We start from the raw sequence: 56,555 nt of genomic DNA, 5'->3' as shown, positions 1-56,555 counted from the left end.
TGCGATAGAGCGCCGGCAGGTCGAGGCGCACCGCCTTCAGCGGCTGCGGCGAAGCAGCGGTCGACAGCGTCGTCGGCAGCATGGCGATGCAATAGAAGATGCCGCAGATCATGAACAGAACCGGCGTGCGCACATCCTCGAGCGGGATCATCATCTGGCCGCCGACGACGCCAAGTAGTGTGATGCCGATATAGAGCGAGAAGATCATGCCGCGGCTCTCGTTGCTGGCGCGCTCGTTCAGCCAGCTTTCGATGATCATCGACGTACCGGCAGTGGAGAAGCCGGTGACGGCGCGCAGGACCACCCACCAGACCGGATCGATGATGATACCGCTGACCAGCGCGATGATGGCGATGATCGAGATGAAGCCCGAAAAGGCACGCACATGGCCGACGCGGCGCACGATCTTCGGCGCAACCAGGCAACCGATGACGAAGCCCCCGGCCCATGAGGTGCCGAGCAGGCCGAGCGTCGTCGTTGCGTAGCCTTCGAGATTGCCGCGGACGGGGAGCAGGATGCCCTGCAGGCCGTTGCCCATGAAAAGGAAGAGCGTGCCAAAGAGCAACGCGGCGACGGACAGCAGATTTCTCTTCATTTCCCCAGACTCGGTCTTAGCGATTTGCAATGGACATAAGGCAAGACCTGCCTCAGCCCAGCCTCAAGATGATTGATTGTGCCCCGGAATATCTTTACGGCGTGTCGAGATCCTCTTGTTCGCGCGGAAAAATGTCCGTCCTGTGACATTCCGAAAAACGGAAAAAATAAAGCATGACAAAGCTGATAGCCTTGCTGCTCATCCTTGCCATGGCGATACAGGTGATCAAGCCGCTCGGGCTTCCCGGCCTCAGGCGGCGGATGGATTTCTGGAAGCTCGCGCTGATCGCTTTCGCGGTCTGGGCGGTGGCTCTGCTTTCGCGCGATTTCCTGATGTAATCCTTGGATTATATGTAACCCGGGGATTACGGCCGACCTGCGACCGTCAGTCCTGCAAACTGATTTCTCCGCGCATGACGGAAACGCAGCCTCCCGAGATGACCACATCGGTGACGATGCCGTCGGATTTCGCGACATCAAGAGTGATGACGCTGCGGCGGCCCATTTCGACGCCCTGTTCAATGGTGATGCGGGCGTTCATGTCGGCCTCCGGCGCAAGCGAGACGAGATAGGCGCCAAGCGCAGCTGACGCGCTGCCCGTTGCCGGATCTTCGGGCACGTTATCGAGTGGCGCGAACATGCGGGCGCGAATACTCCATGGATTTTCGGCTGTCCTCACGTAGACGAAGAGCGAGAAGTCGTGGCCGCTGGTCGTCTGGCGGCCGGCAGCTGCCTGAAACCCGGCAAGGTTCGGGCGGGCGGCGGCCAGCCCTTCGAGCCCGTTCAGTTCTGCGACGGCGAAGTTCAGCCCGACCGAGACAAAGACCGGGGCATGGGTGGTGTTGACGATGGCGCCGGGGTCGAGCGAGACACAGCCGGCGACGGTTTCCGCGGCTATGGTGTCGCCGATCGTCAGCGGCTGCGGCGCGCGGATGGCGGCAGCAGCAACCCTTCCGCCCTCGCGTTTCAGGCTGACTTCGACGATGCCGGCCTTTTCCTCGAAACGCAGCGTATCGCCGACTGGCTTGCCGAAGATCTCCGCCTGTTGGCCGATCACATAGGCTGTGCCGACATTCGGATGGCCGGCAAAGGGTATTTCCATCGTCGGGGTGAAGATGCGCACGCGGGCGGAATTTTGCGGGTCTTCCGGCGGCAGGACGAAGGTGACTTCGGAATAATTGAACTCGGTGGCGATCTTTTGCATCGCCGCGTCGCTCAGACCGCGCGCATCGGAAATGACGGCAAGCGGATTGCCCTCGAAGCGGGTGGAGGTGAAGACATCGACGGTGACGTAGGAGAGGGTGTTCATGGCGGCTCCTGTTGTGACAGGGCGCTATGAGTAGTCACGGTTTTCGAGGGAACGAAGCGGTTTCTTGTCGCCGTGACAATCGGAGGAAAAGAAACGGCGGAGAGGGCAGGAAGCTGCGTTCGCCGCTCCCTGCCCAACGTTCAAGGCTCCAAAAACTCAGGCGGCCTTTTCCAGGTCCTTCTTCCAGTTGCCCTTGGCGGCGAGGCTGTTCATCTCGGCGCGGTGGGTGAATTCGCGCTGGCCGGCAGCGACGTTTTCCTGCTTGCCGTTCCAGGCCTTGAGCGCGCTGTCCTGCAGGGCGCGGCCGTAGGAGAAGGTGACGAACCAGGGCAGGTCGCCGCTGGCATTGATCGCCGAAAGATGGGCTGTCGCTTCTTCGGTCGTCTGGCCGCCGGATAGGAAGGCGATGCCCGGAACAGCGGGCGGAACGGTCGCCTTCAGCACCTTGACGGTGCGCTCGGCAACTTCCGCGACCGAGGCCTTGCGGGCGTTCTTGCCGTCGATCACCATGTTCGGCTTCAGGATCATGCCTTCGAGGTTGACGCGGGCATCGGCCAGTTCTTCGAAGACGATGCGCAGCGTGGATTCGGTCACTTCGGCGCAGCGGTCGATATTGTGGTCGCCCGGTTTGCCGTCCATCAGGCATTCCGGCTCGACGATCGGAACGATCCCGGCCTCTTGGCAAAGTGCGGCATAACGAGCAAGCGCCTGAGCGTTGGCGCGGACGGAGCCGCGGGTCGGCAAGGTTGACGAGATGGCGATGACGCCGCGCCACTTGGCGAAGCGGGCGCCGGCTTCATAATATCTGGCAAGGCGCTCGCCGAGACCGTCGAGGCCCTCAGTGATGGTTTCAGCCGGATATTTGGCCATCGGCTTGGCGCCGGTATCGACCTTGATGCCGGGAATGGCGCCGGCGGCGCGGATGATATCGACGAAGGGCGTACCGTCCGCCGCCTTCTGGAACAGCGTCTCCTCGAAGAGGATGACGCCGGAGATATATTTCTTCATCGCCTCGTCGGAGCGGAAGAGCATTTCGCGATAGTCGCGCCGGCTGGTTTCGGTCGATTCGAGATTGATCGCGTCGAAACGCTTCTTGATGGTGGAGGTCGATTCATCGGCGGCGAGCAGCCCCCGGCCGCCCGTAACCATCTGCACTGCAATGTCTTCCAGTCGTTCGCTCATTTCGTTCTCTCCACAACAATAAATATCGGCACTTCAGGAATATAGAACGCGGATAACAGAAGTTTATAGGGAGGAAAATGGAAGGCTAAGTCATTGAAACGATTGAATTCAATTCAATCGTTTGAAAGTTGGGATTTTTTTCGTCCTCTGAGCAAAAGACCGCGGAAGCTGTTTTTTCTTCCACGGTCTATCCACATGTAAAATCTGCGAAATCAATCTTGGCAACTATCTAGCAGCGGTGAGGACGGCGACACCGGGAAGCTCTTTGCCTTCCATCCATTCGAGGAAGGCGCCGCCGGCGGTCGAGACGTAGGTGAAATCGTCGGCAACGCCGGCATGGTTGAGCGCCGAGACGGTGTCGCCACCGCCGGCAACGGAGGTGAGCTTGCCGGCTACCGTGCGCCCAGCGGCGTATTTCGCAGCAGCGACCGTTGCGGCATCGAAGGGTTCGATCTCGAAGGCGCCGAGCGGGCCGTTCCAGACCAGGGTTGCGGCACGCTCGATCCAGGCGTTGATGGCCTCGATGGATTTCGGGCCGACATCGAGCACCATGGCATCGGCGGGAATGGCGTTGATATCGACAGTCTCGTTGGCGGCGCCCGCCTTGAACTCGCGGGCAATCACGCCATCCTCGGGCAGGATGATGGCGCAGCCGGCGGTCGCGGCCTCGATCATGATCTGCTTGGCGGTTTCGGCGAGATCGTGTTCGCAGAGCGACTTGCCGACATTGGTGCCGCGGGCGGCGATGAAGGTATTGGCCATGCCACCACCGATAACGAGCGCATCGACCTTCTTCACGAGGTTCATCAACAGGTCGATCTTGGTGGAGACCTTGGCGCCGCCGACGATCGCAACAACAGGGCGAGCCGGTTCGCCGAGGCCCTTTTCCAGCGCCTCCAGCTCGGCCTGCATGGTGCGGCCGGCATAGGCCGGCAGGTGGTGGGCAAGGCCTTCGGTCGAGGCATGGGCGCGGTGGGCGGCCGAAAAGGCGTCGTTGACGTAGATATCGCCGTTGGCGGCAAGCGTCTTGGTGAAGTTGGAGTCGTTGTTTTCCTCGCCCTTGTGGAAGCGGGTGTTTTCCAAAAGCAGAATATCGCCGTCATTCATCGCGGCAACGGCGGAGGCGGCGGCTTCGCCGATGCAGTCGGAGGCCGTCAGCACGGCATGATCAAGCACTTCCTCGACGGAAGGGGCGATCAGCGACAGCGACAGATCCGGCGACGGGCCATCCTTCGGCCGGCCGAAATGGGCCAGCAGGATCACCTTGGCACCCTTTTCGGACAATTCGAGGATGGTCGGCGCCACACGTTCGATGCGCGTCACATCGGTGACCTTGCCGTCTTTCACCGGGACGTTGAGGTCGACGCGGACGAGAACGCGCTTGCCGCGGATGTCGGAAAGATCGTCGAGGGTCTTGAAAGAAGGCATGGGGAGGATCCTGTCGTGGTTGGCGAAAGTTGCGCCGAACATAGCAAGGATCATTCGAGACGCAAGGCGTTCAGCGGCCGTTTTCGCGTGTGCCTTCGTCGCGTCCGGCCGGCGGTTTCGGGGGGCTTTCGGAGGCTGCGGTTTCCCGGTTCCGGCGTCCATTCAGCCGGTCGCGGATGCGCTGGGTGATGTCCTTGAGATTGAGGAAGATCGGCAGCGTAATTGCCGGTTCGACTGCTTCGAGCGACATGCCGACGGAGGTGATGTGATCGTGCTCGTCGAGATCGCGGACGATGAGGATGATCGAGCCGAGGCGGACGCGGTCGGCATAGTCGGCCTTGCCGCCGAGGCGCTGCCGCATCAATTCGGCGATCGTCAGGCCCCTTTCGGATTCGTTGAGCAGGCCGGGGCCATAGGCAGCATCGAGATCGGCGGCGGGGCGGGCGGGGGAGAGCGCGAAGGCCCCGAAGAATTCGGCATCGTCGTCATCGACAGGCGCCCGGCTGGCGAAGAGCCGGTCAAGCAGGCGGGAATAGCTCGGCACGATGAAGAGATAGACGAGATCGTGCTCGCGCAGCCGCCCGGCATATTGGTAGCGCATGGACTTGCCGTCGCGGATGACGAGCGACGGGGTCGCCCAGCGTGGAATGCGCTCGCCGCGCAGTACCGGGCTATCCTTGATGACGCGGTAGGAGAGCAGTTCGTGGTTGGCCGCGCCCGGCAGGTCGACCTCGACCTTGTCGACGGCGCCGATGCGCGGCGGAATGATGAGGCCGAGCTTCTTGGCGACGGGCTTGATTGTCCAGCCCTGGAGGAGCAGCGAGACCAGCACGATGATGAAGGCGGTATTGAAATAGATCTGGCCGTTCTCAAGCCCGCCGAGGATCGGCATGATGGCAAGCAGGATGGAGACGGCGCCGCGCAGGCCGACCCAGGCAACGAAGCCGATTTCCTGCTGCGTGTAATCGAAGGGAAGCAGCGACAGCCAGATCGCCAACGGCCGGGCGACGAAGATCAGGAAGAGGGCGAGCAGGATGGCCGGCACGATGATGACAGGAAATTGCGATGGCGTGGCGAGCAGGCCGAGCACCAGGAACATGATGATCTGCGCCAGCCAGGTCATGCCGTCCTGGAAGCGCTTGATGGTGCCGATCGCCTGCATCTTGCGGTTTCCGGCGTAGATGCCGGCGACATAGACGGCGAGGAAGCCGCTGCCGCCAACCGCGCCGGTGAAGGAAAATACGAGAAGAGCGAGCGCCAGCACAAAGATCGGTGTCAGGCCGCGATCGGTATCGAGCCTGCTGACGATCAGCACGATCATCATGCCGCCGAGCAGACCGAGAATGACGCCGAGGCCCATCTGCTGCACGAACATGGCGAGCATGCCGATATTGATGCCGGCATAACGCTCGCCGCTCGCCAGCACCTCGACGAGGGCGATGGTGAGGAAGATCGCCATCGGGTCGTTGGTGCCGGATTCGACCTCCAGCGTCGAGCGCACCTTGTCGCGGATGTTGATGCCGCCGATGCGCAGCAGGAAGAAGACGGCGGCGGCATCGGTCGATGCGACGATCGAGCCGAGCAACAGGCCTTCCAGCCAGGTGAAATTCAAAAGCCACATGGCGGCGAAGGCAAAGAGCGAGGCGGTGATCAGCACGCCGACCGAGGCGAGCGCCAGAGAGGGCACGGCCGCGAGCCGAAAGGCCTGCATCGGCGTGCCGAAGCCGGAATCGAAGAGGATCACGGCCAGCGCAATGGAGCCGAGAATATAGGCGAGATAATTATTGCTGAACTCGATGCCGAGACCATCGACGCCGGCAGCAAGGCCGATCATCAGGAAGAGCAGCAGCAGGGGGGCGCCGAAGCGGAAGGCGAGCAGGCTCGAAAAAGCGGCAAGAAGCACGAGCGCCGTCGAAACCAGCACCACGATATAGAACGCTTCCATGCCCACCCCTTTCAATCGACTGCTTCGCGAACACAGCCACCCCCGGCCGATCCGCCTTTATTCAACCCCTCCATCACGCGCTGCGATCCGTCAGTAAACGGCAAAACGTCAGAGAAGGGTAGGCCTTGCGGCTTAACCTCGTCGCGATGCTGCTTCATGCTGCTGAACGGCTGCCGGACGGCCAACCGACACGGAATGCTACGGGAGAAATTCTCTATAAAGAATGTATAGGAAAATCAGGCGAGAGCAGGGCAAAAGAGACAGGCACGGATTTTTCCTGCCCGTATCTGCGAATGGCAACAGAATAAGACACCCTCCTCCTTTCATGCGGCCCGTTTGCCTTGTCCAATGACGGGAAGAATGGATTGCAGGCGCCTATGCGAAGAGCGTGGAAATGAACGCTGAGATTTTTCGATATCGGGTGGAAATGCCTGCCGCCTAGCGAGAGCAGCCGGCTGTCGTTTTGTGCCAGAAGCGGCCGACCCTTGCTCTGCTATCCCAACACTGCCTGAAATATGACGATGGCGAGAAACGAGAGGCCAATGAGGGCGGCGACCCAGATGACCAGACGATTGGCCTTCGCCAACACGGCAGGTCTGACGTCCCGCTTGGGGTGAAACCGTTGCCGCCGTTTGAGGGTGGTGTGGGACAAGCGTTTTTGTGCCTCTGCCATTTATCACCTCCACTTGGCTCACTTTAGCCATTGTGCAGCGCTGCGTATTTGCTCAATCTAGCACGCTTGGCCAGCGGATTACCAATCCGTGCAGAGACGCCGATCGAATTCGAACCCCGAGGCAGCCTCAACTGCACCGCCATCCTGTCCTGAGAACGGCGCCTTATCGAACCCGGTGCGGATCGTTGGTCAGTCTTCTGTGTCCTCGCCCTCGTCGGTCAGATCCGCGACCGGGACCAGGAAAACGACGAACTCGTCCTCGATCGTCCGTTCGGGATCGTCGTCGAATTCATAGGCATGCTCGACTTCGCTTGCTTCCTCGGTGGTCGCCTTGCGCAGGCTCAGGGCCGCTTTGCGGTCCCAGAGAGGCTTGCCTTCGGATTCCAGGACGGTCAGATCGTCGCGAAAGTCTTCCGCCTCGAAGAAATGCGTCGCTTCCTCGTGATTTTCCGAGCGGAAACTGGCAACGGCGCGGCCGGCGATTTCAACGGTAAAGTAATCCATCCATCTCTCTCATTTTCATGCGGGCGACAGCGCTACCGCACGTATTGGCGTGGCCGCGCCTGGCCGGTGGCCAATGCGCGAGGAAACTGGGCATTTCGAATGTCCAGGGTGACGTATTCTAGCAGATCTCATCGGGGCAATGGACGAAAAGATGGCGGAGCGGTTCAGCTTCTCATCGAAGCGCAGAACCGCTCCAACTTTTTGTTTTTACGCAACTGCGGACGGAAAACCGCTTCGCACTTTTCCTGGCGTTGCTTCGGTGCGGGGAAGGCTGGTTTCCTTCGGAAGGCACTGCAACAAAAAGCGGCCCGGTTTCCCGGGCCGCTTTGCATGTCGATGCCTCAAGAGCGCTCAGATGAGCTTGGCGAAAGCGACTGCCGTGTCGGACATGCGGCTGGAGAAGCCCCACTCGTTGTCGTACCAGGACAGGACGCGCACGAAGTTGCCTTCCATGACCTTGGTCTGATCGGTCGCGAGGATCGAGGAGTGGCTGTCGTGGTTGAAGTCACGGGAGACGAGCGGCTCGTCGGTGTAGCCGAGGATGCCCTTCAGCTTGCCGTTGGCAGCAGCCATGATGGCTTCGTTGATTTCACCAACGCTGGTCGCCTTCTTGGCGACGAACTTGAAGTCGACGACGGAAACGTTCGGAGTCGGAACGCGGATCGAGGTGCCGTCGAGTTTGCCCTTCAGATGCGGCAGAACGAGGCCGACTGCCTTGGCTGCACCCGTCGAGGTCGGGATCATGGAAAGGGCGGCCGCGCGGGCGCGATACAGGTCCTTGTGCATCGTGTCGAGCGTCGGCTGGTCGCCGGTGTAGGAGTGGATGGTCGTCATGAAGCCGTGGTCAATGCCGACGGCGTCGTCGAGAACCTTCACAACCGGCACTAGGCAGTTGGTGGTGCAGGAAGCGTTGGAGATGACCAAGTGCTCCTTGGTAAGCTGGTCATGGTTGACGCCGAAGACGACCGTCAGGTCGGCACCATCGGCGGGCGCCGAGACGATGACGCGCTTGGCGCCGGCCGTCAGGTGAGCGGCAGCCTTGTCGCGGGCGGTGAAGATGCCGGTGCATTCCATCGCGATGTCGACGCCGAGTTCGCGGTGCGGAAGCGTTGCCGGATCCTTGATCGCCGTGACCTTGATCGGCTTGCCGTTGCCGACGATGATCGAGTCGCCCTCGACCTTCACCGTTGCCGGGAAGCGGCCGTGGATCGAATCGTAACGCAAAAGGTGGGCGTTGGTTTCAACCGGGCCGAGATCGTTGATGGCGACGACTTCGATGTCGGTGCGGCCGGATTCGACGATGGCGCGAAGGACGTTGCGGCCGATGCGGCCGAAACCGTTGATGGCAACCTTGACTGTCATGTTCATTCACTCCCGATAGAGTAGGGCCCGATAGTGAGGGCCTGGAATTGAGGAGATGGAGAGCGCCTCAAGGCGCCCTCATTAAAGCTTTGCTTCCGCGGCTGCAACGACGGCGTCGGCGGTGATGCCGAAATGCTTATAAACTTCCTTGACCGGGCCGGAAGCGCCGAAGCTCTTCATGCCGATGAAGGTGCCTTCCGGTCCGATGAACGCATCCCAGCCTTCGCGAACGGCGGCTTCGACGGCGATCTTGACTGGCGAGTTGCCGAGGATTTCCTTGCGATAGGCTTCCGGCTGCTCGAAGAACAGTTCGGTGCAGGGAACCGATACGACGCGGACGGTGACGCCCTTGGCTTCGAGTGCCGTACGGGCTGCAACGGCGATTTCGACTTCGGAGCCGGAGGCGAAGATCGTCACCTTGGCGTCGGCATTGCCGGCGAGCACATAGGCACCCTGTTCGCACAGGTTCTTTTCGCTGTATTCGGTACGGGCTGCGAGCAGGTTCTGGCGCGTCAGAGCAAGGCCCGAAGGACGGTTGTGCGTCTTGATGGCGATCTGCCAGCATTCCGCCGTTTCCGTGGCGTCGGCCGGACGGAAGACCATCAGGTTCGGGATGGCGCGCAGGCCGGCGAGCTGTTCGACCGGCTGGTGCGTCGGGCCATCTTCGCCGACGCCGATCGAGTCATGCGTCAGGACGTGAATGACGCGGATGCCCATCAGCGAGGCGAGACGGATCGGCGGGCGGCAATAATCCGAGAAGATCAGGAAGCCGCCGCTGTAGGGGATGAGGCCGCCATGCAGCGCAATGCCGTTCATGGCAGACGCCATGCCATGCTCGCGAATGCCCCAATGCATGTAACGGCCAGCGAAATCCGTCGGGGTGATCGAATGCATCTGGCTGGTCTTGGTGTTGTTCGACGGCGTCAGGTCGGCGGAGCCGCCGAGCGTTTCCGGTAGGAAGCCGTTGATGACCTCGAGCGCGTCTTCCGAGGCCTTGCGGGTCGCAACCGTCGGCTTGGTCTCGGCGAGCTTCTTCTTATATGCGCTGATCGCGGCGTCGAAGCCTTCCGGCAGATCGCCTGCCATGCGGCGGGTGAACTCGGCCCTGGCCGGAGCCTTGGCGAGGCCATCTTCCCAGCTCTTGACGAGCTCGACGGAGCGGGCGCCGGCTGCACGCCAGCTGTCGAGCACGTCCGACGGTATGACGAAGGCTTCCGCCTCCCAGTTCAGCGCCTTGCGGGTGGCCGCGATTTCTTCGGCGCCGAGCGGGTTGCCGTGGACCTTGTGGGTGCCCTGCTTGTTCGGGGCGCCGAAGCCGATGATCGTCTTGCAGGCGATGAAGGTCGGGCGGTCGGACTTGTGGGCAGCTTCGATCGCGGCGGCGATGGCAGCCTGATCGTGACCGTCGATCTCGATCGTATTCCAGTGTACCGCCTTGAAGCGGGCGATCTGGTCGGTGGAATCCGACAGCGACACGGCGCCGTCAATGGTGATCGAGTTGTTGTCCCAGAACAGGACGAGCTTGTTGAGCTTCAGGTGGCCGGCGAGCGCGATGGCTTCGTGGCTGATGCCTTCCATCAGGCAGCCGTCGCCGCAGATCGCATAGGTATAGTGATCCTGGAGATCGGAGCCGAACTCCTCGCGCAGCTTGCGTTCGGCAATCGCCATGCCGACGGAATTGGCAATGCCCTGGCCGAGCGGACCGGTCGTCGTTTCGATGCCGGTGGCATGACCGTATTCCGGGTGGCCGGCGGTCTTCGAACCGAGCTGGCGGAACTGCTTCAGATCTTCGATCGTCATGTCAGGATAGCCGGTCAGATACAGCACCGAATAGAGCAGCATCGAGCCGTGGCCGGCCGACAGCACGAAGCGATCGCGGTTCGGCCAGTGCGGCTTCTTCGGATCGAACTTCAGATATTTGGTGAACAGGACCGTTGCCACGTCAGCCATGCCCATCGGCATGCCCGGGTGGCCGGAGTTCGCCTTTTCAACGGCGTCCATGGCGAGAAAACGGATTGCATTCGCCATCCGGTCGTGTTGTTCGGGAGAGGTCATGGCTTTTCCGCAAGTTCCGGGTGTCGGGGGATGGCCTCGAGCCTCCAAGACCATCGAGTGAAAGCGGCAGAGACATAGCAGTTGGGACGGGCAAGTCAATAAATGGCAGGTCAAATCCGGGCGGGAAGCGGCGATTTTTGACATTTGATCACGCGATTGTACAAATGACGAAATCGATGTGTAAAACGCTCATCCACAGGATAGGCCGGTGGGCAAGTGACAGGATTTATTGACGGGCCGTTAGCGAGCTGCATATCCTTTTGAAATCGCAGGATCGGCGCGGCGTGCCGATTCGCGGATCCTGCGCGGGAATCGGAAAGACATGATGCCCACAGGCAAAACCATGGAAGCAGCGCTCAACGAATTGAGACAGGCGATATCGAGCCTCGAAAACGCCGTCGACATGCGCGTCGAACGGCAGCGCGAGCAGGGCGAGATCGAGGGCGAGGTGCGGCGTGTGCACGCCGACCGCTCGCGGCTGGCGCAGGAGCTCGACCAGGCCGAATTCCGCGCCAACCGGCTGGAAGAGGTCAATCGCGAGGTATCGCGGCGGCTGGTGACGGCCATGGAAACGATCCGCGCAGTTCTGGATCGCTGATAGGAAGAGTTTGGCATGGCGCAGGTGACGGTAACGATCGACGGCAAGGCCTATCGCATGGCCTGCGAGGAAGGGCAGGAGGATCACCTGACCGATCTCGCCACCCGCTTCGACCGCTATGTCGGCCATCTCAAGGATCAGTTCGGGGAAATCGGCGATCTCAGGATCACCGTCATGGCCGGCATCATGATCACGGACGAGATTGCCGAGCTGACGCGCCGCGTCGCCGGGTTGGAGTCCGAGCTCGAGACGCTGCGCGGCAATCGCGATACGGTGCTTGCAGCCACCGCCCGGACCGAGGAAAATCTTGCGGCAGCGCTCAGTGAAGTGTCGAGCCGCATCCGCGGCATCACCGACAAGCTGAACGGCCGGTCCGCCCCCGAACTCAATTGATCCTAGAGCCTTTCCTGGTCAGATTGAAGCATTCTGTTGGCTCAAACGGAGTCGGATGGTCGACCGGCCGGCGCGTGTCGTAGCCCGGCTCTACGGCCAAGCCGGCCGGTCGATCAGCCGGCCCGTTTCAGCCAACCCGAAGGGCCGGGCATCTTTGCGCCAGGATCAGAGGCGATCGGCTCGGACGTACCAAGAGGTATGCCCTTCGCCAATCGCCTCTGCCCTGACGAAAACCTGCTCCGGCAGAATGCTTCAATCTGACCAGGAAAGGCTCTAATTAAATAGGGGCGGCCTTCCGTCGCCACTGGCGCGGCAGCGCAAACAACCTTATATATCGCCATGCGGTCTGCGCCTCTCGACAGGAACCACAATCCCTGGGGCCATACTCGATCCAAAGGGAGCTGTCCCTGGCCAGGCCCGTGGGCCTGGACACACGGCGCCCACCTACGTTTGTAGGCACCCAGGATCGTAAACATCCATCGGTGGTCGTGGATCGCACCCTTTCCTTCCATTTTCAGCGAAGACGCCGGATATGGCGGGCGAACGCGGGTTGCCCGTTCGCCCTTCTTCAGCGCGTCCGTTACTTCTTCAGACCTGGAAGGGTGACCTGGAAGACCTGGAACATGGTGTCGACGTCGGCACCGCCGTCCGCCTTGTAGGCGGCACCCACCTGGAAACCATCCTGCGTCAAGAAGTCGTTGTCATTGGCGACGAACAGGAAGTAGTCGTCCGGCAGGTTCGGGTCGAGAACGCTCGCCAGACCCATGGCTTCCCACTTTTCCGACAGATTGTTCTTGTCGTTCGGCGCGCCGTTGTGCAGGCCGAAGCGGGTGAGATCGGTCTTGTCGTTGAGGTCGATGAAGGGTGTCAGCGTCGCCGGCGTCAGCGAGGGATCGATGACGCCCTTCGGCGCGATCGGCTTGCCGTCATCGAAATCGCTGCCGGCGATGTCGGTCGCGGCGGAAATGTCGACGATGTCGACCTTGCGGTAGAGCGAGGTGTCGCCCTTCAGGCCCTGGCCGTTGCCGCTGTCGCGGGCGAGCATCAGGAAGGTCTTGTCGGACAGGGCGACGATTTCGCTCTCGGCGGCGATCGTCGTCTTGTCCTTGGCGTCCTTGAAGACCGGCAGCGGCACGACATATTCGTGCACCAGTTTCAAGTGATCGGGATCGGCGGCGTCATAGATCATGGCGCGGGTATTCTGGCGGGTCGAGCCGGAATCGCCGCCGTCCTGGCGGGCGGCCGATTGCAACACAGCGATGATGAACTTGCCATCAGGCGTCATCGCCATGCCTTCGAGACCCTGGTTGTTCTGGCGGCCGGTCTCCGGATCTTTCGGGTCCGGAGCGGAGGCGCCGGAGCCGGGATTGTTGGAGGCAAAGCTCAACGCGCCCTTGCGCATCGGCAAAAGCGCCTTCGGCGGCTGGGTGGCGGAGAGCAGGTGTCCGTCAGCGGCGAAGTGATAGATATAAGGCCCGTATTCGTCGCTGACGAACATGCTGCCGTCGGCCATGCGGATGATGGCTTCATTGTCGAGCGCGATCTTGCCGTTCGTCGCCTGCGGCAGCGCGGGAAAACTACCGGCAGCGGGGCGGACGCCGGATTCCGGGTCGAGACCGGTCATGTCGCCGCCCCTGTCGTCGACGAAGAGTGTGGAATCGACGAGCCTTGCGTCGACGCCCGACTGTTCCTTGCCGACCTCGGGTGCCGCACCCGGAGCGGTCGGCGTCAGGCCGATCGAGATGGTGTTCAGACGTGGCCGGTAATCAACGGTGCCGACGGCGTTGTAACCGCGGTCGGGCAACAGGTAGAGCGTGCCCTTGTAGCCGGCGCCGTCGCGGCTCCAGGCGGCGGGATCGATCGCCATGCCCGAGCCGGAACCGAAGGTCTCGCCGAATTTGTCACGCTGGTTGGCCGGAATGCGGCCGATGCCCACCAAGCCCTTGTTGACGAAGGTGAGGCCGCCGACGGTGGCGGAATTCTCGGCCATTGCGACGACTGGCACGGCGGCGGATGCCGCGAGAACCGCGGCGAAAAGCCGCGCTGTGTAAGGTCTGACATTCTTCATGGAAATACCCTCTCGGTCAAAAGCGCTCTCGAAACGGCTTCCGCCCGCAGGCTGGACACCGCTTCAAATGACACCCCGGCCTGGATTCGATTTCCCGATGGCGCAACACGCCCTGGATTTCGTCGCCCCATATCCCCGGCAGACGGTCTATGACGGGATCGTGATATCTGGATGACACTTCTCAGCGAAAGCGTCATGCTGGAGAGGAAGTCGGGCTTTCGCGTGTCCGCATTGCAGCTCGCTGCTCTATCCAACCGGGTAAGGCCCTTCGGCGAAGACCTCATCGTGGTAGCCCTTGGAGCCGACATTCAGCGCCAAAGGGCTTCGCCACTCCCTGTTGTCGCGCAGGCAATCGAGCACGAAACGGAAATCATATCGCGGCTGCCAGCCGAGTTCCCGCCTTGCGCGTTCGTTGACATAGACACGGTCGAGCGAAGGAAACATCTTCCAGCCGCGTGATGCGTAAAGGGCGCCTGCACCCTGGAACAGTCGTTCGACGACGTGAGGCGCGTCGCGCCGGATCGCGGCGAGATCATTTGCCGAAAACGGCGTCGTGGCGGAGATGATGTAGCGGCCAAAGCCAATTGCCGGCGCCTTTTCGAGCGCCAGCAGATGGGCGCCGACCACGTCGCTGATATCGACGCGGCGGTGAAGAAGCTCATTGGCCTGGGCGTTCTCTGCCAAATAGCCGTTGCGAATGTCAGGATCGTCGTCATTTTCGGGAAAGAAACGCGAAGTCCTGAGAATGGCGACCGGCAGGCCGGATTTGCGGGCGAAGAGTTCGCACAGACCTTCGGCGGCGAGTTTCGTCACGCCGTAGATGTTTTTCGCGACGGGAAGCACGTCCTCGGTCACCCATGCCGCCGGTTCGCCGGCAGCCGGCGTCAATGCCGCACCGAAGGTGCTGGTGGTGCTGGTGAAGACGAAGCTTGCGACGCCTGCGGTGGTCGCCTCTTCGAGCAGGTGCAGAGTGCCGGCGATATTGGTGTCGAGGAAATCATAATTGCCGTGGGTCGCCACATGCGGTTTGTGCAACGTCGCGGCATGGATGACGTGGCTGATGCCCGACATCGCCTGGCGGACGAAGGCGCGATCGCTGATCGAGCCGACCATGTCGGTAAAAGCCGAGGGCTTGATATCGATGCCGCGCACCCAGCGGCTTTCCGCCCTCAAGGTCTGCATCAGCGCCTCGCCGAGATGGCCGGCACTTCCCGTCACCAGTATCGTCATCACATCGTCTCCTGACCGTTCGGCGGCGGACGCTATAAAGACTAAGGTTTTCAGGCAACGCATAAATTATGCATGGGCGTGCAGGAAAGCTTGAGGCTCAGCGGATGGTCGTGACGAGGCGGCCGGCGCTGCCATCGGAAAGCATGATCCTTTCCCAGGTCATGCGGCCGGCGGCGATCGGCAGCAGCACATTGCCGTTGGCGCCGGTATCAAGCGTCAGCGACGAGAGCCTGCCCGCATGCCAGCCGCGCTCCTCCAGCGACTGCTCGGCGGCGGCGATCTCGGCGGAGGCGTAGGAGAATAGAGAGCGGCCGAGAAAGGCGCCGAGCGGCGCCCGCCACTCCGCGTGCCGCGGGCGAGAGGTGGCGAGCAGCCGGTGGGTGCGGTCGCAGATCAGATGCACCGGCCGGACGGAATCCTCGACCAGCCGCTTCAGCGCCGCATCGACTGCTGCATGTGGCGGCGAGGCGAAAATCCGTTCCAGCTTGATAGCCTGTTCGGGCGAAAGGGCGAGCTTATCGCGCTCCCAGCGTGAGATCGTCGCCTGGTTGACGCCGAGGAGTTCGGCGAGATGTTCCTGCTTCATGCTCCGCAGCAGCCGCATGCGGCGTATGCCGGCTCCGGATATCGTCATCCGTCTGATCCCGTGTCGTTTTTTGCAGCATAGGGCTTCGGCGGGGCGGGCGGCAAGGCGGTTTGACGCCGGGTCATTATTCGGGCTGACCTTCCAGGTCGCCTTTCAGCCGGTCGAGGATAGAGAGCGCATGGCCGGCATAGGCGCTGATCCAGCGGTCATAGATGTGCTTGATCGGCAGGCTGTTCAGATGGTTCCAGCGCTCGCGGCCTTCCTTCCTGGCGATGACCAGATCGGCCTCTTCCAGTACCTTCAGATGCAGCATCACCGTACAGCGATCCATCTCCGGAAACATCTCGCAAAGGGTCCCTGTGGTTCGGGGGCCATCCTTGAGCAGATCGAGGATTTCGCGGCGGCGATGATGCGCCAGCGCCTTGAAGACTGGGTCGTCGGTTGATTCGCTTGACATGTTATGTTTTTATAACATAATGACGCCAAGTACAACGGAACAGGCACAATGGAGAAGAGGAGAAGTGTCATGTCTCTCGGAATCCGCGTTTCCGGCCGCATCGGCCGTCCCGTCGCAGAGGTATTCGATGCCGTCGTCAATCCGAAGAAGCTCAGCAGCTATTTCACCACGATCGGCGGAGCGAGCGCGCCGCTCGTGAAGGGCACGACGGTGACCTGGTGGAAGGATGCGCCGGTCGAGGTCGTCGAACTGGTGCCGGAAAGCCGCATCGTGCTGCGCTGGGATGGCGGCACTGGCGAAGACGAGGCGAAGTACAAGACGCTGGTCGAGATGAACTTCAAGCCGCTGGAGGATGGCGGCACACTGGTGACGATCGCCGAGACCGGCTGGCGCGAAGACGATGCCGGCCGGCGCGGCACCTATCTCAACTGCGAAGGCTGGACGCAGATGCTCTGCAGCATGAAGGCTTTCGTCGAATACGGCATCAATCTGCGCGAGGGCATGTTCCTCAGCGAGATGAAGGGTGAGCCGGCCAGCGCGCCTGATATTTAACGATACGTCGATCTCGGGGAGGTCGGCGGTGCAATCGTCGCATTCGCCGAAATCACCGAGACTTTGCTTGCCTGTCACACTGCGGGTGCTAATTTCCGGATTCGATACTTCATTTCGGTTTCCAGGAGATTCATTATGCAGCTTGGCATGGTTGGTTTGGGCCGCATGGGCAATTATATGGTCCAGCGCCTGATGCGGGGCGGTCACGAATGCGTCGTTTACGACGCCAGGCCGGAAAGCGTTGCCGAGCTCGCGGGCCTCGGTGCGACCGGCAGCGCTTCGCTCGCGGAATTCGTCTCGAAGCTCACCCATCCACGCGCGATCTGGCTGATGCTGCCGGCGGCGATCGTCGACAAGGTGCTGGCGAGCCTAGTGCCGCTGCTTGAGAATGGCGATATCATCATCGACGGCGGAAACTCCTATTACCATGACGACATCCGCCGCGGCGCCGACCTCATCACCAAGGGCATCCACTATGTCGATGTCGGCACAAGCGGCGGCGTCTTCGGCCTCGAGCGGGGTTATTGCCTGATGATCGGCGGCGAGAAGGGCATCGTCGAACACCTTTCCCCGATCTTCGCGACGCTGGCGCCTGGCGTCGGCAAGACGGAAGCCTCGCCCAACCGGAGCGTCGAAGCGGCTGCGGCCAGCACCGCCGAGCAGGGTTACCTGCATTGCGGCCCGCATGGCGCCGGTCATTTCGTCAAGATGGTGCATAACGGCATCGAATATGGCCTGATGGCCGCCTATGCCGAAGGTATCAATATTCTGAAGCACGCCAATATCGGCGCCGCCTCGCACGAGACCGATGCGGAAACCGCGCCGCTCGCCCATCCGGAACATTTCCAATATGATTTCAACCTGCAGGATGTCGCCGAAGTCTGGCGCCGCGGCAGCGTCATCACCTCCTGGCTGCTCGATCTTACGGCCGATGCGCTGCATGCCGATCCCGCACTTTCGAAATATGCAGGCCGCGTCTCGGACAGCGGCGAAGGCCGCTGGACGATCATGGCGGCAATCGACGAAAGCGTGCCGACGCCGGTGCTGAGCGCTGCGCTCTACGGTCGCTTCTCCTCGCGCGACAATGACGAATTCGCCAACAAGGTGCTGTCGGCGATGCGCGCGGGCTTCGGCGGCCACGTGGAAAAACCGGCCGTGAAATCCTGAAGGCGAGCGACTTCACTCACCGTTCCGACAAAGCCATCATTCTGAAATCGAGCGCGGCGTTTCGTTTCGAAGAGGCGGCGACGTTGACCTTTCCTAGCCATCAGTATGGTTTTCCTACTGCTTGCTGGCGGCAACGGTCGCGAGTATCCATTGCAAAATGTCGGCGCTGCTCTGCACAAGCGACCGACATTTCATTGGAGGCGGTCATGGAGCGTGGCATGGCAAGGGGCTTGAAGGCCGTCATATTCGGCATGCTGACATTGCTCGCGCTTTTTTCGGCGGTTTCGCCTGGCTTTGCCCAGACGTCGCCGGCGCAGGTGCCGGCCGCGGCCGCCCCGCCGGCCGAGGTGCGTCAGATGATGGAGCTGATGCAGACTCCTCAGGTCAAACAATGGATGTCGACGCAAATGGCGGCAGCAACCGCGAGCGATTCGGCGGCCGGCGACCAGATGTCGGTGCTGTCAGGTCTGCTCCAGCATGCCCGTCGGCACGTCTCGATGGTCTCCGATGCAGCGATGACACTGCCCTCGCAGGTCGGCCATGCTTCTTCGCTGTTTTTCGGCGAGATCGCCGCCATCGGCTGGCCACGTATGATAGCGCAGTTTCTGGCGATTTTCCTGCTCGGCACCATCGTCGAGCGCATTGCCCGCTATGCCTTCCGCCGCCGTCGCCAGGCGGCGCAGATGGCGGGCATGCATCTCGCCCCGCGCGTCATTCCGGCGCTGATCTTTGCGATGGCGACGGCACTTGCTCTTCTCAGCGTCAGCTGGCCGCCGGTCAGCCAGAGCATCGCGATCGTTTGCGTTGTCGCGCTCGTGGTCCAGCGCTTCACCATCTGCCTTGGTGGCGTGCTGGTCGATCTCATCGGGCTGGCGCGAGCCGAGGAAGAACGACAGGAGATCACCGCTCCGATCATGCCGGCGCGTGACGTCGCATTCTTCTGGTATCGGCGCTGTGCAACCTTCGTCATCTATTTCATTTTCGGCTGGGCGGTGATCCAGTCGATGGAGCCGCTCGGCTATTCTGCGAGCGTGCGGCTCCTCGTCGGCTATATCCTCGGCATCGGCCTATTGTTGATTGCGATCGAGGCGGTCTGGTCGCGGCCGCACAAGGACGAGAAGCGTGGTCACGGGACCTCCTGGGCGCTCACCGTCTATTTCCTGTTGCTCTGGAGCCTCTGGGTCGCAGGCTTCAACTGGCTGCTCTGGCTCGGCATTTACGTGTTGCTGCTGCCGCGCGTGCTTGCCGTCTCGACGATTGCGGTAAAATCGCTGCAGCAGACCGAAGCGAGCTTCCTTGCCACGCGGCGCATTGCAGCCGTGCTGCTCGACCGTGGCGTGCGGGCGCTGATCATTGCCGTTGCCGCCATCTGGCTTGGGCATATGCTCGGCGTCGGTGCCGATACGATGGCGGCCGGCGAAACGATGATCGACAAGATCGCGCGCGGCGTGATCGGCGGCATCGTCATCCTGCTTGCCGCCGATCTGCTCTGGCATGTCATCAAGGCCTATATCGACGGCAAGCTGCTTGAATCATCCGTGGATGGCGGAGCAACGGATGAGGAGAAGGCCAAACGCGCGCGGATACAGACGCTGTTGCCGATCTTCCGCAATATCCTTGCCGTCGTCATTGCCGTCATCGCCGTTCTGATGGTGCTCTCCGGCCTCGGTATCGAAATCGGGCCGCTGATCGCCGGCGCCGGTGTCGTCGGCGTTGCGGTCGGTTTCGGCGCGCAGACGATCGTCAAGGACGTCATCAGCGGCATGTTCTATCTCTGGGACGATGCCTTCCGCATCGGCGAATATATCGAAAGCGGCAGCCACAAGGGCGTGGTCGAGGCCTTCAGCCTGCGTTCGGTGAAGCTCAGACATCATCGCGGGCCGCTGACGACGGTGCCGTTCGGTGAACTCGGCGCAGTGAAGAACCTCAATCGCGACTGGACGATCGACAAGATCAGCCTCAACGTCAAATACGACACCGATCTCGTCAAGGCGAAGAAGGTGATCAAGCAGATCGGCCAGACGCTGCTCGAAAATCCGGAATTCGGCCCTCATATCATCGAGACTCTGAAGATGAAGGGTGTCGAGCAGTTCGGCGAATTCGCCATCGAAATCCGGCTGTCGATGATGACGAAGCCCGGCGAGCAATTCGTCATCCGCCGCAATGCGCTGGCGATGATTCGTAATGCCTTCCAGGAAAACGGTATCGAATTCGCCGTGCCGACGGTGCAGGTGGCGGGCGACCGCGACGCGGAGGTGGATGCTGCCGTCGCACGATACGCCGCGCATGCGCGGGCGGGCGCCGAACCGGCGGCATGAACCGCTTCACATCGCGCCGGCTGCTGCGATCAGCAGGCCGCCGATGATCGCCAGGTTGGTTTTCCAGGTATTGATCGCGCTGTCGCGCGCCGTTCCCTGCATGTCCCAGAAATTCAGCAGCATGACGGTGGCCGCCAGCGTGAAGACGATGAGACCGAATGCCGCTGCCGCGACAAAAAGGCCGAGCATCAGCAGGATGCCGGCGACGATCTGGAACATGCTGCCCAAGACCAGCACCCATTTCGCAAAAGGGAGGCCGCGGGCTTCGATCGCCTCGGCCAGCGGCACGATGACGAAAAAATGATGAACGCCGCCAGCGACATAGAGGCCGCCGAGCAGCAGGCGGCCGAGAGCAAGCATCACCAAGGCCGAACCATCCTGCATATCGAACCTTTCTCTCGCGTCTCAACTCTCCATCGAGCGCAAGGCTCTGCCGAAGCTTACGAAAATGCAATGTGCTGCGCCGCTCGCCTGCGCAAATTCGCCCCAATTGAGGATGATTGAGGCGCAGGCGGCGGGGCTGGGGTAGCAGCGGCATAGCTTCATAGAGCTTATATGCCTTTCATGTTACGTCATCTGAAATGATTCCCGCCAAGCTGGCAGTTGCAGCAGGGTACGAGAATGTCGGGGCACGGCAATTTGGAAGAGATTGAAGAAGCGGACGGGTTTTCTTTTGGCGGTCTATTCAGACGGTACAGAACGCCGCTGCTGGCAGCCGCATCACTGGTGGTCTTCTGCCTCGTCGGTTACGCCATCATGCAGCTCACCAACGAGGTGCGCTATGACGACGTCGTCGGTGCGCTCGCCGCCACCAGGCCGAGCTCGATCCTGCTTGCGTTGTTCTTCACGGCGCTCAGTTTCCTCGCACTGATCTTCTACGATCTCAACGCCATCGAATATATCGGCAAGAAGCTGCCCTTTCCGCATGTCGCGCTGACGGCGTTCAGTGCCTATGCCGTCGGCAATACCGCCGGTTTCGGCGCCCTGTCTGGGGGGGCGATTCGCTACCGCGCCTATACGCGCCTCGGGCTCTCGCCGGAGGATATCGGACGCATCATCGCCTTCGTCACGCTGTCCTTCGGATTGGGGCTTGCGGGCGTCGCGGCAATCGCCCTCATCGTCATCGCCGACGAGATCGGCCCGCTCGTCGGCATCAGCCCCTTCCTTCTTCGGCTGATCGCCGGTTCGATCGTCGCCATTCTGGGCGCGGTGATGATCATCGGCCGTGACGGGCGCGTGCTCGATCTTGGCCCTGTGGCAATCCGCCTGCCGGATTCGCGTACCTGGTCGCGGCAGTTCCTCGTCACAGCCTTCGATATCGCCGCCTCGGCGTCGGTGCTCTATGTGCTACTGCCGCAGACAGCCATCGGCTGGCCGGTCTTCCTCGCCGTCTATGCGATCGCCGTCGGTCTCGGCGTGCTCAGCCATGTTCCGGCCGGGCTCGGCGTGTTCGAGACCGTGATCATCGCCTCGCTCGGCAGCGCGGTGAACATCGATGCCGTGCTCGGATCGCTGGTGCTCTACCGGCTGGTCTACCATGTGCTGCCGCTGCTGATCGCCGTGCTCGCGGTCTCGGCGGCGGAGCTGCGTCGTTTCGTCGACCATCCGGCGGCCTCCAGCATGCGGCGCATCGGCGGACGGCTGATGCCGCAGCTGCTGTCGGCCCTCGCGCTGCTGCTCGGCGTCATGCTGGTGTTTTCGAGCGTCACGCCGACGCCGGACCAGAACCTCGAATTCCTCTCCAACTATCTGCCACTGCCGATGGTCGAAGGGGCGCATTTCCTCTCCAGCCTGTTGGGGCTGGCACTCGTCGTCGCCGCGCGCGGCCTCGGCCAGCGGCTCGACGGCGCCTGGTGGGTCGCCGTGTTCTCGGCGCTTGCCGCGCTGACCTTGTCGCTGCTGAAGGCGATCGCGCTTATCGAAGCGGCTTTTCTTGCCTTCCTCATCTTCGGGCTCTTCGTCAGCCGCCGGCTCTTTACCCGCCAGGCCTCGCTGCTCAACCAGGCGCTGACGGCGTCCTGGCTGATGGCGATCGCCGTGATCGTCGTCGGGGCTGTCGTCATCCTGCTTTTCGTCTATCGCGACGTCGAATACAGCAACCAGCTCTGGTGGCAGTTCGAATTCACCGCCGAGGCGCCGCGCGGGCTGCGCGCCGTGCTCGGCATCACCATCATTTCGTCGGCGATCGCCGTCTTCAGCCTGCTCCGACCGGCGAGCTTCCGGCCGGAGCAGGCGACGGACGAGGCGCTGGCGCGTGCCGTCGAGATCGTCATGAAGCAGGGCAATGCCGATGCCAATCTTGTGCGCATGGGCGACAAGAGCATCATGTTCTCGGAAAACGGCGATGCCTTCATCATGTATGGCCGGCAGGGCCGCTCCTGGATCGCGCTGTTCGATCCGGTCGGCGACCATCGCGCCGTGCAGGAACTCGTCTGGCGTTTCGTCGAAGCGGCGCGCGCCGCCGGCTGCCGGGCCGTGTTCTATCAGATATCGCCGGCGCTGCTGTCCCATTGCGCCGATGCCGGCCTGCGCGCCTTCAAGCTCGGCGAACTGGCGGTGGCCGATCTCAGGACCTTCGAGATGAAGGGCGGCAAATGGGCAAACCTTCGCCAGACGGCAAGCCGCGCCCAGCGCGACGGGCTGGAATTCGCCGTCGTCGAACCGCAGGACTTGTCTTCGGTCATCGATGATCTTGCCGCGGTTTCGACGGCCTGGCTCGAGCATCACAATGCCAAGGAAAAGGGCTTCTCGCTCGGCGCGTTCGATTTCGATTATGTCTCCTCGCAGCCGGTCGGCATCCTGAAAAAGGACGGCAGGATCGTCGCCTTCGCCAATATCCTCGTGACCGAATCCAGACAGGAGGGCACGATCGATCTCATGCGCTTCTCGCCGGACGCGCCGAAGGGCTCGATGGACTTTCTCTTCGTGCAGATCATGGAATATCTGCGAGGGCAGGGTTTCACCCACTTCAATCTCGGCATGGCGCCTCTCTCCGGCATGTCGAAACGCGAGGCGGCGCCCGTCTGGGACCGCATCGGCAGCACCGTCTTCGAACACGGCGAGCGCTTCTATAACTTCAAAGGCCTTCGGGCATTCAAATCCAAGTTTCATCCGCACTGGCAACCGCGCTATCTTGCGGTCTCAGGAGGGGGCAATCCGATGATCGCGTTGATGGACGCGACATTTCTGATTGGGGGCGGATTGAAAGGGGTAGTGAGAAAATGATCAGAACAATCCTTCTTGCCACGGCATGCGCCTGCATGCTCGCGGCCGCACCGGCTGACGCCGCCGAAGAGACCACGCAGAGTTTCGAAACCGGGCTCATCCCGTCGCCGCACATCTTCCTGCCGGAAGGGGAGGTGAAGGGCACGGTGATGCTGATCTCGGATGCCGCCGGCTGGGGCGATTATGAGAAGGGCGAAGCCGACAGGTTGGTCGCCGAAGGCGCCGTTGTCATCGGCGTCGACTTTCCATCCTATATCCAGGCGCTCGGCCAGTACGACGTCAGCCTCAACGACGGCTGTGTCTACATGGTGTCGGACATCGAATCGCTGAGCCAGCAGGTGCAGCGCGCGACCGGCAACAACGCCTATCACCTGCCGATCGTCGCCGGTATCGGCGAGGGCGGGGCCTTGGCGCTGGCGATCGCCGCGCAAACGCCGGATGCGACGATCGGCCAGACACTTGCCGTTAATCCGGCCGCCGGCATTCCGCTTGCCAAGGAGCTTTGCACGCCGGCGTCCAAGCAGGTGGTCGGCGAACGCACGGTCTATGGCCTCAGCGACGGCATCCTGCCGGACCCGATCGTTACCGTCTTCACGCCTGAGGCCAACAAGGATGGCCGGGCGCATGCCGAGGCGCTGAAGAAGGCCCATGACGCGATCGAGATCCGCGATTCCACCGACGATGCGCAGACGGCGTTTGCCGATACGCTCGACGATCTCGTCACCGCCTCCGGCGCCTTCGGCAACCCGCTCGGCCTGCCGCTGGCGGTGCTCGAGGCAACGCCGGCCTTCGATACGATGGCGGTGATCTATTCCGGCGACGGCGGCTGGCGCGACATCGACAAGGAGGTCGGCGGCACGCTGCAGAAGGAAGGTATTCCGGTCGTCGGCGTCGATTCGCTCCACTATTTCTGGAAGGAGCGCAAGCCGGAGGAGACAGCTGCCGATCTTTCGAAGATCATCGATTTCTACCGCAAGCAGTGGAAGGTGAAGCATGTCCTGCTCGTCGGTTATTCCTTCGGCGCCGATGTCGTGCCCGCCACCTACCAGCTCCTCAAGCCAGCCGAAAAGTCGGCGGTGGCGCAATTGTCGCTGCTGTCGCTTTCGCACCAAGTCGACTACGTCATCTCTGTTCTCGGCTGGCTCGGCCAGAAGACGGAAGGGGCGGGAGGCGATCCTGTCGGCGATCTGAAGAACATCGATCCGAAGCTCGTGCAATGCATCTACGGCAAGGACGACGATGACGATGTTGCCTGTCCGGCGCTGAAGGATAGCGGCGCCGAGGTCATCGAACTGCCCGGCGATCATCACTTCGACGAGAATTACGATCTTCTCACCAAGACAATCATCGACGGGCTGAAGAAGCGGCTGCAGAATTAATGCCTGTCGTGGTCCCAAAACTGTGCAGCGATTTTGGGACCACGACAGGCATCAAATAGAGACTTAAAGCACTCGCGGCCCGCAGGACGCGCTAACGCATCAGCGTTTCTTCGCTCCAGCCGAGCGTGGCGAGTTCGCCGCCACGGAACCGGGCATCGTCGGCAACGATGAATTCGTCGAGTTGCGGCGGAGCGACGCTGGTGCCGGAGAGCATCGCATGCACCTGCCCGCGATGATGGGTCTGATGCTGGAAGAGGTGGCCGAGCACGTCCTCCATCCGCTCTTCTTGGATGCGGTCGCCGCGATGGAGGCTGATGGTCGAGATGAGTCTCTCCGGCGTCAGGGCCTCGCAAAGTGCCGTCAGGCGCTGATCGACCTTCGCCTGCGCCTCTGCCAGCGAGGAAACGTCATCGAACGGTTCGTCGACCTCGAAGGCCTTGAGCCCGAGCGTGCCGCCTTCCAGGCCGTCGACATAGAACCAGTCGACCGTGATGATATGGTTCAAGGTTTCCTTGATCGAGGGGAAGAAACTGGTGCGCGGCGCTTCGAATTCGCTGGGCTTCAGTGTCGCGCAGGCCTGAAGCAGCCGGCGGTTGGCAAGGGCGTTGTTGTAGGCAAGTTTGCGAAATGGCCTGACAGGATCGAAGGTCGGCATCGGCGCATCTCCTCTTTAAAGGCTTTTGGCGACAGCACCGCCACCTTTTAAGGCGCGCAAAGGGCGCTGTAACACCTTGAATTGCCTGCGTCAGTCTTTGCCGTCGAGATCGCCGTCCCGCCAGACGAGATGACGCGGCACAACGGGAAGGGTTTCGATTTCATCGGCGATGAAATAGGGCGGGATGTCGAGTGCGGACAGGGCATTACGCGTTGCCGGCACCCATTTGAACTCGAGATGGTTGTCGCCGTCCTCGACCCGATGGATGATCTCGCCGGACAAGAAGGGGAATTCCGGCGGGAGGTCCATCAGATAATAGAGGCCGAGTTCATGCCAGTCGCGCTGGTCGTAGCGGAAAAAATTCTCGACGATCCAGAGCAGGCGATGGACGGTCACCTCTACGCCCAGTTCCTCCACCATCTCCCGTTTCAGCGTTTGCTCCGACGTCTCGCCGATTTCCGCCCTGCCGCCCGGAAAGGCCCAGAAGGGCTCATGCACGGCGCGATGGACGAGCACGTGGCCGTCACGAAAGCCGAGGCCGGCGATGCGATAGTTGAAACGCTCAGCGCCCGCATTCAGGCGGATGAGAGTGCGCTTGGCCATGCCATTCTATCCAAGATCGATCACGACAATTTCCGGCGGCACGCCGAAGCGCACCGGCGCGATGGAGCAGCCGAGGCCACCGGAGACGATGATATTACGCCCCTCCTCGATCATATGACCATAGGCGTAGCGGTTGCCGTAGCGCGAGGGCACGATAGGCGAACGGCCGAGCAAACGGATCTGTCCGCCATGCGTGTGACCCGATAGCGTCAGCGACACACGCTCCGGCACGCGCGGAAAGATATCGGGTTCATGGGCAAGCAGGATGACCGGCGCATCGTCCGTCACCTGAGCCATCGTTCCCTCGAGATCGTCGAGGCCGAGCATCTGCGTGCGGCCCCACTTCCGGCCCGGCAGAAGCGCTAGCTGATCTTCGAGGCCTGCGAGCCAAAAGCCGCTGCCATCCTTTTCGAGCCGGACGGCGCGGTTGCCATAGACCGGGATGCCGACGTCGGCGAAGGCTCGGTGTCCGAATGTTTCCATCCCGCCGTTCTTCTGGGCGGTCCTGTCCTCCCACCAATCGTGGTTGCCCATGACCGCATGGACGCCGAGAGGGGCCTGCAAGGTGGCAAGCGCCTTCGACCATTGGCTCGAATGCACGTACTGCGTCACCATGTTCATGCCGGCGGCGTAATCGCCGAGCAGGACGGTGACGTCGCCTTCGAGTTCATTCGCCGTGTGGCAGATCGCGGCAATGCGGCTTGCCGACATCCAGGGTTCGCAGGCATGGAGATCGGCGAGCGCGACGACGCGTAGCTTGAGCCCTGGCGTCCATCCCGGCGGCGTCAGCTGGTAGCGGGTGATGGCGAGCCGCGCGAGCGGTTCATAAGCAAAGGCATAACCACCGAGCGACATGACGCCGGCGAAACCGCCGCCGAGAACCTTCAAAAATCCGCGGCGGGTGATCACTCAGTTGTCCTCCTGGAACAGCCGGAACTGCGCAGCCTCCATATCCTTTGGCGGTTGCATTCCCAGATGTTTCCACGCGATTGCGGTCAGAACACGGCCGCGTGGCGTGCGCTGAATGAAACCCTGCTGGATCATGTAGGGCTCGATGATGTCCTCGATCGCGTCGCGCGGCTCGGAAAGGCCGGCGGCAATGGTTTCGATGCCGACCGGGCCGCCGCCGAAATTGACCGCGATCATGTTGAGGTAACGTTTGTCGAGCTGGTCGAAGCCGACATTGTCGACCAGCAGGCGGGTCAGCGCCTCGTCGGCGATCTCGCGGGTGACGGCTTCTGCCCTTGCCACCTCGGCAAAGTCGCGCACGCGCCGCAACAGCCGGCCGGCGATGCGCGGAGTGCCACGGGCGCGTCTTGCGATCTCGCGGGCGCCCTCCTCGGTGATCGGCAGGTTCATCAGCCGCGCGCCGCGGCGCACGATCAGCTCCAGCTCCTCGACGGTATAGAAACTCAGGCGCACCGGAATGCCAAAGCGGTCGCGCAGCGGCGTCGTCAACAGGCCGAGGCGGGTTGTGGCCGCCACCAGCGTGAATTTCGACAGGTCGATCTTCACCGAGCGAGCGGCAGGGCCTTCCCCGATGATGAGGTCGAGCTGGAAATCTTCCATGGCCGGATAGAGGATTTCCTCGACGGCGGGATTGAGGCGATGGATTTCGTCGATGAAGAGCACGTCGCGCTCCTCGAGATTGGTGAGCAGGGCAGCGAGATCGCCGGCCTTGGCGATCACCGGGCCCGACGTCGAGCGAAAGTTGACGCCGAGCTCTTTGGCCATAATCTGCGCCAGCGTCGTCTTGCCGAGGCCGGGCGGACCGACGAAGAGCACATGGTCCAGCGCTTCGCCGCGGTTTTTCGCCGCCTCGATGAAGACCTTGAGATTGGCGCGCGCCTCCGCCTGGCCGGTGAACTCGTCCAGCGATTGCGGGCGCAACGTGATATCAAGGTCTTCGCCCCGCTTTTCCGGCGATATCAGGCGGGCGGGTTCGCTCATGCTCTCATTCCGTTTTGAATCCTGTCACACCAATACACCAAAAAACGGCTGCCTCGACATCCCATCATCGGTTTTGCGGCTTTTCACCGCGCCAGTTCCTTCAATCCCAGCCTGATCAGCTTGGCGCTGTCGGCGTTATCACCCGCCGTCTTCATTGCCGCGGCAACCGCATTGGCGGCCTGGTCGCGGGAATAGCCGAGGTTGGTCAATGCGGACACCGCATCGGCGACCGGTGCTGCCGCGACGCCTTCACCGAGTTCCTGCTTGAGAGCGATATTGATTGCTTCCCCGGCAAAGGCAGGCGCCCGGTTCTTGAGCTCGGTGACGAGGCGCATCGCCACTTTCGGACCGACGCCCGGCGCGCGGGAGACGGCAGTGCGGTCCTGCAGGGCGATCGCATTAGCCAGTTCGCCTGGGGTCAACGTCGAGAGCACGGCGAGCGCCACCTTGGCGCCGACGCCCTGGACGCTTTGGAGCAGGTTGAACCATTCCCGCTCTAGCGCGGTCATGAAGCCAAAGAGCTTCAACTGATCCTCGCGCACATAGGTCTCGATGAACAGCACGCAGGCCTCGCCAGCCGAGCCAAGCTTCGACAGGGTGCGGGCCGAGCAATGGGCGACGTAGCAGACGCCGTGCACATCGACGAGCACATAGTCTTCGCCGATCTCGTCTATGGTGCCTTTCAGCTTGCCGATCATGGGTCGCGGTCTCTCAAGGATGCGTTTCGGGAGAAATGATGTCCAACTCAGGGAAATAGGAGCGGTAGCGCGCGCCATCGCGCGTCAGAAGGCGGTGCGATCGAACGAGGGCGTGCGCCCCGATGAAAAAATCCGGCAGGGTGCGATCGCGCAGGCCGCCGCTTCTCCGGTACTGCGCGTGGGCCATGCCGGCCCGGTACGCGGCGGGAAACGGCAGGGCCTCGCGGATCAGGTTCAGCCGCGACAGGAGAAATGCAAGGGTTTCCTCGCGCGGGGTCATGCTTGCCAACTCCGCCCAGACGACCGGTGTCATGATGAATTGCGAATCCGGACGCAGTATGCTCAACGCCCGTGCGGACCATTCCCTGAAAGGATTATCCGGCCCGAAAATATCGATGAAGATGTTCGTATCAACGAGGACTGAGGTCATCACGTGGTCCCCTCAACCATTCCATGAATTCATCGGTCGTCATGCCGCTGGTGTCGAGGGTCCCGCTCATACTGCCGAGCCAGGATTCAAAATCGTCCTGTGATGGCTCTATCCTGCTGGAGAGGACAACGAGGCGGGCACCCTTTTCATCGGCAACGAAATCCACCTCGGATCCCGGGCCGATCTTCAAACGGTCTCGGATGTCCTTGGGAATGGTCACCTGGCCTTTTTCCGTCACGCGCATAGTAATACCTCCGAGGTATTACTTATCATCGAATGGGAACAAGTCAAGAACAGATTAGCCAGCCAGCGCCTGCCGCATCCGGTTGCTGCCGCGATTATGCGCATGGCAGATGGCGATCGCCAGGGCGTCGGCGGCGTCGTTGCCCTTGAATTCGACCTTCGGCATCAGGATCTTCAACATCATGTGGATCTGCTGCTTTTCGCCATGGCCGACGCCGATGACGGCCTTCTTCACGGCGTTCGGGGCATATTCGGAGACCGGCAACCCGGCGCGCGCCGGCACCAGCATGGCGATGCCGCGGGCCTGGCCAAGCTTCAGGGTCGCCACCGCATCCTTGTTGACGAAGGTTTGCTCGACGGCGGCCTCATCCGGCTTATAGCTGTGGACGATCTCCGCCAGGCCGTCGTGCAATTGGCAAAGGCGGGAGGCAAGGTCCATGTCTCCATCGGAGGTCACGGTTCCGGATGCCACAAACCGCAGGGAATTGCCTGATGTCTCGATGATTCCCCAGCCGGTGCGGCGAAGACCGGGATCGATGCCGACGATGCGAATCGTATTTTGCATGGTTCAACCTATAGCGATTGCGAAATAACTGCCATCGATATGTGAACAAAACAAAAACATTCCTGGATTTCGGCCCCGCCATTTACCGCGAATTAAAACAGATGCCTGAATTCTAGTCACCGAATACGAGAGAGGCTGCTTTTCGCGAAGATTTAAGCCTCCGATGTTCTGTTTATAGGTCAGTTGATCAGGCATGCGCTGCGTGCCCGCGCTTGGCAGGCGCGTTCAGAAGGGGTTCGTCGTACATGGCTCGGAGATTTCAATCCCTGTCCTTTAAGGTCATCGCCACATTCATTCTGCTGACCGTGCTGTCGATCGCGGTCATCGATGTGCTTGCCTATTTCGCCAGCAGCCGCATTTCCGACGAGCAGGCGCTGAAGGCCAAGGAAAGCGTGCTGATCTTTCGCGGCGACATGCTGCAGGACCAGCTGACGCAGCTTGAAAACCAGGCCAACTCCATCGCGCGCATCGAGGCGCTGCAGATGTCGATCACCAACCTGAAGAGCGGCTGGAAGACCATCGAGAAGACCGCGGGCGATGCCCGTGCCGAGCTGAAGAAGGTTTTCATAGCAGGCAACCCCAACCCCGCCGACCAACGCGAGAAGCTCATCAAGCCGGAAGGGCCGAGCGGCTTTTATTATTCGAGCCACGAGAAGACGCAGGGTGAAGTTGCCCGCGACCTCGAGGATACCGCCTTCAGCGATCTGCTGATTGTCGATCTCGAGGGCACCGTGCTCTATTCCTATAAGAAGGAAGACGATTTCGCCGAAAACCTGAAGTCGGACGCCTGGAAGGCGACCGGTGCCGGCATCGCTTTCGCCAAGGCGATCGAGAATACCGCCAGGGCGACCGATGACGCCGCGCCGACAGGCTTTTCCGGCCTTCGCGTCGATGCCGGCAGCGGCAAGTCGGCGATCTTCTATGCCGTGCCGATCGTCAAGCTTGGAGCGGCCAAGGGCATCATTCTCTTCAAGGTGCGGGACGAGATCGTCACCGGCATCCTTGCCAAGGGCATCGTCCAGGGCAGCACGGCACGGGCGGCGATCGTCTCCGGCGATGGCTCCGCCGTCGGCCTCGACGCGAGCGGCAAGCTTGCAACGCTCGATGCGACACCCTTCACCTTCATCAAGAGCGCGCTTGCCAGTTCGGCGATGACGGTGGCCGACTTCGGCCGGACGGACGGCGCGGCCCGCGCCTATGTCCGCGGCATCGACTATCGCGGCGATCGCTTCCTCGTGGTCGAAAGCGTGCTTCTGAGCGAGCTTAATGCCGGCTCGATCGAGATCGCCACTCTGCTGACGATGATCGGCATCGGTGTGCTCGTCGTCATGGCGATCGCGACCGGCCTCATCACCAATTTCTTGTTTTCGCCGCTTGCACGGCTTGCCGGCGTCACCCGCGATGTCGCCGACGGCAAGCTCGACAGCGAGATCGGCAGCCTGAACCGCAAGGACGAGATCGGCACGATGGCCAACGCGCTCGACCGCTTCCGCCACTCGCTGATCGAAAGCCGCGAGCTCGAAGCCGCGAGCGAAGAGACGCGCCTGCAGGCCGAGCACGACCGCCAGCAGAACCTGGCCGAGCGCGAAGCCGAGGCGAAGACGCTACAGCAGGTGGTCGAGGCGATTGACGAGGGCCTGCATCATCTGGCGAACGGCGATCTCGCCTATCAGATCGATACCCGCTTCCCGAACGAGCTTGAAAGCCTGCGCGTCAATTTCAACGAGGCGCTGGCGAGGCTCAGCGAAACCATGACGGCGATCGGCGGTAACTCGATGGCGGTGCGCGCCGGCTCCGAGGAGATGCGCACCGGTGCCGACGAACTTGCCGGGCGCACCGAGCGCCAGGCCGGCTCGATCACCGAGACCGCGAATGCGATCAGCGCCATCACCCAGTCGGTCCGCCAGCAGATCGCGCGGGCCGAACAGGCCGAGCGCATCGCCCGCGACGCCAAGAAGGAGACGACCGGCTCCGGTCAGATCATGCGCGAGACGATCGCGGCGATGGAGGCGATCCAGGCCTCCTCGCGCCAGATCAACACGATCATCTCGGTCATCGACGACATCGCCTTCCAGACCAACCTCCTGGCACTTAATGCAGGCGTCGAGGCGGCGCGCGCCGGTGAATCCGGCAAGGGCTTCGCCGTCGTCGCCATGGAAGTGCGTGAGCTTGCCCAGCGTTCGTCGAGTGCGGCCAAGGAGATCTCCAGCCTGCTGCAGAAATCGACGCATGAGGTCGAAAGCGGCGTTACGCTTGTGGAAAAAGCGGGTGTCGCCCTGACGGGCATCGGCGCCCATGTCGAGGCGATCAACGGGCAGATCAACGAGATCATGAGTGCGACCCGCGAGGAGGCCAATACGCTGCGCGAGATCAATAGCGCCGTTGCCGAACTCGACGCGATGACGCAGCAGAACGCCTCGATGGTCGAAGAGACGACGGCGGCGATCCACCGGCTGGCGACGGAAGCCCTGGAAATGGACCGCCAGCTCGGCAATTTCACGCTGCCGCCCGGCCACCACCAGCCGAGCGCCGAGGTGCATGTGCTGCGCCGTCATCGGTAAATTATCGATTCTAACATTGCAGAAGGGTCGCGCTCGCGCGGCTCTTTTTGTTTGCGCGCATGGTTTGGAATGGTGCGGGCGCGAACCTACATAGACGGCATCGTTCAACTGCCCGGCAGGTTTCCCATGGTTCCCTTCTCCATACTCGACCTTTCCCCCGTTGCCGAAGGCAGCACCGTGCGCCAGTCCCTCGATGGCTCGGCGCGCATGGCTGTGAAGGCCGAGGAATTCGGTTACAAGCGCTTCTGGCTTGCCGAACATCACGGCATGCCGGGGATCGCCAGCGCTGCCACCGCCGTTGTTATCGGCCATGTCGGGGCTGCGACGAAGCGCATCCGCATCGGCTCCGGCGGCATCATGCTGCCCAATCATTCGCCACTGGTCATCGCCGAGCAGTTCGGCACGCTGGAGGCGCTCTTCCCCGGCCGCATCGATCTCGGCCTCGGGCGCGCGCCGGGAACGGATATGCGTACGGCACAGGCGCTGCGGCGTAATCTCGAGGCCGGTGCAAACAGCTTCCCGAACGACGTGGTGGAACTGCAGCAACTCCTCGATACGCCGGTCGAGAACCAGGCGATCCTCGCGGTTCCCGGCAATGGCTCGCATATCCCGATCTGGCTACTCGGCTCCAGTCTCTACAGCGCTCAGCTCGCCGGCATGCTGGGACTTCCCTATGCCTTCGCCTCGCATTTCGCGCCCGACATGCTGCTCGATGCGATCGCGATCTACCGCGACCGCTTCCAGCCCTCGGCGACGCTCGCCAAGCCGCATGTGATGGTCGGCGTGATGGGCGCGGTGGCGGCGACGGACGAGGAGGCACGCTATCATTTCACCTCTGCCCAGCAGCAGTTCGTCAATCTGCGCCGCAATGTCCGCGGGCCGTTCCCGCGTCCGGTGGCCGATATGGGGGACTTCTGGTCGCCGATGGAGAAGATGAATGTCGAACACACGCTGCGTTATGCCGTGGTCGGGTCGCCGAAGACGGCGGAGGCGAAACTGACGGAGTTTCTACAGGAAACGCAGGCCGACGAGGTGATCATCTCGATGCCGATCCACGACATCGAGGCGCGGCTGACATCGGTGGAACTTTTCGCGGGGCTGGGAAATTTCATGCGAGCCGCCGCGTAAGGCGTCACTCTGACGCGCCACCTTTCCGGCAAGAAAAAACCTGGCGCTGCCGCCGGGTTTTTATTGGACACCTACCTGCGGAGATCAGGCCGAGAGCTTTGCCAGCACTTCTTCCGAGACCTCGAAGTTGGAATAGACGTTCTGAACGTCGTCATCATCTTCCAAGCTGTCGATGAGTTTCAGCAGCGACTGAGCTTTTTCCTCGTCTACCGGCACGTTGTTCTGGGCGCGCCAGACGGCCTTGACGGTTTCTGCCTCGCCGAGGCTCGATTCCAGCGCTTTCGCCACTTCGCCGAGGGCTTCGAAGCCGCAGGTGATGTAGTGGCCGTCTTCGTCGGTTTCGACGTCATCGGCGCCGGCATCGATCGCGGCTTCCATCACCTTGTCGGCATCGCCGACGGAAAGCTTGTAGGTGATTTCGCCGACATGGTCGAAGGAGAAGGAAACGGAGCCGGTTTCGCCGAGAGCGCCGCCGGCCTTGGTGAAGCTCGAGCGAACGTTTGAGGCGGTGCGGTTGCGGTTGTCGGTCAGGGCCTCGACGATTATCGCCGTGCCGCCGGGGCCATAGCCCTCGTAGCGGACTTCGTCGTAGTTTTCGCCGTCGGCGCCGGCTGCCTTCTTGATGGCGCGGTCGATATTGTCCTTCGGCATGGACTGGGCCTTGGCGTTCTGGATCGCCAGGCGAAGGCGGGCGTTCATCGTCGGGTCGGGCAGGCCGGCCTTTGCGGCAACGGTGATTTCGCGCGCAAGCTTGGAGAACATTTTCGACCGCACGGCATCCTGACGGCCTTTGCGGTGCATGATGTTTTTAAACTGTGAATGGCCAGCCATGGCACCCCTGTTCACGTCTCATTGTTCGGAATGGGCCGCCTTATAAGAGTGAAACGGCACCCGTTCAAGGAAAAAGCAGTTCGGAACAAAGGTGAGGGGATGACGTTTCAACCGAACTCCATCCAACGGAAAGGAACGATCATGGCAAGTCTCAGCGAGGCGCAGGAACATCCAGCACGTCAGCTCTGGGATCAGGTCAACGATGTTCATGCCGGCATGCTCGGAATTTCCGGACTGGACATGCACATGCAGCCGATGGCGCCGCATGCCGATCCCACCACCAACACCACTTGGTTCTACACCAAGACCGACGCCGACATCGTGCGCGCCATCAAGCCCGGCAGCCGCGCGCATTTCTGCGTTATCGGCAAGGATCACGACTATCACGCCTGCCTCGCCGGTGTGATCGAGGTGCATCCTGATCCCTCCAAGATCGAGGAATATTGGAGCTCGATCGTCGCGGCCTGGTATGACGGCGGCAAGAAGGACCCCAAGCTCACCATGCTGTCCCTCCATGTCGACGATGCGGAGATCTGGGTTTCCACAGGCAACAAGCTGAAATTCGGCTGGGAGATCGCCAAGGCCAATCTCGACGACGACAAGATGCCGGATGTTGGAATCAAGCGCCACCTGCAGTTCGCCTGATGTGCGAGGCTCCTGCATAATTCCTTAAATCGGAATCGATTTAAGGATAAAATTATGCAGGAATTCAAAGTGCTACAGCGTCCTTTGCGCGTCTGAAAAGACGCGCGGCGCTGTAGAAGCAAAACCGCCGGGCCTTTCTACTGCACGCCCTTCAGTACATAGATCAGCGGCTTTTTCGGCAGAGTGCGCATGGAGACGGTGATACTGGCATCGGGCGCATTGGCGACGTCAAAATCCTTGCCGAACATCGAGACGAAGGCTTCGACTGGCGGGCCGCGCCGGTGCATCGGCAGGATCAACGACGACCGCAGCCGCTTGATGACGCGGCTCATGCTGTCGGCGCCCATGGTCAGGCCACCGTCGACGGGGACCATGACCACGTCAAGGCGGCCGATCTCGGTATAATGGGCATCCGTCAGTTCGTAATGCAGGTGGCCGAGATGGCCGATGCACAGGCCGGCAATCTCGAAAATGAAGATGGAGTTGCCGTTCTCATGCGCGCCGCCGAGGCCGTAGCTGAAGCGGATATCCGTCGTAACATTGCGGATATAGGCATCGCCGACGACGAGATTGACCTTGGCCTTCTCGCCCGGAACGTCACTCCACCCATGCAGCACGTGCTTGATGTCAGGATCGGGGGTCAGGGTGTAGTGGGTCGTGTGCGCTTTGTTCATGGTCACGACATCAGGCATCGTCGCTGGCCTGTACCAGCCATTATAGTCTGTCGCGATGACGATGCCGCCCGGGGTCTCGATCTCGAAGGTGGAATGGCCGAGGAAGGTCAGTTTGACGTCCTCGCCCTCGGAGACGGCAGGCATCATCGGCGGAGCGCCGGAAATGCTTGCGAAGGTCACCTTGGGGATGGTTTGTGCGATCGCCTGGCACTGGCTGACCGGTGGCCGCTGCTCTTGTGCCCCGGCAAGATTCGGCGCGGCGAAGGTCGCAAGACATGCGATAGCGAGGACAAGATATCGCGGCTTCATGCCACCCCTCCGGCGCTCTATCACTTTTAACCCTGGAATCGATCCAATTTCAGGGTTATGCGCGTGTGGCCGGAGGATGCGGCATGAGGTCGCATCGGTCCAGACGGATGATACTCACAATTGCGTGTTGGTGGGGTGGGCTACCGCCAAAACTCCGGCACGGTCTCAGCCAGCCGCGGTCCGAGCCGGAGCGGTGCGATCTTTTCTGCAAGTCCTGTCGTATCCGAGATCTCCACGCCGACACCACAGATCGTCGCCGGTCCGTTCGCGGCTTCCATACGGCCCTTCGGCATCTTGGAGATGAAGCGGTTCAGCGGCTCCTCCTTGTCCATGCCGAGAGAGGAGTCGTAGTCGCCGCACATGCCGGCATCCGACATATAGGCCGTGCCGCCGTTCAGGATCTGTGCGTCGGCCGTCGGCACATGGGTGTGGGTGCCGACGACGAAGCTGGCGCGGCCGTCGACGAAATGGCCGAAACACTGCTTCTCGCTGGTCGCCTCCGCATGAAAATCGAAGATGATCGCATCGGCCTGTTCCTTCAGCGGGCAGGCGGCGAGGATGACCTCTGCCGATTTGAAGGGGTCGTCGAGTTCGGGATGCATGAAGACCCGGCCCATGACGTTGGCGACGAGCACGCGCGCACCGTTCCTGGCATAGAAAAGGCCGGATCCGCGGCCGGGCGTGCCTTGCGGATAGTTGGCGGGACGCAGGAACTGATCGTGGCGGCCAGCAAAAGCGACGGCTTCCTTCTGGTCCCAGACGTGGTTGCCTGTCGTCACCACATCGGCGCCGGCATTGATCGTTTCCAGAAAAATATCCTCAGTGATGCCGAAGCCGCCGGCAGCATTCTCGCCGTTGACGATGACGAAATCGAGCTTGAGGTCTGAAACCAGGCCGGGAAGACGGTCCCAGACCGCCGTACGTCCCGTCTTGCCGACCATGTCACCCAGAAAAAGCAGCCGCATTCCCTATCCAATCCAAGAGGCAAAAAAGCGAAGGCCGCTTTCTGTCAGGATGGCATCCAGGCTTATGTCGTGCGGCTCAGCGGGCACATGTGCCACTTCCTGGCAGTCGAATGCAATGCCGATCAGCTTCGGATGCAGGCCTTTTTGCCTTAGCCGGCTGATGGCGCGGTCGTAGTGGCCGGCGCCGTAGCCGATGCGGTGGCCGCGGGCATCGAAGGCAGAAAGCGGCACCAGCATGATCTCGGGATCAAGAATGGCGGCATCGGCGCCGGGGCCGACCGTGCCGAAACCGGTATCGACGAGGGGCGCACCTTCCGCCAGCTCGCGAAAGACGATGGTCTGCCGGTCAAGGATCGCCGGCACGCAGAGCCGCGCACCGCGCACGGCAAAGCGCGCCATCAGCGGCCTGAGATCGGCTTCCGAACGGATCGGCAGGAAGCCGGAGACGATCGTACCCAGCGCAAAACCGACGGCCTCGCCGGCATGTTCGGCCATTGCGAGGCATTTGGAGGCGCGTTTCTCGGCGGGGACGGCGTCGCGTGCGGACAGCCGTTCGTTGCGCAGCTGCGCTTTCAATTCTTTCGCGGTCATTCGATCTGCCGGTTCTGAGAGATTTGACCGAGCATAGACGGCTCGATGTCCGATGCAAATGCCGGACGCGACGATATCACGCGCGTTTGACGCCTCGCCGCGGCGGCTGCGGATCGTCAGATGACGATGCTTGTCGGTATTGTCGCGGCGCCGATGGAGAAGCCTGCCATATCAGGAATGGCATTGGCTCCGGCCTGCCGGTCCTGCTGCCGCAACTCGCGCATCGCCTTGTCGAGCACTTGCTTGAGTTCGCGCACCACCGCCTTGAACTCTTCCATCGTTTCGCGATCATCGGCCGAAATGCCCGAGAATTTCGGGGCATCCTCGGCGACGCTCGCATAGGCGTTGCGGGCGTTGGTGGCGGCGTCCGGTTCCTGCGAGCCGGTCTCGCCGGCCGCAGTTTCTCCTGCGGTATCCGTCAGCGCCGCATCGGCCCCGCTGATTGCGACGGCCGCTGCACCCGTGGTTGCATCCATCGAAACCGCTGTTGCCGGGCTGCCGGTCGCGACTGATGATGCGAATTCGGAGGCGGCGGTGCCGACCTTGCGCGCCAGTTCGGCGGCCAGACGGGCGACCACCTCAGGAGCCATGTTGGAGCTGCGCAGCATCTCCAACTGCTGCTTTGCCTCTTCGAGCTTGCGTTGCGCCTTCGCCTTGGCCTCGTCTCCTGAGTTCGCCAAGGTCTGGCGCATCTGCTGCAGCGCCTGGGTGGCGCGTTGCAGCTTCAGCACGCCTTGATCGGTCTCGCTTCCGGCGGCTGAAATGGCTGCCGTCGAAGACGTGCCGCGCAAGATGATGGAGGCAGACGTGGTTGCGACCTGCATGGACAATCCCCCGATTTTTAATTCGGGCCCCCGATTGCAATTCGGGGCATTCTGCAACGTCAGGCTTGCGTGGACCTGTGTCTTGGGGATTTAGGCAGCGCAGCGGCCAGCTGCTGCATCGTCTCCTCGAATAGAGGCGCTCCGCCGGGTGCCCAGCCGAGCGTGCGGATTTTCGCAGTGCTCATGGGATTGAGTGCGGCCCTGTCGGGAGGGGGCGGCAGCGCGTGCCGACAGCCCGTCTCGCGACGGATGGGTGAAAGGATATCGCGCGTGTCGACCGAGATGTCCGAGACGTTGAAGACCTCGCCGGAGATGCGGGTGCTTTCCGTTTCCAGCATCAGCCTCACCGCCCGACCGAGGTCGCGGCCGTGAACTTCCGTTCCCCGACGGGCAACAACCGGCCGGCCGGCGAGGTAATCGGCGATGAGGCCGTCCCATTTGTTCGGCGAGAGATCGCCATAGACGCCGGTTGCCCTCAGGCTGACGCCGGCAAAACCCGGCGTGGAGAGGTGGTCAAGCGCGCGTTCGGCATCGAGCTTGACCTGGCCGTAAAGTGTTTCGGGCTTGGCCAGCATCGTCTCCGTCAGTTCGGTTCCCTCGGGATGTTCGCCATAGGCGGCGCGGCTGGACAGAAAGACGCAGCGGCGTGTGCCGGCGCGTTTGGCAGCTTCGAAAAGCCGGACGGTGCCGTCGAGGTTCAACCTGTGGAAGGTCTTCGGATCGTCGCCCTCGCCGCCACGATATTTGCCTGGAACATGGCTGAAGGCGGCGTGGACGAAGAAATAGGCGTCGTCGAAGACGTCGATCTGATCCTTGTCGGGGTCGAGCGAAAGCGCTGCGAACTCGACCGGGCGGGAGAAGAGGCGCGGCAGCGGCGCGCGGCGCCCGCCGACGATCACCTGATATCCGGCGGCCAGCAGTTCCTCGACGACATACCGGCCGACGAGACCCGTTCCACCCGATACCAGTACCTTCATGCTGTCCCTTCCGGATTGTCCAGCGCCGTGATCTCAGGCACATCGCCGCCATCGTGGAAACGGTGCCACAGATCGATCAAAGGTTGTAGTCGCGCTGCCTTGGGATGATCCTTTTCCCACGGTTTTTCATACTGGTAATGCAGGATCGAAATGCTCTTCCAGTCCCAAAGGTCCGGCATGGTGAACCATACATATTGCAGCATGTTGAAATAAACCGGCAGGCCGTGCCAATCCGGGAAGAACGTCTCGAGAAAGGTCTGATCGGTGCGCCGCCAGAAGGCGTCCGGCCTGTCGAGCCTTTCGAGCATGTGCCGGAATGTGTCATGCGAGGGCGTGGCGACGAAGACGCCGGAATTCATGCGGCGGAAGTCCGCGAGGCTTTCGTAGACATTGGGGGCGGCGGAAAATTCCGGATAGAGGAAGAGCCTGTCGACGTTCTTCAGCACGAGGGCGTCGGCATCGATGAAGACGCAGCGCTGGTATTCGACGAGCTGCCAGAGCCTGAGTTTGCAGAAATTGTCGAGCGGCGAATGGAAATCCGGCTTGCGGCCCTTGGTGAAAGGGGCTGCCGAATGGAGCTGGCCACGCGCATGGCGTTCGTTGAAGGCCGCAGACAGCGGCAGGTGCTCGACCTCGATCAGGCGGCAGTCGAGCGCCTTCAGGGGCACGAGTGCGGCTGCATCGACGCCGCCGGTGTGGAGAATGATGATGTCAGCCCCGGTGCCGGTTCGGCGCAGGGAGCAGGCAAGTGCGGTCGCACCCATGGCGTAATCGGCATTGGTGACGAGGGTGACGTAGGCCAAGCGATGAGATAGTTGCGTGGTTACGTGCGCCATTGCCGCACTTCCTTGTTCCTGTCCTTGGTCAGGCCCAAGGACAGGGCAGAGGGGGGCTCACACTGTATGCCCTCTCCTTCCCACATAAACTGACTTGGTAAGGGAGTCTCTATGGAGCCTTCCATTATGAACACGCCCGCGCTCACGAGACGGATTTCAGCCGCTTGCCTTCGGGATCGTGATTGATCGTCGCGGCGATGTCCTTAGTCCAGGCGGAGACAGCCGGAACGCGCGCGCGGTCGACGCGATAGGCGAATTTCTTGGCGACGTCGACGATTTCGCCGAGCAGGCCTGCTTCCAGCGTGATCGGGTCGAGGCCGAGATCGCGGAACTTTTCGTTCCGGACGATCAGCTCGTTCTCGGCGGCTTCCTTGCGCGGGTTGGGCAGCCAGGCAATCTTGGCGCCGCTCATCCTGACGATCATCTCGGCGAGGTCGCGCACCCGGTGAGTTTCGGTCATCTGGTTGAAGATCTCGACGCGGGCGCCGCGAGCCGGCGGGTTATCGAGAGCCAACTCGATGCAGCGCACCGAATCCTGGATGTGGATGAAGGCACGGGTCTGGCCGCCGGTGCCGTGCACCGTCAGGGGATAGCCGATCGCCGCCTGGATGAGGAAGCGGTTGAGCACCGTGCCATAATCGCCGTCATAGTCGAAACGGTTGATCAGCTGCGCATGGCGGCGCGTCTGCTCGGTATGCGTGCCCCAGACGATGCCCTGGTGCAGATCGGTGACCCTCAGGCCGTCATTCTTCGCATAGAACTGGAAGAGAAGCTGATCCAGGCACTTGGTCATGTGATAGATCGAGCCGGGATTGGAGGGATAGAGGATCTCCTGGCTGACCGTGTCGCCGCCTGCGGTTTCGATGCCGACCGGCAGGTAACCTTCGGGGATCGCGGCGCCGACCGTCGAATAGCCGTAGACGCCCATGGTGCCGAGATGGATGAGATGGGCATCGAGATTGAGTTCCGTCAGCGCGTTCAGCAGGTTGTGCGTGGCGCTGACGTTGTTGTTGACAGTGTAGTTCTTGTGGCGGTCGCTCTTCATCGAATAGGGCGCGGCCCGCTGTTCGGCGAAATGTATGACGGCATCCGGGCGGTGTTCGGAAAGCCAGTTCTTCAGGAGTTCGTAATCCTTGGCGAGATCGATCAGATTGAAGTGGATGCGGCGTCCGGTCTCGGCATGCCAGATGCGGGTGCGCTCCTGGATCGAATCCATCGGGGTCAACGACTGAACGCCGAGTTCGGTGTCGATCCAGCGGCGCGAGAGATTGTCGAGGATATGGATGTCGTGCCCGGCATCGGAGAGATGCAGCGACGTTGGCCAACCAATGAAACCGTCTCCGCCCATAACCGCAATCTTCATCGCATCGTCTCCTGATAGGTCGCTCGTTGTCGGGAATAGTTAGGAATTGTGACAGTTATTCAATGCTTGCCTGTCTGGAAGCGTTGCGCCAAAGAGGGCACCTCAGTTTGGAGAAAATTATGACGGAACGCCCTTTTTCCATTTCGGGAGAGCTGACGGAGGCCGGACACCGGCTCGTCCAGCGGGTCTATTATGAAGATACGGACTTTTCCGGCTTGGTCTATCACGCCCGCTACCTGCATTTTCTGGAGCGCGGCCGTACCGATTATCTGCGCTGCCTCGGCGTTGAGCAACGCGAACTCGTCAGCGCCGACGAGGAGGGGCTGGTTTTCGTCGTCCACCGCATGGAGATCGACTTCAAGAGCCCGGCGCGCATGGACGATGTGCTGACGATCCTGACGCATACGGAAAAAGCCGGCGGCGCCAAGATGGTGCTCAATCAGCAGATCCGCTCGGGCGAGACGCTGCTGATCGCCGCCAAGGTGATCATCGCCGTCATCAACGCCCGGGGGCGACCGAGGCGGCTACCGGAAACATTGGCGGTGAAATTCCTGGAGGGCAGCACGCCGTTGTAGTCAGAATCGCCTGAAATTCAGTTCTTGTCAGAACTTGAGTTTATGTGAAGGAATTCCCGCGCCGCAGGATGAGCGCTCTTTCGGCAGCCGGACCTTGCTCCGGTCAAGTAATCCATGGAACGAAATCTTCCAAACACAGGCTTACTGTCACAGTCCGGCACTAACGATCTATTAACCATAATAGTGTCTTACTGGGAAAGTCAGAGTTTGTGCGGTGCACGCCTTCCTTTGACCAAATTTGACGGCAAGAAGGCGGAAGATGAGCTTGGAAGTTTGACCAGGGCTTTGGGCGGCGGCCGCCGGACACTTCTTGCGAGATCAGTTTGTGCCGCCCGGTCTAGCGCCGGGCGTTTGGATTCGGGGATTTTGGACCAATGGAACAAGTAGGATTGGCAGCAGCAACGACGGACGTCAGCCTCTGGTCGCTTTTCATGCAGGCCGGCATTGTCGTCAAGCTCGTCATGCTCGGGCTCATCGCAGCCTCGGTATGGACGTGGGCGATCGTCATCGACAAATACCTGGCCTATGGCCGCGCACGGCGCCAGTTCGACAAGTTCGAGCAGGTGTTCTGGTCGGGCCAGTCGCTGGAAGAACTCTACCGCTCGCTGTCGGAACGCAGCAATACGGGGCTGGCGGCGATCTTCGTGGCCGCGATGCGCGAGTGGAAGAAATCCTTCGAACGTGGCGCCCGTTCGCCGATCGGCCTGCAGATGCGGATCGACCGCGCGATGGACGTGACGCTCGCCCGTGAAACAGAATTTCTCGGAGCCCGCCTCGGATCGCTCGCGACCATCGGCTCGGCTGGTCCGTTCATCGGTCTATTCGGCACGGTCGTCGGCATCATGACTTCGTTCCAGGCGATCGCCGGTTCGAAGTCGACCAACCTTGCGGTGGTTGCGCCCGGTATCGCCGAAGCGCTGCTTGCCACCGCGATCGGCCTCGTCGCCGCTATCCCGGCGGTTATCGCCTATAACAAGTTCTCTGCCGATGCCGGCAAGCTTTCGGGCCGCATGGAAGGTTTCGCGGATGAATTCTCCGCCATACTTTCGCGCCAGATCGACGAGAAACTGCAGCCGCGCGCTGCCGCTCAGTAACCAACGGAGTATTCTGACATGGGTATGGCTGTTGGAGGCAATGGCGGCGGGGGCGGCGGACGCCGCCGTCGTGGCGGTCGGAACAGGGCCGTAATTTCCGAAATCAACGTGACGCCGCTCGTCGACGTCATGCTGGTGCTTTTGATCATCTTCATGGTCGCGGCACCGATGATGACTGTCGGCGTGCCGATCGACCTGCCGGAAACGCAGGCCAAGGCGCTGAATTCCGAGACGCAGCCGATCACCATTTCCGTCAAGAATGACGGCGAGGTGTTCCTGCAGGAAACGCCGATCCCGGCAGCGGAGATCGCCGCCAAGCTCGAGGCGATCGCCACGACCGGTTATAACGAACGTATCTTCGTGCGCGGCGACGCCACAGCGCCCTATGGCGTCATTGCCGACGTCATGGCCCGTATCCAGGGCGCAGGCTTCAAGAATATCGGCCTCGTGACGCAGCAGAAGAAGGACCAATAGCGCTCAAAATGAAGGCCAGTGTCATCACATCTGCTGTTTTGCACGGCCTGGTGCTCACCTGGGCGATGGTGTCGCTCGGCGCTCCGGAATCCTTCAAGGTGGAGGATTTCGAGGCGATGCCGGTCGATCTGGTGCCGGTGGAATCCATTACCCAGATGCAGCAAGGCGACAAGAAGGCTCCGAAGAAGGAGACTTCCGCGCCCGTGCCAACGACGCGGCCGCCGATCGCGCAACCGGCGGAGAACGCCGGCGACAACAATGTCGACCTGAAAACGCCGCCGGTGCCGAACGCCAAGCCCAGCAATAGCGAGGCTGCCGCGGCGAATTCGAGCGAAAAGCCGATGCCGAAGACCGATCCGAAGCCGAATGATGTCAAGGACATCGTCAAGGAGGAAACGGAAGTCGAGCAGCCGAAAGAAGTGGCTTCCATTCCGCCGCCGAAGCCGGTCGAAGTGACGCCGCCGAAGCCTGAGGAAAAACCGCCGGAAGAGCAGGCCAAGCCGGAGGAACCGCCGAAGCCGGACGCCGAGGCGTTGCCGGACAATGTACCGACCCCCGTCGCCAAGCCGCAGGTGAAGCCGCCGGAACCGCAGAAGCCCGCCGAAAAGCCTCCGGAAAAGACCCCGGACCAGCCGAAGACCGCCGACGTGCCGACCGACAAGAAGAAGGCGGACAAGAAGCAGGAAACGGCGAAATCTGCTTCGGCGATGAAGAGCGACTTCAATGCCGACGAGGTTGCGGCGTTGCTGAACAAGACCGACCCTTCCGCTGGCGGCGCCAAGCGTTCGACGCAGGAGGCGTCGCTCGGTGCGAAGAAGAGCAACGGTGGTTCCAAGCTCAGCCAGAGCGAAGAAGATGCGGTGCGCGGCTTGATCGAGGGCAATTGGCTTGTCACCCCGGGGATGGAAGGCCTTTCCGGCATGGTCATCAAGGTGCACATGAAACTCGACAAGGATGGTAATATTATTGGTCAGCCAGAAGTCGAATCATCGGGCGGCAGTAGCAGCGATGCCACACGCCGTGCGTTGGAAGGCGGGGCCTATAGAGCTGTCATGAAGTCCGCCCCTTTCTCGATGCTTCCGAAGGACAAGTATGAGGCTTGGAATGAGTTCGACCTGAATTTCGATCCGAGTTCTATGGGAATCTAGATGCTGACGGATCTGTCCCATGGCAACAAGTCTTTTGCAGCCGCCAGCATGCTTGGAGCGATTCTGGCTTGTGCGCCTGAGGCGTTAGCACAGTCGGTCGACGCGGCGACCTACAAGAAGTCAGCCATGGATTTACAGCACGCAATTGCTTCCTCCTTCAATGTTCCTCCTGGGCAGGCGAGGGGCGGCAGAGTTGTGATCACCGTCCATCTGCGGCTCGACAAGAATGGGGCGATCGTTGGTTCACCCGAGGTAACAGCCTCGGGCGGCAAAGAAGCTGCTCGAGAAGGCCTGTCGGCTGCGGCTCTCCGGGCGGTACAGCGCTCGTCGCCATTCCCGATGCCCCCGAAAGAAAAATACGAATCCTGGAACGAGGTCGTCCTGCACTTTGAATCCGGCGATCCGACTCCATAGATGCTGAAAGGCTGTTTGGTATGACAAAGTGTTCCTTTTTCCGCGCCATTTTGGTTGCAGTGGGTCTGATGACCGCTGCCGTCTTTGCAACGCCGGCCAACGCGCTGGTCACCCTCGACATCCGAAAAGGCAATGTCCAGCCGATGCCGATTGCGGTGACTGACTTCCAGGGCGACATGGGGGCGCAGGTCTCGCAAGTCATCGCCGCCGACTTGCAGCGGTCCGGTCTCTTCGCACCCATCAACAAAACCGCCTTCATCGAGAAGATTTCTAATCCCGACGCTTCGCCGCGCTTCGAGGACTGGAAGGTCATCAACGCACAGGCGCTGGTTACCGGCCGGGTTACCAAGGAAGCGGATGGCCGTCTTCGCGCCGAATTCCGGCTGTGGGACCCGTTCGCCGGGCAGCAGATGACCGGTCAGCAGTTTTATACGCAGCCGGAGAACTGGCGCCGTGTGGCTCACATCATCGCCGATGCGATCTACAAGCAGATCACTGGTGAGGAAGGTTATTTCGACACCCGTGTCGTCTTCGTCTCCGAATCCGGCACCAAGCAGCAGCGCAAGCGCCAGCTGGCGATCATGGATCAGGATGGCTTCAACGTGCGGATGCTGACGGATGGCAGCGATCTCGTGCTGACGCCGCGCTTCTCGCCGAGCCGGCAGGAAGTCACTTACATGTCCTTTGCCAACCAGCAGCCGCGGGTCTATCTGCTTCAGCTGGAAACCGGGCAGCGCGAGGTCGTCGGCAATTTCCCCGGCATGACATTCTCGCCGCGCTTTTCGCCTGATGGTCAAAAGGTGATCATGAGCCTGCAGCAGGATGCCAATTCCAACATCTATACGATGGACCTGCGCTCGCGCACGACGACGCGGTTGACCTCGACGGCGGCGATCGACACGTCGCCCTCCTATTCGCCTGACGGCGCACGCGTCAGCTTCGAAAGCGACCGCGGCGGAAAGCCGCAGATCTACGTGATGAATGCCGATGGCTCGGGCCAGACCCGTATTTCCTTCGGCGACGGCTCTTATTCGACGCCGGTCTGGTCGCCGCGCGGCGATCTCATCGCCTTCACCAAACAGGCTGGCGGCAAGTTCTCGATCGGCGTAATGAAGCCGGATGGGTCCGGCGAGCGCATCCTGACGACCGGCTTCCATAATGAGGGCCCGACCTGGGCGCCGAACGGCCGTGTGCTGATGTTCTTCCGCCAGGCGGCGGGGTCGGGCGGTCCGCAGCTCTATTCGATCGATCTGACCGGTTACAACGAGCAGCTCGTGAAGACGCCGACCTACGGCTCCGACCCCGCCTGGTCGCCGCTTATGGAGTAGGCGATGCGCTGCTGCCTTCTTGTCGCCCCAAAGTCATGGAACCGAGCGGCCAAGGGACAAAGTAGCAAATTGTTAACCATAATCTTTGAGGGGCGGTTAACCGAGTGCGGTTACTGTCCGGAAACCCTGATGAAATCGCAAGGAGACCGGCCATGAGCCGAATTCATACCCCGGCAATGAGCCGCATGCAGACTTTCGCCCGCAACCCCGTCATGATCGCGCTTATCGCCGGCCTCGCGCTCGCAAGCTGCGCCAAGAAGCCGCCGAACAGCGCCGGCGACCTCGGCCTCGGCAGCGGTGCTGGCGGCGCTGCAACGCCGGGCTCGGCCCAGGACTTCACGGTCAATGTCGGCGACCGCATCTTCTTCGATACCGACTCCTCGTCGATCCGCGCCGATGCCTCGCAGACGCTCGACCGTCAGGCCCAGTGGCTCGGCCGCTACCCGAATTACCAGATCACCGTCGAAGGCCATGCCGACGAACGCGGCACGCGCGAATACAATCTCGCGCTCGGCGCCCGCCGTGCGGCTGCCGCCAAGGACTATCTCGCTTCGCGCGGCGTCCCGGCGCAGCGCCTGAAGACGATTTCCTACGGCAAGGAACGTCCGGTCGCCGTCTGCGACGATATTTCCTGCTGGTCGCAGAACCGCCGCGCGGTTACCGTGCTTGGCGGCGCCGGCATGTAATTGCCGAGCAACAATTCGCTTTTTCGAAAGGCGGTCCCGCGTGGGGCCGCCTTTTCTTTTTGACCACACTTTGGCCAGACTCCGTTGCTTTTTGAAAGCAATTGGAAAAATCTCCTGTTCGTGCCATCGAGGTGCGAAGAATCACTGGGACAGGACGATACATATGAAGAAATTTGTCGTGGCAGGCATGCTCTGCCTCGCGGCTGTGACCGGAAGCGAACGGGTGGCCTATTCGGCCTCCTTCTTCGGGCTACATCTCGGCGGCCGATCCGCGGAAAACCAGGCGGCGGCGCCCGTCATCAAGGTGCAGAGCGGCGATGCAGAGGTCCGCGTGCAGCAGCTCGAAGAGCAGTTGCGGCAGCTGAACGGCCGGATCGAAGAGATGAGCTTTCAGCTTCTGCAGATGCAGGAGACGATCCGCAAGCAGCAGGAAGACAATGAATTCCGCTTCCAGCAGCTCGAAAAGACCGGTGCCGGCGGCGGCGCCAAGGCCCCTGTCAAGAAGAGCGAGACCGATGCCGCTCCGGCAGCCTCCGGCGGCGACGATATCGCCAAGGTGATCCAAGCACCGCAGGGAGCCGAAACGGCTCCCTCCACCAGCGTGCCTGAGAATAGCGGTCTTGGCCAGCCGCCGAAGGAGCTCGGCTCGATCGATTTCGATCAGAACGGCAATCCGATCGGCGGAAGTGTCGACGAAAATGCCACGATCGGTTCCGGGCCGATCCCCGATGCCAACACCAAAACGCCGCAGCAGACCGCCTCGCTCGGCAGCGAGGCCGACCAGTACAAGGCCGCTTATGGCCACGTGCTATCCGGTGATTACAGCACGGCCGAGCAGGAATTCACGCAGTACATCACCCACTACCCGAGCAGCGCGCGGGCAGCGGACGCCAATTTCTGGCTCGGCGAAGCGCTCTATTCGCAGGGCAAGTACAATGAGGCGGCCAAGACCTTCCTCAATGCGCATCAGAAATACGGCACATCGGAAAAGGCGCCGGAAATGCTGTTGAAGCTCGGCATGTCGCTTGCCGCCCTCGACAATACCGAGACGGCCTGCGCGACGCTGCGCGAAGTGTCGAAGCGTTATCCGAAGGCCTCTCGCGCCGTCATAAGCAAGGTTGCGAGCGAACAGAAGCGCCTCGCCTGCTAAGGTCTTCCGGAATGTCTCCGGAAGCCGCATCGCCTCAACTGGCGATCCTCCAGTTTCTCACGTCGCTTCAAAGCCCCGCGCGCATTCTCGTCGCGATATCAGGCGGCAGCGATTCCACCGGCCTGCTTCTCCTCCTCGATGAAGCCGTGAAGGCCGCGCCCCATCTCAAGATTTCCCTTTACGCTGCAACCGTCGATCATGCGTTGCGCGCCGGTTCCGCAGACGAGGCGCGCGAAGTCGCAGCCCTCTGTGCATCGCTCGGTATTGCCCACACCATCATGATCTGGCAGGGCGACAAGCCGAAAACCGGCATCATGGCTGCGGCCCGCGAGGCACGTTATGGCTTGCTTGCCACCGCCGCCAAAGAGTTCAAAGCCGATCTCATCGTCACGGGGCATACGTTCGACGATCAGCGCGAAACGCTGCAGATGCGTGGGATGCGAACAGAGCAGGTTTCGACCGGTATTGCGGATGCGGTGCTCTTTGACCGGAGTTTCTGGATTTTACGGCCGCTTCTTTTTTCCACCCGGGCAGATATCCGCGCTTTCCTGAAAGAGCGGGGCGTGCCGTGGATCGACGATCCCAGCAACGAGGATACGACGTACGAGCGCGTGCGGATGCGCCGGCAGCTTTCGGTCGATGCAGGTGTCGAGAGGACTATCCAAGCGGCCTGCGAAGAGCGACCGGCTCTATCGTCAAAAGGAGCCGAATGGCTGGATCGTCATTTCCGGCTTCACGGCGGCCTGCTCGGGCAGGTGATGCCTGACGGGTTGAGGCAGGATCGGGCAGTTCTCAATTATGCACTCGGCCGTCTGGCAGCTGTTTTCGGTGGGCAGCCGTTTGCGCCGGGGAGGGTGCAAATGGAGCGTGTCCTCGCATTTGTCACCGGCAGTGAGCCCGGACGGATGACCGCTGGCAGGGTGGTGTTCGATCTCAGGCGTGACGGGCTTTATCTGGCGCGCGAGAGCCGGGGGATATTGCCTTTGCTATTGCAGCCGGGAGAGGCTGGGGTTTGGGACGGAAGGTTTTATGCGCGCAATGGTTTGTCCACATCGATAGCGGTCGAGGCCGCCACTCTATACGCCCCCTCATTCCTGTCCTCGGACTTGACCCGAGAGTTGTCAGAGGAATCCAGCGCGCCCAAGTCCTTGGGCGCGAACGACACTTCACGTTTTATTGAGTCAATCACCGCGCAGACGCGCGGTGGCTGGATTCCTGTGACAAGCACAGGAATGAGAGGGCGTATGCATCACCTTCCCAAGGCGGCATGGAAGCGCGCCGTCGCCTCCGCGCCAGTTTTATCTGCCGAAGGAAACCTTTTAACTGAGGAATGCGCCCGCATGGTCGAACTAACACCCTATTTCGCACCCTTCGACCGCTTTTTGACACGATTTGACTTCATCTTTGCCAACAGGCTTTCGGCGGTTTTCGCGACGGCGCCCTATGCGAGGCTGCCTTTAAGAAGTATTGACGGAAAAACCATCTGACCTGGGGTGTTGCCTTGGCAATCGCACGGCGCAACCCTATGTTAGATACGAATAAGACGGTCGCCATGAGGCGGCCGTTCCATGCTGGGGAGTTCAATGAACCCTAACTTACGTAATTTCGCCTTGTGGGCGATCATAGCGCTTCTGCTGATCGCCCTTTTCAGTATGTTTCAGACGGCGCCGGCGCAGACGGGCTCCCGCGAAATCCCTTATTCGCAGTTTCTGCGTGAGGTCGATGCGGGCCGCGTGAAGGATGTCGTGGTCACGGGCAACCGTCTCTCCGGAAGCTATGTTGAAAATGGCACCACCTTTCAGACCTATTCGCCTGTGATCGACGACAGTCTGCTCGATCGCCTGCAGTCGAAGAACGTCCTGGTTTCCGCCCGTCCTGAAACGGACGGCTCTTCGGGTTTCCTCAGCTATCTCGGCACGCTTTTGCCGATGCTTCTGATTCTCGGCGTCTGGCTGTTCTTCATGCGGCAGATGCAGGGCGGCTCACGCGGGGCGATGGGCTTCGGCAAGTCCAAGGCCAAGCTGCTCACCGAAGCGCATGGCCGCGTGACTTTCGAAGACGTTGCCGGTGTCGACGAGGCCAAGCAGGATCTCGAGGAAATCGTCGAATTCCTGCGTGATCCGCAGAAGTTCCAGCGTCTCGGTGGCAAGATCCCGCGCGGGGTGCTGCTCGTCGGTCCTCCGGGCACCGGCAAGACGCTGCTCGCCCGCTCGGTCGCCGGCGAAGCCAACGTGCCCTTCTTCACCATTTCGGGCTCCGACTTTGTCGAAATGTTCGTCGGCGTCGGCGCAAGCCGGGTGCGCGATATGTTCGAGCAGGCGAAGAAGAACGCGCCCTGCATCATCTTCATCGACGAAATCGATGCCGTCGGCCGCCATCGCGGCGCCGGTCTCGGCGGCGGCAATGACGAACGCGAGCAGACGCTGAACCAGTTGCTGGTCGAAATGGACGGCTTCGAGGCGAATGAAGGCGTGATCCTGATCGCCGCCACCAACCGTCCCGACGTTCTCGATCCGGCGCTGCTGCGTCCCGGCCGTTTCGACCGTCAGGTTGTGGTGCCGAACCCGGACATCGTCGGCCGCGAACGCATTCTCAAGGTGCATGCCCGCAACGTTCCGCTGGCGCCGAATGTCGATCTCAAGATCCTCGCCCGCGGTACGCCCGGTTTCTCCGGCGCCGACCTGATGAACCTCGTCAACGAAGCCGCCCTCATGGCCGCCCGCCGCAACAAGCGCGTCGTCACCATGCAGGAATTCGAGGACGCCAAGGACAAGATCATGATGGGCGCCGAGCGCCGTTCCTCGGCGATGACCGAGGCGGAAAAGAAGCTCACCGCTTACCATGAGGCCGGACACGCGATGACCGCGCTCAATGTCGCCGTCGCCGATCCGCTGCACAAGGCGACGATCATTCCGCGCGGCCGTGCGCTCGGCATGGTCATGCAGCTTCCCGAGGGCGACCGCTACTCGATGAGCTACAAGTGGATGGTCTCACGCCTCTGCATCATGATGGGCGGCCGCGTTGCCGAAGAGCTCACCTTCGGCAAGGAGAACATTACCTCGGGTGCCTCCTCCGACATCGAGCAGGCCACGAAGCTTGCCCGCGCCATGGTCACGCAGTGGGGCTTTTCCGATCAGCTCGGTCAGGTCGCCTATGGCGAGAACCAGCAGGAAGTCTTCCTCGGCCACTCGGTTTCGCAGTCGAAGAATGTTTCGGAAGCAACCGCGCAGAAGATCGACAATGAAGTGCGCCGCCTGATCGACGAAGCCTATACGCAGGCCCGCACGATCCTGACGGAAAAGCACGATGAATTTGTCGTGCTTGCCGAAGGTCTGCTCGAATACGAGACACTGACCGGCGAAGAGATCAAGGCGCTGATCCGCGGCGAAAAGCCGTCCCGCGATCTCGGGGATGATTCGCCGCCAAGCCGCGGCTCAGCCGTTCCGAAGGCCGGCGCACGGCCTGCCACCAAGGGTGACGAGCCCGAAGGCGGCCTCGAACCGCAGCCGCATTGAACAGCGGCACTACCTTGAACAAGGCCGGATTTCCGAAGTGGAGATCCGGCCTTTTCCATTGGTAACGGGATATAATCATTTTTCTTGCTAATTTACGTGCCGTTCGCCGCATTTTGTGGCATTCCGCTGAATTGAGGCAAGCATGAATCACGCTGCTGGATTGACGACATTCCACTGAAGCCGGATTCGCTTGGAACGGTGCGCTGCCTTGAATGGCGCGCGGAAAGCACAGGAGTGCAGATGAAAAGACGCTATTTCGGTACGGACGGCATTCGCGGCCAATCCAACGTCTTCCCGATGACGCCGGATCTCGCCATGCGGGTCGGCATTGCCGCCGGCACGATCTTCCGCCGCGGCAACCACCGCCACCGCGTCGTCATCGGCAAGGATACGCGCCTTTCCGGCTATATGCTGGAGAACGCCATGGTCGCGGGCTTCACGGCCGCCGGCCTCGATGCTTTTATTCTCGGCCCGATCCCGACACCAGCTGTTGCCATGCTGACGCGCTCGCTGCGCGCCGATCTCGGCGTGATGATCTCCGCTTCGCACAATCCTTACGAGGATAACGGCATCAAGCTCTTCGGCCCTGACGGCTACAAGCTTTCAGACGACATCGAGGCCGAGATCGAGGATCTGCTCGAAAAGGACCTGAACGCGCAGCTTGCCAAATCCGACGATATCGGCCGCGCCAAGCGCGTCGACGGCGTGCATGACCGCTATATAGAACATGCCAAGCGCACGCTGCCGCGCGACGTGACGCTGCAGGGCCTGAGGATCGCCATCGATTGCGCCAATGGGGCTGCCTACAAGGTGGCACCGGCCGTGCTCTGGGAGCTCGGCGCCGAGGTCGTCACCATCGGCAACGAGCCGAACGGCACCAACATCAATCTCAATTGCGGTTCCACCAGCCCCGTCGCGTTGCAGAAGAAGGTCGACGAGGTGCGCGCCGATATCGGCATCGCGCTCGATGGCGATGCGGACCGCGTCATCATCGTCGACGAGAACGGCTCGATCGTCGACGGCGACCAGCTGATGGCCGTCATCGCCGAGAGCTGGGCCGAGAGCCAGCAGCTGCGCGGCAATGGTATCGTTGCGACCGTCATGTCCAATCTCGGCCTCGAGCGTTTCCTCGATGACAAGGGTCTCGGCCTTGCCCGGACTAAGGTCGGTGACCGCTACGTCGTCGAGCATATGCGCCAGCACAACTACAATGTCGGCGGCGAGCAGTCCGGCCACATCGTGCTTTCGGATTACGGCACGACCGGCGACGGTCTTGTCGCGGCGCTGCAGATCCTGGCCGCGGTCAAGCGCACCGGAAGAACTGTCAGCGAGGTCTGCCGCCGCTTCGAGCCGGTGCCGCAGCTGCTGCGCAATGTCCGCATCAGCGGTGGAAAGCCGCTGGAGGATATCCAGGTGCAGAAGGCGATCGCCGACGCCGAAGCTGAACTCGCCAGGAACGGCCGCCTCGTCATCCGCCCCTCGGGCACCGAGCCGCTGATCCGCGTCATGGCCGAGGGTGACGACCGAGCCCAGATCGAGCGCATCGTCAACGAACTGATCGGCACGATCTCGAACGTCCGGACCGCCGCCTGATTTTTTCGGGACGAAACGTCAAAAGCCGGTACGCAAGTGCCGGCTTTTTCGTTATTGGCGCCTTCGATTCGAAGTTCCACTCCAGATCGACTTCCCGCGGGAACCGTTTCCGCCCTTCCGAAGACAACATGTCAGTGACTTGCCAGCTTGGCTTCCGATAGGGAGCAAGCCTCGCAGCCGCGGCATGTCGGGGCGCAGTGGGCACTGAGACGGCATCCACGGAAATTTGCCGATGTCTTGGTGACGGCGCTGTCAACCTCCACATGCGGATGCTACACGGCGGCGTTTGCATTCAAAGGAAATATCATGAAAAAATTGGTGCGCCTGCTGCTGACGATCGCTCTCGCATTCGTCGTCTTTACCGGTTTCCGCTGGTATCGCTACATTACGAATACCGACAGCCCTTACGATGAAATCGGCATCACGCTCAACAATGCCATGCCAGGCCCGATCAATGCCTGGGGCTGCGCCAAGCTCAAAACGACCTTTGGCACTTCTTTGCCACCGTACGGCTGCGCCGCCGAAAACGCGACGCAATGGAGGTAACGGCAGGATTCGCCGAGTGAAGCCGACCGATTTGATGGCGAAGGAAACCGACTTGGCGATTTGACGGGGCGGGGTTGTTGGCGTTGCGGCTGGCGGTCTTCGGCAATTCCGGGGCTGCCAGCCTTTGGCCGAGCTTCACTATATCGAGGAACTTGCCGCCAATCTCTCTCTTAACGTTTCTTCCTATTTATAGTTAAGCAGCTTTTAACGTTTCCAATTCATTATCCATACGAAGCGTACCAGATTGGCGGCGATTGAGCCTGCCGACGCAACGAGATTTTGGAGTGGGATCCATGAAAAGAAGCTTGTCCGGCATCTTCGCCGCATTGTTGATCGCGACAAACGCCTATTCCGCGGACCTCGCCCCTGCCGAGCCTATCCCGGAGCAGCCGCCTGAGGTGACGGTCACCGAAGCGACCGGCTGGTACCTGCGCGGCGATGTCGGCTATGCCTTCACCGATCTGCGCGGCGCCCGCTATTTCCAGGGCAGCAACGCCACGGAAGTCGATTTCGACGACGCCGACCTGGACGACGCATGGACAGTCGGCGCCGGTGTCGGTTATCAGATCAACAGCTATCTGCGCACCGATCTGACCTTCGACTATCTTACCCAGGCGGATTTCAAAGGCTCGACAGTCGGGCAGTGCGGCTTCCCGCTGGTGGATTGCACCTCGAGCGACCGCTCCTCGCTGACAGCCTACACCCTGCTCGCCAACGCCTATGTCGATCTCGGCACCTACGGCTACGTCACGCCTTACGTCGGCGCCGGTATCGGCGGTTCCTACGTCAAGTGGAAGAACCTACGCAACGTCGCCTGCGCCGATGACGGCAGCTTCTGCGACGACCAGGTCACCCATGGCGGCAAGGGCAACTGGCGCTTCACCTACGCCCTGATGGCAGGCGCCTCGATCGACGTGACCTGCAACATCAAGGCCGATGTCGGCTACCGCTACCTGCATATCGATGGCGGCAACATGTTCGGCTATGCCGAAAATGGCGGCCCGGGCCGCGACAAGGGTCTCACCGCCCACGAAGCCCGAGTCGGCGCCCGCTATCTCTTCGGCGGCTGCGCCCAGGCGAGCTACGAACCGCCGCCGGAAATCCCGCTGCAGCAGCCGATCTACAAGTAAGTCCGATCTCACTTACATCAGAAGCCGCCCTCCACAGGGCGGCTTTTCGTATTGCGGCCCTACCGCCCTGCGTCAAAATATGTTCCCCCCGCGACACTTCGATCTTGACTATGACGCGCCGGATCCATACACACGGCGGCGGGACACCCTTCCCCAACGAAGGGCTTTCTATCTGAGAGGATAGCATCATGGCGAAGACCGCAAAGCCGGACATCCGTCCGCACAATACCCATTTTTCTTCTGGCCCCTGCTCGAAGCGCCCCGGTTGGTCGCTCGAAGCCCTTTCCGACGCGGCCCTTGGCCGTTCGCACCGCGCGAAGGTCGGCAAGGCCAAGCTCAAGCAGGCCATCGACCTTACCCGTGAAATTCTCGAAGTGCCGGCGGATTACCGAATCGGCATCGTTCCGGCATCCGACACCGGCGCCGTCGAAATGGCGCTCTGGTCGCTGCTCGGCGAACGCGGCGTCGATATGCTCGCCTGGGAAAGCTTCGGCGCCGGCTGGGTCACCGATGTCGTCAAGCAGCTGAAGCTCAAGGATGTGCGCAAGCTCGAAGCCGGTTACGGCGAGCTTCCCGATCTCTCCGCCGTCGATTTCGACCGTGATGTCGTCTTCACCTGGAACGGCACCACCTCGGGCGTGCGCATGCCGAACGCCGATTTCATCCCTGATAACCGCAAGGGCCTGACGATCTGCGACGCCACCTCGGCCGCTTTCGCACAGGAACTCGATTTCGCCAAGCTCGACGTCGTCACCTTCTCCTGGCAGAAGGTTCTGGGCGGCGAGGGTGCCCACGGTGTCATCATTCTTTCGCCGCGCGCCGTCGAGCGTCTGGTCACCTACACCCCGGCTTGGCCGCTGCCGAAGATCTTCCGCATGACCTCGGGCGGCAAGCTGACGGAAGGCATCTTCCAAGGCGAGACGATCAACACGCCGTCGATGCTCTGCGTCGAAGACTATATCGATGCGCTTGTCTGGGCCAAGCAACTCGGCGGCCTCAAGGGGCTGATCGCGCGTGCCGATGCCAATG

The 56,555-nt window shown here is 61.6% G+C and carries 55 protein-coding genes and 1 other RNA gene (2 of these 56 cut by a window edge); 26 read left to right on the top strand and 30 right to left on the bottom strand.

What is annotated here, in order from left to right:
• On the bottom strand, positions 1-595 hold the start of the coding sequence (locus AC244Q_RS18500) for an MFS transporter (protein ID WP_012758888.1). Its footprint begins 704 nt before the window's first position; 595 of the gene's 1,299 nt are visible here — the first part of the coding sequence; it begins with the start codon at positions 593-595; its stop codon lies off the left edge, out of view.
• Positions 596-768: 173 nt separating this feature from the next.
• Between AC244Q_RS18500 and AC244Q_RS18495 the strand changes: the two genes are divergently transcribed.
• Positions 769-933, top strand: a complete 165-nt coding sequence (locus tag AC244Q_RS18495) for a hypothetical protein (protein WP_003542801.1) — start codon at positions 769-771, stop codon at positions 931-933.
• A gap of 46 nt (positions 934-979) precedes the next feature.
• Here AC244Q_RS18495 and AC244Q_RS18490 read toward each other — a convergent pair whose 3' ends face one another.
• The 8 genes from AC244Q_RS18490 to tkt form a co-directional block, all read right to left on the bottom strand.
• Positions 980-1,903, bottom strand: a complete 924-nt coding sequence (locus AC244Q_RS18490) for a PhzF family phenazine biosynthesis protein (RefSeq protein ID WP_113548451.1) — start codon at positions 1,901-1,903, stop codon at positions 980-982.
• A 156-nt stretch (positions 1,904-2,059) separates the two neighbouring features.
• Positions 2,060-3,085, bottom strand: a complete 1,026-nt coding sequence (locus AC244Q_RS18485) for a class I fructose-bisphosphate aldolase (RefSeq protein WP_012758886.1) — start codon at positions 3,083-3,085, stop codon at positions 2,060-2,062.
• 225 nt (positions 3,086-3,310) lie between these two features.
• Positions 3,311-4,513 carry a phosphoglycerate kinase gene (locus AC244Q_RS18480; protein ID WP_206641049.1) on the bottom strand — a complete coding sequence of 401 codons (1,203 nt, stop codon included), beginning with the start codon at positions 4,511-4,513 and terminating at the stop codon, positions 3,311-3,313.
• 70 nt (positions 4,514-4,583) lie between these two features.
• The gene (locus AC244Q_RS18475; RefSeq protein ID WP_012758884.1) at positions 4,584-6,458 is read right to left on the bottom strand and encodes a potassium/proton antiporter; all 1,875 of its coding nucleotides are present in this window, start codon (positions 6,456-6,458) and stop codon (positions 4,584-4,586) included.
• Positions 6,459-6,951: 493 nt separating this feature from the next.
• A complete protein-coding gene (locus tag AC244Q_RS18470) occupies positions 6,952-7,131 on the bottom strand; it encodes a hypothetical protein (RefSeq protein WP_012758883.1) in 180 nt (59 codons plus the stop codon).
• 189 nt (positions 7,132-7,320) lie between these two features.
• Positions 7,321-7,635 carry a hypothetical protein gene (locus tag AC244Q_RS18465; protein ID WP_003552580.1) on the bottom strand — a complete coding sequence of 105 codons (315 nt, stop codon included), beginning with the start codon at positions 7,633-7,635 and terminating at the stop codon, positions 7,321-7,323.
• Positions 7,636-7,986: 351 nt separating this feature from the next.
• Positions 7,987-8,997, bottom strand: a complete 1,011-nt coding sequence (gene gap, locus AC244Q_RS18460) for a type I glyceraldehyde-3-phosphate dehydrogenase (RefSeq protein WP_012758881.1) — start codon at positions 8,995-8,997, stop codon at positions 7,987-7,989.
• 81 nt (positions 8,998-9,078) lie between these two features.
• Positions 9,079-11,052: a transketolase gene (gene tkt, locus AC244Q_RS18455; protein ID WP_113548453.1), complete on the bottom strand. Its 1,974-nt coding sequence runs from the start codon at positions 11,050-11,052 to the stop codon at positions 9,079-9,081.
• Between the two features lie 322 nt (positions 11,053-11,374).
• On the opposite strand from tkt, the gene AC244Q_RS18450 reads away from it, so the two are divergent.
• The 3 genes from AC244Q_RS18450 to ssrS all read left to right on the top strand — a co-directional run bounded on the left by AC244Q_RS18450 (position 11,375) and on the right by ssrS (position 12,542).
• A complete protein-coding gene (locus AC244Q_RS18450; protein ID WP_012758879.1) occupies positions 11,375-11,650 on the top strand; it encodes a DUF4164 domain-containing protein in 276 nt (91 codons plus the stop codon).
• 15 nt (positions 11,651-11,665) lie between these two features.
• Entirely contained in the window at positions 11,666-12,043 is a 378-nt protein-coding gene (locus AC244Q_RS18445) for a cell division protein ZapA (RefSeq protein ID WP_003542783.1), read from the top strand.
• 340 nt (positions 12,044-12,383) lie between these two features.
• Positions 12,384-12,542, top strand: a non-coding RNA gene (gene ssrS, locus AC244Q_RS18440) — 6S RNA.
• Between the two features lie 81 nt (positions 12,543-12,623).
• Here the strand turns inward: ssrS and AC244Q_RS18435 are convergent.
• The 4 genes from AC244Q_RS18435 to AC244Q_RS18420 form a co-directional block, all read right to left on the bottom strand.
• Positions 12,624-14,111 (bottom strand): esterase-like activity of phytase family protein, encoded by a 1,488-nt coding sequence (locus tag AC244Q_RS18435; RefSeq protein ID WP_113548307.1) that lies wholly within the window; start codon positions 14,109-14,111, stop codon positions 12,624-12,626.
• 246 nt (positions 14,112-14,357) lie between these two features.
• Entirely contained in the window at positions 14,358-15,341 is a 984-nt protein-coding gene (locus AC244Q_RS18430) for an NAD-dependent epimerase/dehydratase family protein (protein WP_113548306.1), read from the bottom strand.
• Between the two features lie 97 nt (positions 15,342-15,438).
• The gene (locus AC244Q_RS18425) at positions 15,439-15,975 is read right to left on the bottom strand and encodes a helix-turn-helix transcriptional regulator (RefSeq protein ID WP_113548305.1); all 537 of its coding nucleotides are present in this window, start codon (positions 15,973-15,975) and stop codon (positions 15,439-15,441) included.
• A gap of 76 nt (positions 15,976-16,051) precedes the next feature.
• Positions 16,052-16,384: an ArsR/SmtB family transcription factor gene (locus AC244Q_RS18420; RefSeq protein ID WP_012758875.1), complete on the bottom strand. Its 333-nt coding sequence runs from the start codon at positions 16,382-16,384 to the stop codon at positions 16,052-16,054.
• A gap of 69 nt (positions 16,385-16,453) precedes the next feature.
• Here AC244Q_RS18420 and AC244Q_RS18415 point away from each other — a divergent pair, with 69 nt between their 5' ends.
• The 3 genes from AC244Q_RS18415 to AC244Q_RS18405 all read left to right on the top strand — a co-directional run bounded on the left by AC244Q_RS18415 (position 16,454) and on the right by AC244Q_RS18405 (position 20,421).
• Positions 16,454-16,936: an SRPBCC domain-containing protein gene (locus AC244Q_RS18415; protein WP_113548304.1), complete on the top strand. Its 483-nt coding sequence runs from the start codon at positions 16,454-16,456 to the stop codon at positions 16,934-16,936.
• 135 nt (positions 16,937-17,071) lie between these two features.
• Positions 17,072-18,103, top strand: coding sequence for a phosphogluconate dehydrogenase (NAD(+)-dependent, decarboxylating) (gene gnd, locus AC244Q_RS18410; RefSeq protein WP_113548303.1), 1,032 nt, complete (start codon positions 17,072-17,074; stop codon positions 18,101-18,103).
• A gap of 206 nt (positions 18,104-18,309) precedes the next feature.
• Positions 18,310-20,421: a mechanosensitive ion channel family protein gene (locus AC244Q_RS18405; protein WP_113548302.1), complete on the top strand. Its 2,112-nt coding sequence runs from the start codon at positions 18,310-18,312 to the stop codon at positions 20,419-20,421.
• Positions 20,422-20,427: 6 nt separating this feature from the next.
• Here the strand turns inward: AC244Q_RS18405 and AC244Q_RS18400 are convergent, their stop codons facing one another.
• The gene (locus AC244Q_RS18400; protein ID WP_113548301.1) at positions 20,428-20,805 is read right to left on the bottom strand and encodes a DoxX family protein; all 378 of its coding nucleotides are present in this window, start codon (positions 20,803-20,805) and stop codon (positions 20,428-20,430) included.
• A gap of 237 nt (positions 20,806-21,042) precedes the next feature.
• Between AC244Q_RS18400 and mprF the strand changes: the two genes are divergently transcribed.
• A complete protein-coding gene (gene mprF / locus AC244Q_RS18395) occupies positions 21,043-23,646 on the top strand; it encodes a bifunctional lysylphosphatidylglycerol flippase/synthetase MprF (RefSeq protein WP_113548300.1) in 2,604 nt (867 codons plus the stop codon).
• On the top strand, positions 23,643-25,025 hold the full coding sequence (locus AC244Q_RS18390) for a virulence factor family protein (RefSeq protein ID WP_012758869.1): 1,383 nt from the start codon (positions 23,643-23,645) through the stop codon (positions 25,023-25,025). Before mprF ends, AC244Q_RS18390 begins: the two co-directional genes overlap by 4 nt.
• A gap of 91 nt (positions 25,026-25,116) precedes the next feature.
• Here the strand turns inward: AC244Q_RS18390 and AC244Q_RS18385 are convergent, their stop codons facing one another.
• The 8 genes from AC244Q_RS18385 to ruvC form a co-directional block, all read right to left on the bottom strand.
• On the bottom strand, positions 25,117-25,680 hold the full coding sequence (locus AC244Q_RS18385) for a DinB family protein (RefSeq protein WP_113548299.1): 564 nt from the start codon (positions 25,678-25,680) through the stop codon (positions 25,117-25,119).
• Between the two features lie 90 nt (positions 25,681-25,770).
• Positions 25,771-26,283, bottom strand: a complete 513-nt coding sequence (locus AC244Q_RS18380) for an NUDIX hydrolase (protein WP_128406020.1) — start codon at positions 26,281-26,283, stop codon at positions 25,771-25,773.
• A gap of 6 nt (positions 26,284-26,289) precedes the next feature.
• A complete protein-coding gene (locus AC244Q_RS18375) occupies positions 26,290-27,192 on the bottom strand; it encodes a metallophosphoesterase (protein WP_012758866.1) in 903 nt (300 codons plus the stop codon).
• Positions 27,193-28,233, bottom strand: a complete 1,041-nt coding sequence (gene ruvB / locus AC244Q_RS18370; RefSeq protein ID WP_003552548.1) for a Holliday junction branch migration DNA helicase RuvB — start codon at positions 28,231-28,233, stop codon at positions 27,193-27,195.
• 83 nt (positions 28,234-28,316) lie between these two features.
• Positions 28,317-28,931 carry a Holliday junction branch migration protein RuvA gene (gene ruvA / locus AC244Q_RS18365; protein WP_012758865.1) on the bottom strand — a complete coding sequence of 205 codons (615 nt, stop codon included), beginning with the start codon at positions 28,929-28,931 and terminating at the stop codon, positions 28,317-28,319.
• Positions 28,932-28,944: 13 nt separating this feature from the next.
• A complete protein-coding gene (locus tag AC244Q_RS18360; protein WP_017995094.1) occupies positions 28,945-29,361 on the bottom strand; it encodes a type II toxin-antitoxin system VapC family toxin in 417 nt (138 codons plus the stop codon).
• Complete coding sequence (locus tag AC244Q_RS18355; RefSeq protein ID WP_003552542.1) at positions 29,342-29,605, bottom strand: AbrB/MazE/SpoVT family DNA-binding domain-containing protein; 264 nt, start codon at positions 29,603-29,605, stop codon at positions 29,342-29,344. The genes AC244Q_RS18360 and AC244Q_RS18355 overlap by 20 nt, the downstream gene beginning before the upstream one ends.
• 54 nt (positions 29,606-29,659) lie before the next feature.
• Positions 29,660-30,169: a crossover junction endodeoxyribonuclease RuvC gene (gene ruvC / locus AC244Q_RS18350; RefSeq protein WP_003542749.1), complete on the bottom strand. Its 510-nt coding sequence runs from the start codon at positions 30,167-30,169 to the stop codon at positions 29,660-29,662.
• Between the two features lie 245 nt (positions 30,170-30,414).
• Between ruvC and AC244Q_RS18345 the strand changes: the two genes are divergently transcribed.
• Positions 30,415-32,730 carry a methyl-accepting chemotaxis protein gene (locus tag AC244Q_RS18345; RefSeq protein ID WP_128406021.1) on the top strand — a complete coding sequence of 772 codons (2,316 nt, stop codon included), beginning with the start codon at positions 30,415-30,417 and terminating at the stop codon, positions 32,728-32,730.
• A 126-nt stretch (positions 32,731-32,856) separates the two neighbouring features.
• Positions 32,857-33,858 carry an LLM class flavin-dependent oxidoreductase gene (locus tag AC244Q_RS18340; RefSeq protein WP_113548296.1) on the top strand — a complete coding sequence of 334 codons (1,002 nt, stop codon included), beginning with the start codon at positions 32,857-32,859 and terminating at the stop codon, positions 33,856-33,858.
• Positions 33,859-33,942: 84 nt separating this feature from the next.
• On the opposite strand, the gene AC244Q_RS18335 is transcribed toward AC244Q_RS18340, so the two are convergent.
• Positions 33,943-34,689, bottom strand: coding sequence for a YebC/PmpR family DNA-binding transcriptional regulator (locus AC244Q_RS18335; RefSeq protein ID WP_017995091.1), 747 nt, complete (start codon positions 34,687-34,689; stop codon positions 33,943-33,945).
• Between the two features lie 141 nt (positions 34,690-34,830).
• Between AC244Q_RS18335 and AC244Q_RS18330 the strand changes: the two genes are divergently transcribed.
• Positions 34,831-35,334, top strand: coding sequence for a pyridoxamine 5'-phosphate oxidase family protein (locus AC244Q_RS18330; RefSeq protein ID WP_128406022.1), 504 nt, complete (start codon positions 34,831-34,833; stop codon positions 35,332-35,334).
• 137 nt (positions 35,335-35,471) lie between these two features.
• Here the strand turns inward: AC244Q_RS18330 and AC244Q_RS18325 are convergent, their stop codons facing one another.
• From AC244Q_RS18325 to AC244Q_RS18295, 7 genes are all read right to left on the bottom strand, one after another.
• Positions 35,472-36,317, bottom strand: a complete 846-nt coding sequence (locus AC244Q_RS18325; RefSeq protein WP_113548295.1) for an MBL fold metallo-hydrolase — start codon at positions 36,315-36,317, stop codon at positions 35,472-35,474.
• A 140-nt stretch (positions 36,318-36,457) separates the two neighbouring features.
• On the bottom strand, positions 36,458-37,282 hold the full coding sequence (locus AC244Q_RS18320; RefSeq protein ID WP_003552528.1) for a TIGR00282 family metallophosphoesterase: 825 nt from the start codon (positions 37,280-37,282) through the stop codon (positions 36,458-36,460).
• Between the two features lie 3 nt (positions 37,283-37,285).
• Positions 37,286-37,873 carry a 5-formyltetrahydrofolate cyclo-ligase gene (locus tag AC244Q_RS18315; protein ID WP_113548294.1) on the bottom strand — a complete coding sequence of 196 codons (588 nt, stop codon included), beginning with the start codon at positions 37,871-37,873 and terminating at the stop codon, positions 37,286-37,288.
• Positions 37,874-37,989: 116 nt separating this feature from the next.
• Positions 37,990-38,697, bottom strand: coding sequence for an AAA family ATPase (locus AC244Q_RS18310; RefSeq protein WP_113548293.1), 708 nt, complete (start codon positions 38,695-38,697; stop codon positions 37,990-37,992).
• 59 nt (positions 38,698-38,756) lie between these two features.
• The gene (locus tag AC244Q_RS18305; RefSeq protein ID WP_012758856.1) at positions 38,757-39,674 is read right to left on the bottom strand and encodes an NAD-dependent epimerase/dehydratase family protein; all 918 of its coding nucleotides are present in this window, start codon (positions 39,672-39,674) and stop codon (positions 38,757-38,759) included.
• On the bottom strand, positions 39,671-40,510 hold the full coding sequence (locus AC244Q_RS18300) for a glycosyltransferase (protein ID WP_113548292.1): 840 nt from the start codon (positions 40,508-40,510) through the stop codon (positions 39,671-39,673). The genes AC244Q_RS18305 and AC244Q_RS18300 overlap by 4 nt, the downstream gene beginning before the upstream one ends.
• 142 nt (positions 40,511-40,652) lie before the next feature.
• On the bottom strand, positions 40,653-41,873 hold the full coding sequence (locus AC244Q_RS18295) for an NAD-dependent epimerase/dehydratase family protein (RefSeq protein ID WP_113548291.1): 1,221 nt from the start codon (positions 41,871-41,873) through the stop codon (positions 40,653-40,655).
• A 119-nt stretch (positions 41,874-41,992) separates the two neighbouring features.
• Here AC244Q_RS18295 and ybgC point away from each other — a divergent pair, with 119 nt between their 5' ends.
• The 14 genes from ybgC to AC244Q_RS18225 all read left to right on the top strand — a co-directional run.
• Positions 41,993-42,448: a tol-pal system-associated acyl-CoA thioesterase gene (ybgC, locus tag AC244Q_RS18290; RefSeq protein ID WP_012758853.1), complete on the top strand. Its 456-nt coding sequence runs from the start codon at positions 41,993-41,995 to the stop codon at positions 42,446-42,448.
• Positions 42,449-42,822: 374 nt separating this feature from the next.
• Positions 42,823-43,542 (top strand): protein TolQ, encoded by a 720-nt coding sequence (tolQ, locus tag AC244Q_RS18285; protein WP_003552507.1) that lies wholly within the window; start codon positions 42,823-42,825, stop codon positions 43,540-43,542.
• Between the two features lie 18 nt (positions 43,543-43,560).
• The gene (gene tolR / locus AC244Q_RS18280; protein WP_003542730.1) at positions 43,561-44,016 is read left to right on the top strand and encodes a protein TolR; all 456 of its coding nucleotides are present in this window, start codon (positions 43,561-43,563) and stop codon (positions 44,014-44,016) included.
• 8 nt (positions 44,017-44,024) lie between these two features.
• Complete coding sequence (locus tag AC244Q_RS18275) at positions 44,025-45,164, top strand: hypothetical protein (RefSeq protein WP_017995085.1); 1,140 nt, start codon at positions 44,025-44,027, stop codon at positions 45,162-45,164.
• The gene (locus AC244Q_RS18270; protein WP_017995084.1) at positions 45,165-45,578 is read left to right on the top strand and encodes a TonB C-terminal domain-containing protein; all 414 of its coding nucleotides are present in this window, start codon (positions 45,165-45,167) and stop codon (positions 45,576-45,578) included.
• 20 nt (positions 45,579-45,598) lie between these two features.
• A complete protein-coding gene (gene tolB, locus AC244Q_RS18265) occupies positions 45,599-46,906 on the top strand; it encodes a Tol-Pal system beta propeller repeat protein TolB (RefSeq protein ID WP_012758850.1) in 1,308 nt (435 codons plus the stop codon).
• A gap of 152 nt (positions 46,907-47,058) precedes the next feature.
• Positions 47,059-47,592: a peptidoglycan-associated lipoprotein Pal gene (gene pal, locus AC244Q_RS18260; protein ID WP_113548290.1), complete on the top strand. Its 534-nt coding sequence runs from the start codon at positions 47,059-47,061 to the stop codon at positions 47,590-47,592.
• A 163-nt stretch (positions 47,593-47,755) separates the two neighbouring features.
• Positions 47,756-48,742 carry a tol-pal system protein YbgF gene (ybgF, locus tag AC244Q_RS18255; RefSeq protein WP_012758848.1) on the top strand — a complete coding sequence of 329 codons (987 nt, stop codon included), beginning with the start codon at positions 47,756-47,758 and terminating at the stop codon, positions 48,740-48,742.
• Positions 48,743-48,753: 11 nt separating this feature from the next.
• Positions 48,754-50,229: a tRNA lysidine(34) synthetase TilS gene (gene tilS / locus AC244Q_RS18250; protein ID WP_012758847.1), complete on the top strand. Its 1,476-nt coding sequence runs from the start codon at positions 48,754-48,756 to the stop codon at positions 50,227-50,229.
• A gap of 96 nt (positions 50,230-50,325) precedes the next feature.
• Positions 50,326-52,257 carry an ATP-dependent zinc metalloprotease FtsH gene (gene ftsH / locus AC244Q_RS18245; protein WP_017961979.1) on the top strand — a complete coding sequence of 644 codons (1,932 nt, stop codon included), beginning with the start codon at positions 50,326-50,328 and terminating at the stop codon, positions 52,255-52,257.
• Positions 52,258-52,497: 240 nt separating this feature from the next.
• Complete coding sequence (gene glmM / locus AC244Q_RS18240) at positions 52,498-53,850, top strand: phosphoglucosamine mutase (protein WP_003542705.1); 1,353 nt, start codon at positions 52,498-52,500, stop codon at positions 53,848-53,850.
• 306 nt (positions 53,851-54,156) lie between these two features.
• On the top strand, positions 54,157-54,396 hold the full coding sequence (locus AC244Q_RS18235; protein WP_017995081.1) for a hypothetical protein: 240 nt from the start codon (positions 54,157-54,159) through the stop codon (positions 54,394-54,396).
• Between the two features lie 293 nt (positions 54,397-54,689).
• Positions 54,690-55,526 (top strand): outer membrane protein, encoded by an 837-nt coding sequence (locus tag AC244Q_RS18230; protein ID WP_128406023.1) that lies wholly within the window; start codon positions 54,690-54,692, stop codon positions 55,524-55,526.
• Between the two features lie 188 nt (positions 55,527-55,714).
• On the top strand, positions 55,715-56,555 hold the 5' portion of the coding sequence (locus AC244Q_RS18225; RefSeq protein ID WP_128406025.1) for a phosphoserine transaminase. 338 nt of this gene lie beyond the right edge of the window; 841 of the gene's 1,179 nt are visible here — the first part of the coding sequence; its start codon is at positions 55,715-55,717; its stop codon lies beyond the right edge, outside the window.

Source organism: Rhizobium sp. CB2179 (assembly GCF_057653455.1).
The sequence above is the reverse complement of the archived record's forward strand: the minus strand, read 5'-3'. Positions and strand labels throughout refer to the sequence as shown.

Coding starts and splice junctions, on each gene's coding strand:
- mprF (WP_113548300.1), top strand. CDS start 21,043: ATGTCGGGGCACGGCAATTTGGAAGAGATTGAAGAAGCGGACGGGTTT.
- AC244Q_RS18465 (WP_003552580.1), bottom strand. CDS start 7,635: ATGGATTACTTTACCGTTGAAATCGCCGGCCGCGCCGTTGCCAGTTTC.
- AC244Q_RS18230 (WP_128406023.1), top strand. CDS start 54,690: ATGAAAAGAAGCTTGTCCGGCATCTTCGCCGCATTGTTGATCGCGACA.
- AC244Q_RS18490 (WP_113548451.1), bottom strand. CDS start 1,903: ATGAACACCCTCTCCTACGTCACCGTCGATGTCTTCACCTCCACCCGC.
- tolR (WP_003542730.1), top strand. CDS start 43,561: ATGGGTATGGCTGTTGGAGGCAATGGCGGCGGGGGCGGCGGACGCCGC.
- AC244Q_RS18325 (WP_113548295.1), bottom strand. CDS start 36,317: ATGAAGCCGCGATATCTTGTCCTCGCTATCGCATGTCTTGCGACCTTC.
- AC244Q_RS18430 (WP_113548306.1), bottom strand. CDS start 15,341: ATGACGATACTGGTGACGGGAAGTGCCGGCCATCTCGGCGAGGCGCTG.
- tolB (WP_012758850.1), top strand. CDS start 45,599: ATGACAAAGTGTTCCTTTTTCCGCGCCATTTTGGTTGCAGTGGGTCTG.
- AC244Q_RS18330 (WP_128406022.1), top strand. CDS start 34,831: ATGGCAAGTCTCAGCGAGGCGCAGGAACATCCAGCACGTCAGCTCTGG.
- gap (WP_012758881.1), bottom strand. CDS start 8,997: ATGACAGTCAAGGTTGCCATCAACGGTTTCGGCCGCATCGGCCGCAAC.
- AC244Q_RS18270 (WP_017995084.1), top strand. CDS start 45,165: ATGCTGACGGATCTGTCCCATGGCAACAAGTCTTTTGCAGCCGCCAGC.
- ybgC (WP_012758853.1), top strand. CDS start 41,993: ATGACGGAACGCCCTTTTTCCATTTCGGGAGAGCTGACGGAGGCCGGA.
- AC244Q_RS18300 (WP_113548292.1), bottom strand. CDS start 40,510: ATGGCGCACGTAACCACGCAACTATCTCATCGCTTGGCCTACGTCACC.
- ruvC (WP_003542749.1), bottom strand. CDS start 30,169: ATGCAAAATACGATTCGCATCGTCGGCATCGATCCCGGTCTTCGCCGC.
- glmM (WP_003542705.1), top strand. CDS start 52,498: ATGAAAAGACGCTATTTCGGTACGGACGGCATTCGCGGCCAATCCAAC.
- tolQ (WP_003552507.1), top strand. CDS start 42,823: ATGGAACAAGTAGGATTGGCAGCAGCAACGACGGACGTCAGCCTCTGG.
- tkt (WP_113548453.1), bottom strand. CDS start 11,052: ATGACCTCTCCCGAACAACACGACCGGATGGCGAATGCAATCCGTTTT.
- ruvA (WP_012758865.1), bottom strand. CDS start 28,931: ATGATCGGCAAGCTGAAAGGCACCATAGACGAGATCGGCGAAGACTAT.
- AC244Q_RS18450 (WP_012758879.1), top strand. CDS start 11,375: ATGATGCCCACAGGCAAAACCATGGAAGCAGCGCTCAACGAATTGAGA.
- AC244Q_RS18355 (WP_003552542.1), bottom strand. CDS start 29,605: ATGCGCGTGACGGAAAAAGGCCAGGTGACCATTCCCAAGGACATCCGA.
- AC244Q_RS18315 (WP_113548294.1), bottom strand. CDS start 37,873: ATGACCGCGAAAGAATTGAAAGCGCAGCTGCGCAACGAACGGCTGTCC.
- AC244Q_RS18305 (WP_012758856.1), bottom strand. CDS start 39,674: ATGAAGGTACTGGTATCGGGTGGAACGGGTCTCGTCGGCCGGTATGTC.
- gnd (WP_113548303.1), top strand. CDS start 17,072: ATGCAGCTTGGCATGGTTGGTTTGGGCCGCATGGGCAATTATATGGTC.
- AC244Q_RS18275 (WP_017995085.1), top strand. CDS start 44,025: ATGAAGGCCAGTGTCATCACATCTGCTGTTTTGCACGGCCTGGTGCTC.
- AC244Q_RS18405 (WP_113548302.1), top strand. CDS start 18,310: ATGGAGCGTGGCATGGCAAGGGGCTTGAAGGCCGTCATATTCGGCATG.
- AC244Q_RS18390 (WP_012758869.1), top strand. CDS start 23,643: ATGATCAGAACAATCCTTCTTGCCACGGCATGCGCCTGCATGCTCGCG.
- AC244Q_RS18345 (WP_128406021.1), top strand. CDS start 30,415: ATGGCTCGGAGATTTCAATCCCTGTCCTTTAAGGTCATCGCCACATTC.
- ybgF (WP_012758848.1), top strand. CDS start 47,756: ATGAAGAAATTTGTCGTGGCAGGCATGCTCTGCCTCGCGGCTGTGACC.
- AC244Q_RS18235 (WP_017995081.1), top strand. CDS start 54,157: ATGAAAAAATTGGTGCGCCTGCTGCTGACGATCGCTCTCGCATTCGTC.
- tilS (WP_012758847.1), top strand. CDS start 48,754: ATGTCTCCGGAAGCCGCATCGCCTCAACTGGCGATCCTCCAGTTTCTC.
- AC244Q_RS18435 (WP_113548307.1), bottom strand. CDS start 14,111: ATGAAGAATGTCAGACCTTACACAGCGCGGCTTTTCGCCGCGGTTCTC.
- AC244Q_RS18295 (WP_113548291.1), bottom strand. CDS start 41,873: ATGAAGATTGCGGTTATGGGCGGAGACGGTTTCATTGGTTGGCCAACG.
- ruvB (WP_003552548.1), bottom strand. CDS start 28,233: ATGAGCGAACCCGCCCGCCTGATATCGCCGGAAAAGCGGGGCGAAGAC.
- AC244Q_RS18445 (WP_003542783.1), top strand. CDS start 11,666: ATGGCGCAGGTGACGGTAACGATCGACGGCAAGGCCTATCGCATGGCC.
- AC244Q_RS18470 (WP_012758883.1), bottom strand. CDS start 7,131: ATGGCAGAGGCACAAAAACGCTTGTCCCACACCACCCTCAAACGGCGG.
- AC244Q_RS18320 (WP_003552528.1), bottom strand. CDS start 37,282: ATGCGGCTGCTTTTTCTGGGTGACATGGTCGGCAAGACGGGACGTACG.
- AC244Q_RS18485 (WP_012758886.1), bottom strand. CDS start 3,085: ATGAGCGAACGACTGGAAGACATTGCAGTGCAGATGGTTACGGGCGGC.
- AC244Q_RS18495 (WP_003542801.1), top strand. CDS start 769: ATGACAAAGCTGATAGCCTTGCTGCTCATCCTTGCCATGGCGATACAG.
- pal (WP_113548290.1), top strand. CDS start 47,059: ATGAGCCGAATTCATACCCCGGCAATGAGCCGCATGCAGACTTTCGCC.
- AC244Q_RS18425 (WP_113548305.1), bottom strand. CDS start 15,975: ATGACGATATCCGGAGCCGGCATACGCCGCATGCGGCTGCTGCGGAGC.
- AC244Q_RS18385 (WP_113548299.1), bottom strand. CDS start 25,680: ATGCCGACCTTCGATCCTGTCAGGCCATTTCGCAAACTTGCCTACAAC.
- AC244Q_RS18380 (WP_128406020.1), bottom strand. CDS start 26,283: ATGGCCAAGCGCACTCTCATCCGCCTGAATGCGGGCGCTGAGCGTTTC.
- AC244Q_RS18400 (WP_113548301.1), bottom strand. CDS start 20,805: ATGCAGGATGGTTCGGCCTTGGTGATGCTTGCTCTCGGCCGCCTGCTG.
- AC244Q_RS18340 (WP_113548296.1), top strand. CDS start 32,857: ATGGTTCCCTTCTCCATACTCGACCTTTCCCCCGTTGCCGAAGGCAGC.
- AC244Q_RS18480 (WP_206641049.1), bottom strand. CDS start 4,513: ATGCCTTCTTTCAAGACCCTCGACGATCTTTCCGACATCCGCGGCAAG.
- AC244Q_RS18310 (WP_113548293.1), bottom strand. CDS start 38,697: ATGCAGGTCGCAACCACGTCTGCCTCCATCATCTTGCGCGGCACGTCT.
- AC244Q_RS18475 (WP_012758884.1), bottom strand. CDS start 6,458: ATGGAAGCGTTCTATATCGTGGTGCTGGTTTCGACGGCGCTCGTGCTT.
- AC244Q_RS18335 (WP_017995091.1), bottom strand. CDS start 34,689: ATGGCTGGCCATTCACAGTTTAAAAACATCATGCACCGCAAAGGCCGT.
- AC244Q_RS18360 (WP_017995094.1), bottom strand. CDS start 29,361: ATGACCTCAGTCCTCGTTGATACGAACATCTTCATCGATATTTTCGGG.
- AC244Q_RS18415 (WP_113548304.1), top strand. CDS start 16,454: ATGTCTCTCGGAATCCGCGTTTCCGGCCGCATCGGCCGTCCCGTCGCA.
- ftsH (WP_017961979.1), top strand. CDS start 50,326: ATGAACCCTAACTTACGTAATTTCGCCTTGTGGGCGATCATAGCGCTT.
- AC244Q_RS18420 (WP_012758875.1), bottom strand. CDS start 16,384: ATGTCAAGCGAATCAACCGACGACCCAGTCTTCAAGGCGCTGGCGCAT.